At 69.2% G+C, this 54,838-nt stretch carries 58 protein-coding genes, 1 other RNA gene and 1 pseudogene (1 of these 60 running past the window's edge); 30 read left to right on the top strand and 30 right to left on the bottom strand.

Annotation, left to right across the window (positions count from 1 at the left end; all coding sequences use genetic code 11):
- Together ACGFNP_RS24465 and ACGFNP_RS24460 are read right to left on the bottom strand one after the other, a co-directional pair.
- Positions 1–298, bottom strand: partial view of a CocE/NonD family hydrolase gene (locus tag ACGFNP_RS24465; RefSeq protein WP_393322336.1) — the beginning only. Its footprint begins 2,411 nt before the window's first position; the window shows 298 of its 2,709 coding nt (coding positions 1–298); the start codon lies at positions 296–298; its stop codon lies off the left edge, out of view.
- A 48-nt stretch (positions 299–346) separates the two neighbouring features.
- On the bottom strand, positions 347–754 hold the full coding sequence (locus ACGFNP_RS24460) for a PaaI family thioesterase (RefSeq protein ID WP_393322333.1): 408 nt from the start codon (positions 752–754) through the stop codon (positions 347–349).
- A gap of 25 nt (positions 755–779) precedes the next feature.
- Between ACGFNP_RS24460 and ACGFNP_RS24455 the strand changes: the two genes are divergently transcribed.
- The 3 genes from ACGFNP_RS24455 (at position 780) to ACGFNP_RS24445 (ending at position 4,244) form a co-directional block, all read left to right on the top strand.
- A complete protein-coding gene (locus ACGFNP_RS24455; protein WP_393322330.1) occupies positions 780–2,147 on the top strand; it encodes a cytochrome P450 in 1,368 nt (455 codons plus the stop codon).
- 10 nt (positions 2,148–2,157) lie between these two features.
- Positions 2,158–2,976 (top strand): class I SAM-dependent methyltransferase, encoded by an 819-nt coding sequence (locus ACGFNP_RS24450; RefSeq protein WP_358315059.1) that lies wholly within the window; start codon positions 2,158–2,160, stop codon positions 2,974–2,976.
- Between the two features lie 80 nt (positions 2,977–3,056).
- The gene (locus ACGFNP_RS24445; RefSeq protein ID WP_358315056.1) at positions 3,057–4,244 is read left to right on the top strand and encodes a hypothetical protein; all 1,188 of its coding nucleotides are present in this window, start codon (positions 3,057–3,059) and stop codon (positions 4,242–4,244) included.
- On the opposite strand, the gene ACGFNP_RS24440 is transcribed toward ACGFNP_RS24445, so the two are convergent.
- Both ACGFNP_RS24440 and ACGFNP_RS24435 read right to left on the bottom strand, forming a co-directional pair.
- On the bottom strand, positions 4,202–5,227 hold the full coding sequence (locus ACGFNP_RS24440; RefSeq protein ID WP_358315007.1) for a CopD family protein: 1,026 nt from the start codon (positions 5,225–5,227) through the stop codon (positions 4,202–4,204). The two genes, ACGFNP_RS24445 and ACGFNP_RS24440, sit on opposite strands and share 43 nt — an antisense overlap.
- Entirely contained in the window at positions 5,224–5,862 is a 639-nt protein-coding gene (locus tag ACGFNP_RS24435; RefSeq protein ID WP_358315004.1) for a copper resistance CopC family protein, read from the bottom strand. Before ACGFNP_RS24435 ends, ACGFNP_RS24440 begins: the two co-directional genes overlap by 4 nt.
- Before the next feature lie 157 nt (positions 5,863–6,019).
- Between ACGFNP_RS24435 and ACGFNP_RS24430 the strand changes: the two genes are divergently transcribed.
- Positions 6,020–6,778 carry a class I SAM-dependent methyltransferase gene (locus ACGFNP_RS24430; protein WP_358314952.1) on the top strand — a complete coding sequence of 253 codons (759 nt, stop codon included), beginning with the start codon at positions 6,020–6,022 and terminating at the stop codon, positions 6,776–6,778.
- Positions 6,779–6,805: 27 nt separating this feature from the next.
- Here the strand turns inward: ACGFNP_RS24430 and ACGFNP_RS24425 are convergent, their stop codons facing one another.
- From ACGFNP_RS24425 to ACGFNP_RS24410, 4 genes are all read right to left on the bottom strand, one after another.
- Entirely contained in the window at positions 6,806–7,759 is a 954-nt protein-coding gene (locus tag ACGFNP_RS24425) for a diiron oxygenase (RefSeq protein ID WP_358314949.1), read from the bottom strand.
- Between the two features lie 66 nt (positions 7,760–7,825).
- Positions 7,826–8,425 (bottom strand): TetR/AcrR family transcriptional regulator, encoded by a 600-nt coding sequence (locus tag ACGFNP_RS24420; protein ID WP_358314947.1) that lies wholly within the window; start codon positions 8,423–8,425, stop codon positions 7,826–7,828.
- 11 nt (positions 8,426–8,436) lie between these two features.
- Positions 8,437–9,786: a sensor histidine kinase gene (locus tag ACGFNP_RS24415; RefSeq protein ID WP_393322323.1), complete on the bottom strand. Its 1,350-nt coding sequence runs from the start codon at positions 9,784–9,786 to the stop codon at positions 8,437–8,439.
- Positions 9,787–9,789: 3 nt separating this feature from the next.
- Positions 9,790–11,013, bottom strand: coding sequence for a HAMP domain-containing sensor histidine kinase (locus ACGFNP_RS24410; protein WP_358314941.1), 1,224 nt, complete (start codon positions 11,011–11,013; stop codon positions 9,790–9,792).
- Between the two features lie 159 nt (positions 11,014–11,172).
- Between ACGFNP_RS24410 and ACGFNP_RS24405 the strand changes: the two genes are divergently transcribed.
- Genes ACGFNP_RS24405 through ACGFNP_RS24395 form a run of 3 tightly spaced genes read left to right on the top strand, consistent with a single transcriptional unit; the run spans position 11,173 to position 14,866 of the window.
- Positions 11,173–12,339, top strand: a complete 1,167-nt coding sequence (locus tag ACGFNP_RS24405) for an acyl-CoA dehydrogenase family protein (protein ID WP_393322319.1) — start codon at positions 11,173–11,175, stop codon at positions 12,337–12,339.
- Positions 12,336–13,382 carry an acyl-CoA dehydrogenase family protein gene (locus ACGFNP_RS24400; RefSeq protein ID WP_393322316.1) on the top strand — a complete coding sequence of 349 codons (1,047 nt, stop codon included), beginning with the start codon at positions 12,336–12,338 and terminating at the stop codon, positions 13,380–13,382. Before ACGFNP_RS24405 ends, ACGFNP_RS24400 begins: the two co-directional genes overlap by 4 nt.
- Positions 13,382–14,866 carry an AMP-binding protein gene (locus ACGFNP_RS24395; RefSeq protein ID WP_393322313.1) on the top strand — a complete coding sequence of 495 codons (1,485 nt, stop codon included), beginning with the start codon at positions 13,382–13,384 and terminating at the stop codon, positions 14,864–14,866. The genes ACGFNP_RS24400 and ACGFNP_RS24395 overlap by 1 nt, the downstream gene beginning before the upstream one ends.
- On the opposite strand, the gene ACGFNP_RS24390 is transcribed toward ACGFNP_RS24395, so the two are convergent.
- The 7 genes from ACGFNP_RS24390 to ACGFNP_RS24360 all read right to left on the bottom strand — a co-directional run bounded on the left by ACGFNP_RS24390 (position 14,838) and on the right by ACGFNP_RS24360 (position 22,856).
- Positions 14,838–15,971 carry a C45 family autoproteolytic acyltransferase/hydolase gene (locus ACGFNP_RS24390; RefSeq protein ID WP_393322310.1) on the bottom strand — a complete coding sequence of 378 codons (1,134 nt, stop codon included), beginning with the start codon at positions 15,969–15,971 and terminating at the stop codon, positions 14,838–14,840. The two genes, ACGFNP_RS24395 and ACGFNP_RS24390, sit on opposite strands and share 29 nt — an antisense overlap.
- Before the next feature lie 59 nt (positions 15,972–16,030).
- Positions 16,031–16,993: a helix-turn-helix transcriptional regulator gene (locus ACGFNP_RS24385; protein ID WP_393322307.1), complete on the bottom strand. Its 963-nt coding sequence runs from the start codon at positions 16,991–16,993 to the stop codon at positions 16,031–16,033.
- Positions 16,994–17,080: 87 nt separating this feature from the next.
- Entirely contained in the window at positions 17,081–18,025 is a 945-nt protein-coding gene (locus ACGFNP_RS24380) for a zinc-binding dehydrogenase (protein ID WP_393322304.1), read from the bottom strand.
- A gap of 34 nt (positions 18,026–18,059) precedes the next feature.
- Positions 18,060–19,490 carry an Nramp family divalent metal transporter gene (locus ACGFNP_RS24375; protein ID WP_393322301.1) on the bottom strand — a complete coding sequence of 477 codons (1,431 nt, stop codon included), beginning with the start codon at positions 19,488–19,490 and terminating at the stop codon, positions 18,060–18,062.
- Positions 19,491–19,560: 70 nt separating this feature from the next.
- A complete protein-coding gene (locus tag ACGFNP_RS24370) occupies positions 19,561–20,343 on the bottom strand; it encodes a GNAT family N-acetyltransferase (protein ID WP_393322298.1) in 783 nt (260 codons plus the stop codon).
- Positions 20,344–20,348: 5 nt separating this feature from the next.
- A complete protein-coding gene (locus tag ACGFNP_RS24365) occupies positions 20,349–21,395 on the bottom strand; it encodes a dipeptidase (RefSeq protein ID WP_393322295.1) in 1,047 nt (348 codons plus the stop codon).
- Between the two features lie 21 nt (positions 21,396–21,416).
- Positions 21,417–22,856, bottom strand: a complete 1,440-nt coding sequence (locus tag ACGFNP_RS24360) for a flavin-containing monooxygenase (RefSeq protein ID WP_393322292.1) — start codon at positions 22,854–22,856, stop codon at positions 21,417–21,419.
- A gap of 117 nt (positions 22,857–22,973) precedes the next feature.
- On the opposite strand from ACGFNP_RS24360, the gene ACGFNP_RS24355 reads away from it, so the two are divergent.
- The 4 genes from ACGFNP_RS24355 to rnpB all read left to right on the top strand — a co-directional run bounded on the left by ACGFNP_RS24355 (position 22,974) and on the right by rnpB (position 26,224).
- A complete protein-coding gene (locus ACGFNP_RS24355) occupies positions 22,974–23,771 on the top strand; it encodes a Nif3-like dinuclear metal center hexameric protein (RefSeq protein WP_393323649.1) in 798 nt (265 codons plus the stop codon).
- Positions 23,772–23,773: 2 nt separating this feature from the next.
- On the top strand, positions 23,774–24,514 hold the full coding sequence (locus tag ACGFNP_RS24350) for a zinc ribbon domain-containing protein (RefSeq protein WP_393322289.1): 741 nt from the start codon (positions 23,774–23,776) through the stop codon (positions 24,512–24,514).
- Positions 24,511–25,770, top strand: coding sequence for a bifunctional RNase H/acid phosphatase (locus ACGFNP_RS24345; RefSeq protein ID WP_393322286.1), 1,260 nt, complete (start codon positions 24,511–24,513; stop codon positions 25,768–25,770). Before ACGFNP_RS24350 ends, ACGFNP_RS24345 begins: the two co-directional genes overlap by 4 nt.
- A 59-nt stretch (positions 25,771–25,829) precedes the next feature.
- Positions 25,830–26,224, top strand: an RNA gene (gene rnpB / locus ACGFNP_RS24340) — RNase P RNA component class A.
- 389 nt (positions 26,225–26,613) lie between these two features.
- On the opposite strand, the gene ACGFNP_RS24335 is transcribed toward rnpB, so the two are convergent.
- Together ACGFNP_RS24335 and ACGFNP_RS24330 are read right to left on the bottom strand one after the other, a co-directional pair.
- Positions 26,614–27,252 carry a VOC family protein gene (locus tag ACGFNP_RS24335; RefSeq protein WP_393322282.1) on the bottom strand — a complete coding sequence of 213 codons (639 nt, stop codon included), beginning with the start codon at positions 27,250–27,252 and terminating at the stop codon, positions 26,614–26,616.
- Between the two features lie 35 nt (positions 27,253–27,287).
- Positions 27,288–28,160: a sigma-70 family RNA polymerase sigma factor gene (locus ACGFNP_RS24330; RefSeq protein ID WP_393322279.1), complete on the bottom strand. Its 873-nt coding sequence runs from the start codon at positions 28,158–28,160 to the stop codon at positions 27,288–27,290.
- A 79-nt stretch (positions 28,161–28,239) separates the two neighbouring features.
- Here ACGFNP_RS24330 and ACGFNP_RS24325 point away from each other — a divergent pair, with 79 nt between their 5' ends.
- Positions 28,240–28,653: a VOC family protein gene (locus ACGFNP_RS24325; RefSeq protein ID WP_393322276.1), complete on the top strand. Its 414-nt coding sequence runs from the start codon at positions 28,240–28,242 to the stop codon at positions 28,651–28,653.
- Positions 28,654–28,866: 213 nt separating this feature from the next.
- Here the strand turns inward: ACGFNP_RS24325 and ACGFNP_RS24320 are convergent, their stop codons facing one another.
- Both ACGFNP_RS24320 and ACGFNP_RS24315 read right to left on the bottom strand, forming a co-directional pair.
- On the bottom strand, positions 28,867–29,406 hold the full coding sequence (locus ACGFNP_RS24320; RefSeq protein ID WP_393322273.1) for a hypothetical protein: 540 nt from the start codon (positions 29,404–29,406) through the stop codon (positions 28,867–28,869).
- Between the two features lie 521 nt (positions 29,407–29,927).
- Positions 29,928–30,932 (bottom strand): WYL domain-containing protein, encoded by a 1,005-nt coding sequence (locus ACGFNP_RS24315; RefSeq protein ID WP_358314892.1) that lies wholly within the window; start codon positions 30,930–30,932, stop codon positions 29,928–29,930.
- A gap of 70 nt (positions 30,933–31,002) precedes the next feature.
- Between ACGFNP_RS24315 and ACGFNP_RS24310 the strand changes: the two genes are divergently transcribed.
- Both ACGFNP_RS24310 and ACGFNP_RS24305 read left to right on the top strand, forming a co-directional pair.
- On the top strand, positions 31,003–31,803 hold the full coding sequence (locus tag ACGFNP_RS24310) for a DinB family protein (protein ID WP_358314889.1): 801 nt from the start codon (positions 31,003–31,005) through the stop codon (positions 31,801–31,803).
- 2 nt (positions 31,804–31,805) lie between these two features.
- Entirely contained in the window at positions 31,806–32,492 is a 687-nt protein-coding gene (locus ACGFNP_RS24305) for an alpha/beta fold hydrolase (protein ID WP_393322269.1), read from the top strand.
- Positions 32,493–32,538: 46 nt separating this feature from the next.
- On the opposite strand, the gene ACGFNP_RS24300 is transcribed toward ACGFNP_RS24305, so the two are convergent.
- From ACGFNP_RS24300 to ACGFNP_RS24280, 5 genes are all read right to left on the bottom strand, one after another.
- Positions 32,539–33,354 (bottom strand): BtpA/SgcQ family protein, encoded by an 816-nt coding sequence (locus ACGFNP_RS24300; protein ID WP_393322266.1) that lies wholly within the window; start codon positions 33,352–33,354, stop codon positions 32,539–32,541.
- A 32-nt stretch (positions 33,355–33,386) separates the two neighbouring features.
- Complete coding sequence (locus ACGFNP_RS24295; protein WP_393322263.1) at positions 33,387–34,187, bottom strand: alpha/beta fold hydrolase; 801 nt, start codon at positions 34,185–34,187, stop codon at positions 33,387–33,389.
- A gap of 41 nt (positions 34,188–34,228) precedes the next feature.
- Positions 34,229–35,077, bottom strand: a complete 849-nt coding sequence (locus ACGFNP_RS24290; RefSeq protein WP_393322260.1) for a sugar phosphate isomerase/epimerase family protein — start codon at positions 35,075–35,077, stop codon at positions 34,229–34,231.
- Positions 35,074–36,108, bottom strand: a complete 1,035-nt coding sequence (locus ACGFNP_RS24285; RefSeq protein WP_393322257.1) for a Gfo/Idh/MocA family protein — start codon at positions 36,106–36,108, stop codon at positions 35,074–35,076. The genes ACGFNP_RS24290 and ACGFNP_RS24285 overlap by 4 nt, the downstream gene beginning before the upstream one ends.
- 155 nt (positions 36,109–36,263) lie before the next feature.
- Positions 36,264–37,037 carry a DeoR/GlpR family DNA-binding transcription regulator gene (locus ACGFNP_RS24280; protein ID WP_358314872.1) on the bottom strand — a complete coding sequence of 258 codons (774 nt, stop codon included), beginning with the start codon at positions 37,035–37,037 and terminating at the stop codon, positions 36,264–36,266.
- 158 nt (positions 37,038–37,195) lie between these two features.
- Between ACGFNP_RS24280 and ACGFNP_RS24275 the strand changes: the two genes are divergently transcribed.
- From ACGFNP_RS24275 to ACGFNP_RS24250, 6 genes are read left to right on the top strand one after another with little or no spacing between them, the layout of a single operon-like run.
- A complete protein-coding gene (locus ACGFNP_RS24275) occupies positions 37,196–38,137 on the top strand; it encodes an ROK family protein (protein WP_393322254.1) in 942 nt (313 codons plus the stop codon).
- The gene (locus tag ACGFNP_RS24270) at positions 38,134–39,393 is read left to right on the top strand and encodes an extracellular solute-binding protein (protein ID WP_393322251.1); all 1,260 of its coding nucleotides are present in this window, start codon (positions 38,134–38,136) and stop codon (positions 39,391–39,393) included. Before ACGFNP_RS24275 ends, ACGFNP_RS24270 begins: the two co-directional genes overlap by 4 nt.
- A gap of 1 nt (position 39,394) precedes the next feature.
- Positions 39,395–40,285, top strand: coding sequence for a carbohydrate ABC transporter permease (locus ACGFNP_RS24265; RefSeq protein WP_393322248.1), 891 nt, complete (start codon positions 39,395–39,397; stop codon positions 40,283–40,285).
- On the top strand, positions 40,285–41,130 hold the full coding sequence (locus ACGFNP_RS24260) for a carbohydrate ABC transporter permease (protein WP_393322245.1): 846 nt from the start codon (positions 40,285–40,287) through the stop codon (positions 41,128–41,130). The genes ACGFNP_RS24265 and ACGFNP_RS24260 overlap by 1 nt, the downstream gene beginning before the upstream one ends.
- Positions 41,131–41,139: 9 nt before the next feature.
- Positions 41,140–42,399: an N-acetylglucosamine-6-phosphate deacetylase gene (nagA, locus tag ACGFNP_RS24255; protein ID WP_358314858.1), complete on the top strand. Its 1,260-nt coding sequence runs from the start codon at positions 41,140–41,142 to the stop codon at positions 42,397–42,399.
- The gene (locus tag ACGFNP_RS24250; RefSeq protein WP_393322242.1) at positions 42,396–42,866 is read left to right on the top strand and encodes a hypothetical protein; all 471 of its coding nucleotides are present in this window, start codon (positions 42,396–42,398) and stop codon (positions 42,864–42,866) included. Before nagA ends, ACGFNP_RS24250 begins: the two co-directional genes overlap by 4 nt.
- A 6-nt stretch (positions 42,867–42,872) precedes the next feature.
- On the opposite strand, the gene ACGFNP_RS24245 is transcribed toward ACGFNP_RS24250, so the two are convergent.
- Positions 42,873–43,301, bottom strand: a complete 429-nt coding sequence (locus ACGFNP_RS24245; protein ID WP_393322239.1) for an MmcQ/YjbR family DNA-binding protein — start codon at positions 43,299–43,301, stop codon at positions 42,873–42,875.
- Positions 43,302–43,340: 39 nt separating this feature from the next.
- Positions 43,341–44,003 (bottom strand): GntR family transcriptional regulator, encoded by a 663-nt coding sequence (locus ACGFNP_RS24240; RefSeq protein ID WP_358314851.1) that lies wholly within the window; start codon positions 44,001–44,003, stop codon positions 43,341–43,343.
- A gap of 82 nt (positions 44,004–44,085) precedes the next feature.
- On the opposite strand from ACGFNP_RS24240, the gene ACGFNP_RS24235 reads away from it, so the two are divergent.
- The 6 genes from ACGFNP_RS24235 (at position 44,086) to ACGFNP_RS24210 (ending at position 49,774) form a co-directional block, all read left to right on the top strand.
- Complete coding sequence (locus tag ACGFNP_RS24235; protein ID WP_358314848.1) at positions 44,086–44,859, top strand: sulfite exporter TauE/SafE family protein; 774 nt, start codon at positions 44,086–44,088, stop codon at positions 44,857–44,859.
- Between the two features lie 3 nt (positions 44,860–44,862).
- The gene (locus ACGFNP_RS24230; protein ID WP_393322234.1) at positions 44,863–46,239 is read left to right on the top strand and encodes an amidohydrolase family protein; all 1,377 of its coding nucleotides are present in this window, start codon (positions 44,863–44,865) and stop codon (positions 46,237–46,239) included.
- Positions 46,239–47,483 (top strand): MFS transporter, encoded by a 1,245-nt coding sequence (locus tag ACGFNP_RS24225; RefSeq protein WP_393322231.1) that lies wholly within the window; start codon positions 46,239–46,241, stop codon positions 47,481–47,483. Before ACGFNP_RS24230 ends, ACGFNP_RS24225 begins: the two co-directional genes overlap by 1 nt.
- 3 nt (positions 47,484–47,486) lie before the next feature.
- Positions 47,487–48,191 (top strand): fumarylacetoacetate hydrolase family protein, encoded by a 705-nt coding sequence (locus tag ACGFNP_RS24220; RefSeq protein WP_393322228.1) that lies wholly within the window; start codon positions 47,487–47,489, stop codon positions 48,189–48,191.
- Positions 48,178–49,089 (top strand): polysaccharide deacetylase family protein, encoded by a 912-nt coding sequence (locus ACGFNP_RS24215; RefSeq protein ID WP_393322225.1) that lies wholly within the window; start codon positions 48,178–48,180, stop codon positions 49,087–49,089. Before ACGFNP_RS24220 ends, ACGFNP_RS24215 begins: the two co-directional genes overlap by 14 nt.
- Before the next feature lie 124 nt (positions 49,090–49,213).
- Positions 49,214–49,774 (top strand): AbfB domain-containing protein, encoded by a 561-nt coding sequence (locus ACGFNP_RS24210; RefSeq protein ID WP_393322222.1) that lies wholly within the window; start codon positions 49,214–49,216, stop codon positions 49,772–49,774.
- A 213-nt stretch (positions 49,775–49,987) separates the two neighbouring features.
- On the opposite strand, the gene ACGFNP_RS24205 is transcribed toward ACGFNP_RS24210, so the two are convergent.
- From ACGFNP_RS24205 to ACGFNP_RS24190, 4 genes and pseudogenes are all read right to left on the bottom strand, one after another.
- Entirely contained in the window at positions 49,988–50,827 is an 840-nt protein-coding gene (locus tag ACGFNP_RS24205; protein WP_358314832.1) for an alpha/beta fold hydrolase, read from the bottom strand.
- Positions 50,828–50,913: 86 nt separating this feature from the next.
- Positions 50,914–51,120 carry a DUF397 domain-containing protein gene (locus tag ACGFNP_RS24200; protein WP_393322219.1) on the bottom strand — a complete coding sequence of 69 codons (207 nt, stop codon included), beginning with the start codon at positions 51,118–51,120 and terminating at the stop codon, positions 50,914–50,916.
- Positions 51,111–51,389 carry a Scr1 family TA system antitoxin-like transcriptional regulator gene (locus ACGFNP_RS24195; protein ID WP_358314826.1) on the bottom strand — a complete coding sequence of 93 codons (279 nt, stop codon included), beginning with the start codon at positions 51,387–51,389 and terminating at the stop codon, positions 51,111–51,113. The genes ACGFNP_RS24200 and ACGFNP_RS24195 overlap by 10 nt, the downstream gene beginning before the upstream one ends.
- Positions 51,390–51,477: 88 nt before the next feature.
- Positions 51,478–51,675, bottom strand: a pseudogene (locus ACGFNP_RS24190) (helix-turn-helix domain-containing protein); the annotation flags it as partial.
- Between the two features lie 63 nt (positions 51,676–51,738).
- Here ACGFNP_RS24190 and ACGFNP_RS24185 point away from each other — a divergent pair.
- The 4 genes from ACGFNP_RS24185 to ACGFNP_RS24170 form a co-directional block, all read left to right on the top strand.
- Entirely contained in the window at positions 51,739–51,933 is a 195-nt protein-coding gene (locus ACGFNP_RS24185) for a hypothetical protein (protein ID WP_393322215.1), read from the top strand.
- Positions 51,930–52,316: an ATP-binding protein gene (locus tag ACGFNP_RS24180; protein WP_393322212.1), complete on the top strand. Its 387-nt coding sequence runs from the start codon at positions 51,930–51,932 to the stop codon at positions 52,314–52,316. The genes ACGFNP_RS24185 and ACGFNP_RS24180 overlap by 4 nt, the downstream gene beginning before the upstream one ends.
- Positions 52,317–52,420: 104 nt before the next feature.
- Complete coding sequence (locus ACGFNP_RS24175) at positions 52,421–52,927, top strand: DUF5946 family protein (RefSeq protein ID WP_393322209.1); 507 nt, start codon at positions 52,421–52,423, stop codon at positions 52,925–52,927.
- A 183-nt stretch (positions 52,928–53,110) separates the two neighbouring features.
- On the top strand, positions 53,111–54,838 hold a 1,728-nt coding region (locus ACGFNP_RS24170), incomplete at its 3' end, for an IPT/TIG domain-containing protein (protein ID WP_393322206.1).

Genomic DNA, 54,838 nt, shown 5'->3' with positions numbered 1-54,838 from the left:
AACCGCGCGCCGACCAGGTCAGCACCGCGTAGCCGTCCTGCGCCAGCCGCACCGCCTGCTGGCGCACGCTCTGCTTGCTGCCGCCGAACCCGTGCGCGAGCAGCACGGCAGGCGCCTTCCCGCCACCGGCGGGCGGGAAGAACGTCGCGTCGAGCTCGACCCGCTGGTCATCGGCCGGCCCGTCCACGACGGAGATGCGCTGGTCGAGACCCCGCGCTTCGGGCGCGGACGGCCACACCAGCCACGTCACCACCCCGGCGAGGGCGAGCACCGCGACCAGCGCGGCCACACGTTTCATGCTGGTGAGCCTACTTTCCGCACCTGAGAAACCCCTGAGACGTACGGGTCAGCCCAAGATCGCGTAAACGGTGGACGCCCGCGCGGCCGGCTCGGCGGCTCCGTCGGCCGTCAGTGTGACCTCCGAGAAGGCCAGCGTGCGGCCGAGCTTGGAGATGCGCACGTCGATGAGCAGATCCTGGCCCGTGACCGGCCGCTGGAACGTCGTCGATTGCTGCACCGTGGTCATCGGCACGAACCCGCCCCGCGCCGAGGAGATCGCGATGACCGTGGCGGTGTCGGCGGCGGCCATCATGGCCTGGCCGCATAGCCCGCCGCCCTCCCTGGCCAGCGCGTCGGACCAGGGCAGGCACACCACCGCGTGGCGCTCGCCCAGCTCCCGCACGCGCAGCCCGAGCTGCTGGATCCAGGGCGCGAAGTAGTCGCGCAGAATGGCCTCACCGTCTTCTGGAGTCACCGGCCCATCATGCACGCTGGGAACCATGAGCGAGGAGACGCGGCGAGAGCCTGTGGACAACTTTCCGCCACGGACACCGCCTGTGGAAAACCCGTCGCAGGCCGGCGAGCCGCTGCCGGTGGGTGATGTCTTCTTGCCGTCCACGTACGCGCAGGCCGTACCGTACGAGCTGTACGACCGGCTGCGACGGGAGGCCCCCGTCTGCCGGATTCCGGAACCGGCGGTGGGGCCCTGGCGCGAGGGGCCCGGCTACTGGGGCGTGTTCCGGCACGCCGACGTCAAGCACGTGCTGCGCGCGGCCGGCGACTTCTCCTCCCACCTGGGCGCCACGCAGATCCGCGACCCCGACACCCCCGCCGACCTGGCCTTCGTACAGGCGATGATGCTGAACACGGACCCGCCGGACCACTCCCGGCTGCGCAGGATCGTGGCGGCCGCGTTCACGCCGCGCGCCGTGCGGGCGCTGGAGCGGACGATCGCCGAGCGGGCCGCGTCGCTGTTCGCCGCGGGCACGTGCGACTTCGTGGAGGTCGCCGCCGAGCTGCCCGTCTGGACGCTCGCGCACGTCATGGGCGTGCCGGACGAGGACAGGCGGCTGCTGTACGACTGGGCGTCGCGGGTGATCGGCTACCAGGACGCCGACTACGCGGGCCTGTCCACGGCCGACGCCGCGTCGCTCAGCCCGATCGGCCGCCTCGCCACCGCCGTCAGGCCACGGCTCGAACCGGGCATGAACCCCCGCTCCAGGGCGGCTTTGGCGGACATGTTCGCGTACGCGCACGCCCTGGCGGAGACCACGCACGGCGAGTCGGTCATGTCGGCGATGATGGACGGCGGCCTGACCGAGGCGGAGTTCGAGAACATGTTCTTCCTGTTCGCCGTCGCCGGGAACGAGACGCTGCGCAACGGCATCCCCGGCGGCCTGCTCACCCTCCTCCAGCACCCCGCCGAGCTGACCCGCCTGCGCGCCGACCCGTCCCTGCTCGGTTCGGCGGTGGAGGAGATGCTGCGGTTCTGGCCGCCCGTCATGGACTTCCGCCGTACGGCCACCCGCGACCTCACGCTCGGCGGCCGGCTCGTCCGGGCGGGCGAGAAGGTGGTCGTTTACCACGCCTCCGCCAACCGCGACCCGTCCGTCTTCCCCGACCCCGACCGGTTCGACGTCGCCCGCACCCCGAACGACCACGTCAGCTTCGGCTTCGGCCCGCACTTCTGCCTGGGCGCCCACCTGGCGCGCGTCCAGTTCCGCGCGGTGTTCACCGAGCTGCTCTCCTGGGACGTCGAGCTCGCGGGCGCGCCCGTCCGGCTCACCTCCAACTTCCAGAACGGGCTCAAACACCTTCCCGTACGGCTGACCCGCCACCGGGGAAAATCGGTTGACTCCGGCCCCTAGGCTCGGCCGCATGGAGGAGATCGACTACCTGGCCGTCAACCGCGCCAACTGGGACGAACGCGTCCCCATCCACGTGGCCAGCGACTTCTACGACGTCGCCGCGTTCCGGGGAGGGGCCGGCACGATCAGGGAGTTCGAGCTGGCCGAGGTGGGCGACGTGACCGGCCGCGACCTCGTCCACCTGCAGTGCCACTTCGGCCTCGACACGCTGTCCTGGGCGCGGAGAGGGGCCCGGGTGACCGGGCTCGACTTCTCCGAGACCGCCGTGACCGAGGCCAGGGAGCTGGCCGAAGACGCGGGGATCGGGGCGCGGTTCGTCGTGGCCGACGTGTACCACGCGGCCGAGGCGCTGGGGGAGACCTACGACATCGTCTACACCGGCATCGGCGCCCTGGTCTGGCTGCCCGACCTCACCAGGTGGGCGCGCACGGTGGCGTCGCTGCTGCGGCCGGGCGGGTTCCTGTATCTGGCCGAGTTCCACCCCTTCGCCGACATCCTGGACGACGAGACCGGGACGACGGTGACTCACGACTACTTCCACCACGGCCCCCAGGTGTGGAAGTTCCCGCACACGTACACCGGCTCCGAGGTCCTGGAGAACGACACCTCGGTCCAGTTCCAGCACGGCATCGGCGAGGTGGTCAGCGCGGTGGCCGCGGCCGGGCTGCGGGTGGAGTTCCTGCGCGAGCACGACCACACGCTCTTCCGCCGCTTCGGCACGCTGCGGCCCGACGGCCCGCGGTATCGGCTGCCCGAGGGCAGTCCGGCGGTCCCGCTCATGTACTCACTGCGCGCCTCAGCGGGCAGCGGACCGTCTGTGACGGCCTGACCCGGAACCGCTCATACCAGGCAGATCACGAGGGACCTGGGCGCATTGTTCCCGAGGCAAGGCATCGTAAGATTTCCGCCGTGAAGGCTCCCGCAATCATCAAGACCGCCGCCGACTGGGCCTTGCCGTACTGGACCCGGGGGCAGGCGGGGCGCGAGACGCCGCCCGACCTGTTCAGGGTCCTCTACTACGGCTGGCTGGTGGCGCTCACGTTCAAGCTGCTCGGCTCGGCCTGGGACGTCTCGTGGCACTTCAAGTGGCTGCGCGACGACCTGGCTCCCCCTCACCTGCTCAACTCCGCCGGTACGGCCCTGGCCCTCGCGCTGACCGTGATCCACGGCTACACCGGCTACGGCGTGGACAAGGCGGCGCTGCGGCTGATCCAGTGGGGCACCGGCGTGTTCCTCGTCGCCGTGCCGCTCGACCTGATCAACCACCGGGTCAACGGCCTGGACATCACCTCGTGGAGCCCGTCCCACCTGATGCTCTACACGGGCACGTTCTTCATGATCGCGGGGGTGATCCGCGGCTGGTTCATGGGCGCCCCGCCCGGCAGGGAACGCACGGTCATGCTGGGCGCGTTCTTCGCGTTCTTCCTGGAGAACGTGCACTTCCCCGAACAGCACCAGGAATACGGCATCCTGTCGATCGGCGCCTGGGACAACGGCGCCCCCTACGCCGAAGACATCCTGCTGCGGTTCGCCGCCGACCAGATGGGCCGCCCGGTCGACCGGGTGATGATGACCGGCTTTTCCCTCCCGGTGCCGGGTTACCTGTATCCGGTGTACGCGGTGGTCGCCGGGGTGACCGTGCTGGTCGTGGCCCGGATGATGATCGGCAGGTTCGGCGCGGCGACGCTGGTGGCCGCCTCGTACGTGGGGTTCAGGACGGTGGTCTGGCCGATGCTGACGTTCACCGGCTTCCCGCCGTCCGCGGTGCCGTTCTTCCTGGTGATCGGCGGCCTCTGCGTGGACCTCGCGTTCGCCGTGCGGCTTCCCTCGCGTGGTCTGGCGCCGGTGCGCGCGGTGCTCGGGGCGGCCGCGGCGACGGCCGCCGTCTACGGTGCGCTGGTCGCGCAGAGCTCGATCATGGGTCAGGTGTACGGCACGCTGACGGGGCAGAAGGGCCTGCTCGGCGCGCCGCCCCTGGTCATGACGTCGGCCGTCTGGGCCGGGCTGGGACTGATGGCCGCCTGGCTGGCCTGCGAGTGGTTCGCGACGCGAAGTCAGCCGATGGAGGCCCGGGTGATCGCCACCGCCACGCCGTAGGCCAGCCCCATCAGGGCGACCTCGGCCGCCACCCAGCCGACCACGGCCGTGGGCTCGGCCCGGCGGATGAGCGGCATTAGCCGGAACCGGACGTGCGCGGCCAGCGGCACCACCAGCGCGGTGAGCATCAGCTTGACCACCACCAGCACCCCGTAGTGGCTGGTCACGATGGCGCCCGGCAGTTCCACGCCGGGCGTCAGCGCCATCGTGCCGAGCCCGGTGATCAGCCCTGACAGGCCGACCAGCAGCAGGCAGACGGTCGCCATCCGGGAGAAGCGCGGCAGCGCGACGGCCAGCAGCGACGGGCGCGGCGCGACGAACACCGCCGTCGCCACCAGCCCGCCCGCCCACGCCGCCGCGCCCATCACGTGCGTCTCCATCGCGATCATGATGGGGTCGTGCCAGACGGAGTTGACCGCGTGACCGGTCACCGGAATGGGCAACAGGCCGAACAACGCCACGATGATCCGCAGTTCGGCGGGCACCTTCTCGCCGAACCGCACCGCCATCAGCCCGATGCCGGCCGCCATCAGCGCGCACGCGGCGCTGAACAGCAGCCCCTGGCCGGTGCCGACGCCGTCGACGTAGGCGGCGATCATGCCGACCGTGGGCAGGCCGCCCGGGTTCAGCTCGGCCGTCTGGAACACGATCGTCAGCAGCGCGCAGACCGCCCACGCCCACGCGGCGGTGACGGTGAGCGGCCGCGTCCTGCGCAGGACCGGCTCGGTCAGCTCAGGCGCGTCGAATCCGAGCAGCTTGGGCACCAGACTCAGCCCGACGACGGCCACGGCGGCCAGGTCGAGCAGCACCCGTACGACCGGCAGCCCGTACGCCACGATCGGCCCCGGCATCGGGATGCCCGGCACCGCCTCCTGCGCGGTGAACGTGCTGGCCGCCACGGCCGCGACGATCGCGCACACCGCGAACGCCCCGACCACCCAGCGCCCGCCGGCCCGCGGCCTCGGGGGAGCGGTGATCGTCACGCGTCCGTCCTCTCGCCGCCGCGCGTGTCACCGTCGCGGTCGCCGGTCGCCACACGGCCCGCGCCCCCGCCGACGCGTGTGTCGCCATCGCGCGTCTCGCTCTCGGGCGCCGGGGTGCGGGCGCGGCGCAGGGCCACGGCGGTGCCCGCGGCCAGCACCAGCAGCGCTCCCACGATCCAGACGACGGCCATCCCCGCCCCGCCGTTCGCCGCCGCTTCGGCGGCGTCGGCTCCGGACGCGTCGGCTTGGGCCGGGGCCTGCGTCACGGCCGTGGCGTCCGCAGCGAGGTTGAAGCTGATCTTGCCCGTGACCGGATGCCCGTCGGCCGACAGGATCCGGTAGCCCACCACATAGGCCCCGCCCGCCCGCAGCGGTTTGACCTTGACCGACACCTTCTCGGCGGCGACCTCGGCCGATCCGTCGGCCCACGCCGTCCCGTCGGCCCCGGTCACGCCCACCTGCGCGTATCCCTGGCGTACCGCCTGGTCGAAGACGAGCGTGATCCGCGCGGGCGCGGCGGTCAGCGTCGCCCCGTCCTTGGGGTCGCTGCCGACCAGCACGTTGTGCGCCTGCGCCGGGAGAGCGACGCCCACCCCGGCGACCGCGAGCAGCACGATCACGAAGAGCCGCCTCACGAACACCTCCAGTTTCGCCGCCGGGCGGGCCGGTGAACCGTGCCCCACAACATGACCCCCAACTCGTCGCCGTCGGAACGCCGCCGAATGCCTCGCCCTCAGACGAGGACGCGGGAGGACCCGGCGATCGTTTCCAGAACCCGCATATCGTCTCACCATGACGAACCTGTTCGGCGGCGCCGCCCCCTACTACGCCAAGTACCGGCCCGGACACGGAGAGGCCGCCATCGACTGCCTGGCGCGGGCGTTCGGCCCCAAGAGCCGGGTGCTCGACCTCGGCTGCGGCCCCGGTACGGTGGCGATCCCGCTGGCGCCCGCCGTGCGCGAGGTGATCGCCGTGGACCCGGACACCGACATGCTGGCCGAGGGCGAGCGCGTCGCCGCCGGTACGCCGGACATCCGCTGGCTGTCCGGCGACTCCACGACGCTGGCCGCGTTGCCGCCCTTCGACGACGTCGTCATGGGCAGGTCGTTCCACTGGATGGACCGCAGAGCCGTACTGGCCGAGCTGGACCGGCTGCTGCCGCCGGACGGCGCGGTGGCCCTCATCGGGCCGTCGCGCGACCCGGGCGAGCAGCCGTGGGAGCCGGTCGTCCGGCCGGTGCGCGCCGCGTTCGCGTCGGACGAGCCGCTGGCGGCCGGCTCCTTCCAGGCCACCGGGGAGCACCCCCACGACGTGCTCGTGGACTCGCCGTTCGACCGGCTGGAGTCGAGCCTGTTCGAACAGCGGCTGAGCTGGGACCTCGATGCCGTGCTCGGGTTGCAGCTGTCGTACTCCTACACCACTCCCACCAAGCTCGGCGACCGGATGACGGAGTTCACCGACGCGGTCAGACAGGTGCTCATCGCCGACAACCCGTCGGGCGTGTGGGAGGAGCGGGCGGTCACCGAGGTGCTGATCGCCCGCCGCTCCTGAGCCGCCCGCCGGGTCGCCAGGGGACGGTCACGCCCAGATGCCCATGACCTGCCAGATCCGCCTGGTAAGCGCGTTCACCAGGCCGATCTCGGAGCACAGCTCGCGGGTCCTGCCGACCGAGTCGCGGATCTCCCGCTTGGCCGCCGGGTCACGCAGGTACACCTCGACCACCACGTCACGCGGGATGGCGAACCGCCTGATCATCGGCCCGGGCGGCGCCAGCATGATCCTGGCCATGATCCCCAGGATGATCGGCGAGGCGACACCCAGCATGAGCCGCCGGTACCGCGGCATCCTCGGCACCCGGTCGCGCAGGTAGTGCCGGGCGAACGAGATGTGCCTGGCCTCCTCCGCGATGTGGATGCGCATGATCGTCTCTTCGAGCGGGTGGTGGACCTGGTCGTCCTTGAGCACCTTGCGCTGGACGTGGTCGATCGGGTCCTCGCCGCCGAGCACGAACACGAAGAACAACTCGGTCGAGATCAGCGGGATCCAGGGGGCCACCTGCGCGAGCAGGCTGAGCGGCCCCGGCATGCCGCGCACCGGGAGCTTCGTTCGGTTGACGAACTCCTGGAACATCATCCCGTGATGTCCCTCTTCGATGGTCTCGTGGTAGACGTAGCGGAATTCGGGGGACCCGTTCGGCAGCCGGTAGGCGTAGTTGAGCAGGCCCCGTTTGAGCAGGTTCTCGAACTGCAGCCCGATCTTCATCGCCGTGGCCACCCGCCACAGCCCGATCCTGGCCCGCGTCTCGGGGGAGCGGCCGCGGTACCACGGATGGCCACCGAGCTTGTCGACCTCGGGCAGCTCCCAGCGGGGATCGGTCTGGTCGACGAGGAACTCCGGATCGTCCCAGGGGATGTCCTTGTACGGCTCCCAGTGCTTGTCGACCGACGCCTTCGAGAGGCGGGCGATGACCGCCTCGTAGGTGCTCCGGTCGTCGTTCTCCCTGGCGGCGGTAGAGCTCGGTGCGCGTGTCATCGCCTGCTCCTCTCCTCGCCCGGTAATTGTACGAAGCATCTAATAAGAGAGGAAGAGTGAGGTGGATCACAGATCGTCCGGGCTTATGCCCACCTCGGCAGCGGCCGTCCTGCGGACGAGCTGGGTGGCCCAGCGGCGCGTCACGACCCTGGGATGGACGTGGATCTGGATGGCCAGCCCGTCGTGCAGCGCGAAGATCCGCCAGGTGGACTCCTCGGGATCGGGGCAGACGAAGTCGCCCGACGCCACGCCGGCCTCGATGATCCCGCGCAGCACCACCCTGCCCCGCGTGTCGAGCCGTCGCGAGGTCTGCTCCAGCTCCTTGTTCCGCATGGACTCCGCCCACGCGTCGATCCACAGCCGCCAGCCCTCCGCCGAGCCCGCGGGGGAGGAGCGCCGCAGCAGGAAACGCAGTTTTTCGCGCGGGGGGCTCGACGAGCGCTCGATTTCGTCCAGAAGATCGAGATGGATCCGAGCGGCGTAGGCGAACGCCTGCGCGAACAGCTGATCTTTGGTCTCGAAGTGGTAGAAGAGCAGTGCCTGGCTCACGCCGGCGGCCCTGGCGATGTCGACCGTCCTGGTATGCCCGAACCCCTGCTCGGCGATGACCTCGCAGGCCGTCTTCAGTAAATCCTCGCGCCGTAATCGGCTGAAACCCCGTGTCACAGCGGGCCACTTTAACTACTAGCCCGGGGGATTTGTAGGACAAACCGGGCACCGGTGCCGGAATCTTCGACCGTGAGAGTACCACCGTGCGCTTCGGCGATCTCGCGGGCGATGGACAGCCCGAGCCCTGTGCCCCCGTCTTCGCGGTTGCGTGAGGTGTCCAGCCGGGTGAACCGGCGGAACACGATCTCGCGCTGGTCCGGCGCGATCCCCGCGCCGTCGTCCTGGACCTCCAGTACGGCCCCGCCGGGCCGCTCGTCGACGGTCACGGTGATCGTGGACTCGGCGTGCCGCTCGGCGTTGTCGAGCAGGTTCGCGAGCAGCCGGCTCAGGCGCATCCGGTCTCCGGTCACCACCACCCCCGCACGCAGGCGCCGCACCACCCGCTTGCCGGGCGCCCTGCGTACCAGCTCCTCCTCGACCAGCTCCGCCAGGTCCACGTCGACGCCGACGCCGGGCGCGCCCGCGTCGAGCTTGGCCAGCGTCAGCAGGTCGGCGACGATGGCCTGCAGCCGGTCGAGGCTCGCCAGCAGGGCCACGGAGGTCCGCGGCCAGTCGGCCTCGTCCGGATGGAGCATGGCCTCCTCGATCTGGGTGCGCATGGCGGTGATCGGGCTGCGCAGGTCGTGCGAGGCGTCGGCGGCGAACCTGCGCTCCTGCTCGACCGCGTGCTCCAGCCGGTCCAGGGTCTGGTTCACGGTCCAGGCGAGGTCGTCGAGCTCGTCCCGGTGCGGCAAGGGCGGCACTCGGCGACCCAGGTCCGTGGCGGTGATCTCGGCCAGCTCGGTCTTGATGGCCGTGACGGACCGCAGCGCCCTGGTCACCGTCATCCAGGCCACGTAGGTCGCGATCGCGGAGAGCAGCAGCACGGAGAGCAGCACGCCCAGCATGTAGAGCGGGCTGATGTACCAGGGGACGACGGGGGTGTAGGCGTAGACCATCCAGCTCGTCGCGCCGACCGGCGTCCGGTACCCCACGGTGATCAGGCAGTCCCCGTCTGGTACCCGCGAGGTGCAGACGACGGCGTCCACCCGATTGTCGTCGCCCGTGGACGTGTCTGTGGTGAGCGGTGGCTGGCCCAGCAGCTTCGGACTGGCCTGCCGCACTATGCCCTGGTCGTCGACCACCTGGATGAGGTCGACATCCTCGGTGATCACTATCGGCCTGACCTGCTCCGGCGCGGTCCGCTGGATGGCGAGCGAGACCCGGTGCGCCGCCTTGGCCGCGTGCTCGGTCTCGTGCGCGGCGACCAGGGCGTGCGCGAGCGGTGTGACGAGCACCGCGATGAGGGAGTAGCCGGCCAGCGTGGACAGCAGCGCGGCCGCCGTCAGCCTGCGCCGCACCGACCATGTGACGAACACCCCTCAGCCCTCCGTGATCGGGAGCCGCATCACGAATCGGGCGCCGCGGTCGGAGTCCTCCAGGGTCAGGGTGCCCGCGTGGGCCAGCGCGATCTCGCGGGCGATGGCCAGTCCGAGCCCGGTACCGCCGGCGTCGCGGTCGCGCGCGGCGGCCAGCCGCGTGAAGCGCTGGAACACGACCTCCCGCTGGTCGGGCGCGATGCCCGCGCCGTCGTCGAGGACTTCGAGCACGGCCAGCCCGAGGTCGCGCCGTACGGACACCACGACCTGGGACTCGGCGTGGCGCTCGGCGTTGTCCAGCAGGTTGGTGAGCAGGCGGGCCAGCTGGAGCCGGTCGCCCATGACGGTCACGCCCGGTCGCAGCGTGGTGATCACCGGCTTCGACCGTCGCCTGGCCGTCTCGGCGCCGGCCAGCTCGGCCAGGTCCACGGGCTCGCGCTCGGCGGGGGCGCCCGCGTCGAGCCTGGCCAGCGTCAGCAGGTCGCCGACGATGGCCTCAAGGCGGTCCAGGCAGCCCAGCAGCGCCACCCCGGTCCGCCGCCAGTCGGCGTCGGCGGGGTACAGCATGGCCTCCTCGATCTGGACGCGCATGGCGGTGATCGGGCTGCGCAGGTCGTGCGAGGCGTCGGCGACGAACCTGCGCTGCCGCTCGACCGCCTGCTCCAGCCGGGCGATCGGCGTGAGGGTCCTGGCCACCGCCCGCGACACCCCGAACCAGGTCAGCGCCACCAGCGCGAGCGAGTCGCCGCCCAGGAACCCCAGCACGGCCGGGTGGACGTAGCGCGGCACCATGGCCCTGGCCGCGTAGACCAGCCAGTCGCCGTCCCGCTCGTAGACGCGCAGGACGACCAGGATCTCGCACCGGCCGGGGAAGTCGGGCAGGTCGCACACGACCTGGGTACGGCCGGCGTTGTCGCGGTCGGGCGTCAGCCGGCTCATGGGCGGACGGCCGGTCAGGTTCTCCGTCGTGGACACCACGCGCCCGGCCGGGTCGACGACCTGGATCCCGTCCACCTCGCTCCTGATCCGCGCGGGCAGCTCGTCCCGCTTGACCAGGTGCACGACGCGCAAGGCGGCGGTGAGCGCCTCGTTCGTGCGGTATTCGATCGCCGTGGTGCGCACCGCGTACAGCACGAACGCGCTCACCACGACGCACAGCAGCGCCATGGCGACGCTCGCGAACAGCGTCAGCCGCGCGCGCACGGACCGCCCGAACCGTGTGACCACACCTTTCCCCCCGGCGATCAGCCGATCACACTAAGTCACCCCCATCCTAATTAACGGAGATTCGGCGACAAATCAGCATAAAACGCCGCCCGAACGGCGCTCTATGCGTGCCGCATTCGGCTGGTTAGAGTAAGTGAGCACTGATGCCAGGGAGACGATGTGAACCTTGATGAGTATCGGCGTACCGCCAGGGCCTGGCTCCTCGACAACGCCCCGTCCGGGGAGCCCCCCGAGGGCGATCCGGTCGCCAGGGCCAAGGACTTCATGGCCAGGCTCTACGACGCCGGATACTCCGGCATCACCTGGCCGGCGCGCTGGGGCGGCCAGGGGCTGACGCAGGCGGAGGAGCGCGCGTTCGCCGCCGCGGCCCGCGACTTCACGTTGCCCACGTACGTCTTCTCGATCGGCCTCGGCATGACCGGCCCGACCCTGGTCGACCGGGGCACCGACGAGCAGCGCGAACGCTTCCTCCGGCCACTGCTGCGCGGCGAGGAGATCTGGTGCCAGCTCTTCTCGGAGCCGGGCGCGGGCAGCGACGTGGCCAGCCTGCAGACCAGGGCCGTACGCGACGGCGACGGCTGGATCGTCAACGGCCAGAAGGTCTGGACCTCGGTCGCCCACCACGCCGACTGGGGGCTGCTGCTGGCCCGCACCGACGTCGAGGTGCCCAAGCACAAGGGCCTGACCATGTTCGTGGTCGACATGCGCCATCCGGGCGTGACGGTCCGGCCGCTCAAGGACATGACCGGCCGGGCCAACTTCAACGAGGTCTTCTTCGACGACGTCCCCATCCCCGACGAGCACCGCGTCGGCGAGGTCAACGACGGCTGGAGCGTCGCGGTCACGACCCTCCTGCACGAGCGGCTGTCCATCTCGGCGGGCGTCGGCATGGGCTCGGGCAAGGACGACCCCACCTCACTGGCGGCGCTGCGCCAGGTGGTCGACACCGCCGACCCGCTGGTCAGGGACGAGCTCGTCGAGCTGCACATCCGCACGCGCGCGCTCGCGCTGTTCAACCAGCGCCTGTCCCAGGAGACCAAGGCGGGGATCTTCCCCGGCGCCCGCGGCAGCGCCGCCAAGCTGCTGCTGGCCGAGCTGTACCTGTTCCAGGCGGACCTCGCGACCCGGCTCGTCGGGCCCGAGTCGGTCGTCGGCGGCCACCCGCTGGCCCACGCGATCTCCCAGGCCCCGGGCATGTCGCTGGGCGGCGGCACCAACGAGATCATGCGCAACATCATCGGCGACCGGGTGCTGAACCTGCCGCCCGAGCCCCGGGTGGACAAGACCGTGCCGTTCAAGGACCTGAAGGTGGGGACGCAGGGGTGAAGCTCGTACTCAGCCAGGAGCAGCAGGAGCTGCGCGCCGCCGTCCGTTCGTTCCTCGCCGCGGCCTCGCCGCTGCCCAAGGTCCGCGACGGCTACGACCGGGAGGTGTACGCGCGGCTCAACGGCGAGCTCGGCCTGTCCGGGCTGATCGTCCCGGAGGAGTACGGCGGCGCGGGCGCGGGCTTCGCGGAGCTGGCCGTCGCGCTGGAGGAGACGGGCGCCGCGCTGCTGCCCGGGCCCTTCCTGGCCACGGTGTTCGCCACGATCGCGCTGACCCGGGTGCCGGACAAGGAGCTGCTGACCGGCATCGCCGAAGGCCGCGTCGTGGCCACCCTCGCCCAGCCGCCGGCTGACTCCGATGTAACCGTCTCGGGCGAGCCCGGCGGTGGGGTGACCGTGCGCGGCACGCTGGCCCAGGTGCTGGGCGGCATGGAGGCCGACGTCCTCGTCGTGCCCGCGCTGACCGGCGACGGCGTGGTCATGACGGCCGTCGACCTGACCGCGCCCGGCGTCACCAGGACCGCCCTGGAGACGCTCGACCTGACCCGCGGCCAGGCCCAGATGACCTTGGACGGCGCGCCGGGCCGGGTGATCGGCCCGGCGGCGCCGGGCGTCGGCGACCGGCTCGCCGTGGCGCTGGCGGCCGAGCAGCTCGGCGTGCTGCGCGCCGCGCTGGACGCCATCGTCGCCTACGCCAAGATCAGGGTCGCCTTCGGCCGGTACATCGGCTCCTACCAGGGGGTCAAGCACAAGCTCGCCGACATGCACTGCAAGCTGGAGCAGGCCGAGTCGATCGTCCGCTTCGCCGCCTGGGCCGCCGACGAGTCGCCGGACGAGCTGCCCGCCGCCGCGGCGCTGGCCCAGGCGTACGTGGGGCGGGCCTGCTTCGAGGTGGCCCGCGACCACCTGCTGCTGTACGGCGGCATCGGCTACACCTGGGAGCACGACGCGCACCTGTTCTACAAACGGGCCAAAGCCGACGAAGTGCTGCTCGGCCCGCCGCGAATACACCGGGCCCGCCTCGCCGACCTGCTGGAGCTGTGATGGACATCAACGGCCTGCCCGGCTTCTACGCGATCGCCTCCGCCGACCCCGACCGGCTCGCGGTCATCGACGTGGACGGCTCCCGGACCACGTACGGCGAGCTGCTCGCCCAGGTCAACCAGGTGTCACACGGCCTGCGCGCCCGCGGGCTCGTCGACGGCGACGTGGTGGCCGGCGTGCTGCCGAACGGCCTCGACGCGGTGATCATGATCATGGCGACGGGGCAGATCGGCCTCTACTACGTGCCGATCAACTGGCATCTCACCGAGGCTGAGGTGGCCTACATCCTGGACGACTGCGACGCCAAGATCGTGGTCACCGCGGACGGCCACGTACCCGGGAGCGAGATCGGCACGGCCGGGCTGGCCGAGGGGCAGCCCGCGGACGCGCCCGGCGGGCGGATGGCCGGGGCCGTCATGTGGTACACCTCCGGCACCACCGGCTTCCCCAAGGGCGTGCAGCGGCGGCTGTCCGGAGCCGAGCCCGAGGCGCTCGTCCCGCTCTACGTGTGGTTCCTCGGCGAGATCGTGGACCTGGTGCCCGGCGAGGCCGTGCACCTGGTCACCTCGCCGATGTACCACTCGGCGCCGTGCGCCCACACGCAGTTCGCGCTGCACCTCGGCCACACCGTGGTGATCACGCCGCGCTTCGAGCCGGAGAACATCCTGGAGTTGGTCGAGCGGCACCAGGTGACGAACGCGATGATGGTGCCGACCATGTTCCACCGGATGCTGCAGCTGCCCGCCGAGGTCAGGGCGCGCTACGACGTGTCGAGCCTGCGCCAGGTCGTCCACACCGCCGCCGCCTGCCCGGTGGCGGTCAAGCGGGGGATCATGGAGTGGTGGGGGCCGGTGCTCTACGAGTACTACGGCTCGACCGAGTCGACGATCGCCTTCTCGGTCAAGCCGCACGACTGGCTGGAGCGGCCCGGCACGGTGGGCCGGCCGGCGCCCACGTTCGAGGCCAAGATCCTCGACGAGGCCGGGAACGAGCTGCCGCCCGGTGAGCCGGGCATGATCTACGTCAAGTCCAGCCTGGGCACGTTCGAGTACCGCAAGGACCCGGCGAAGACGGCCGCCAGCATGCGCGGCGACTGGTACACCCCCGGCGACATCGGTTACCTGGACAAGGACGGCTTCCTGTTCCTGTGCGACCGGCGCACCGACCTGATCGTGTCCGGCGGGGTCAACATCTACCCGGCCGAGATCGAGGCCGCGCTGCTGGAGCACCCCTCCGTGGCGGACGTGGCCGTCATCGGGGTGCCCGACGAGGAGTGGGGGCACAGCGTGGTCGCCCTCGTCCAGCCCGTCGCGGGCGTCACGGGCGACGCCGAGCTCACCGCCGAGCTGCTGCGGCACTGCGAACCGCGGATCGCCCGGTTCAAGCACCCGAAGGTGATCGAGTACCGGGACGCGCTGCCCCGCACGCCGACGGGGAAGCTGTCCCGGTCCAAGGTCAGGCAGGAGTTCCTGGACGCGCGGTGAAGACCAGCTCGTCGGAGTAGCGCGCCCCGTCCGGCCCGTCGCCCAGATAGAAGCGGGTCGACAGCGTACGGTCGGCCGTGTCGAACACCGTGCTCCAGATCGTGCGGAACGGCATGTCCCTGTCCGGCCCCACCTCGGCCAGGCTCTTCCGCAGGTCGTCCGGCGACATGGTGGCGCCCTTGCTCCGCTCGTACAGCGAACGCAGCCGCCCGAACGTCTGGAGGCTGGCCTCGGTGTCCGGGGGCAGGTTCATCGGGTCGGGGTTGAGGTGCAGCAGGTGGTTGGTGACGCAGAGCGGCGCGTCGCCGAACTCGATGATGTGCTCCTTGCCGTCCGTGCCCCGCTCCCACACGAACGCCCCGCCGTGCGCGTCGGCGACGAGGTAGTGCAGCGGCGCGCCGTGGTCGTACTGCTTCGCGCCGAGCAGCGCCTGCTTGGCCTGCTCCACGTTCTCGCAGGTGTCGACGACGAACCTGGGCAGTTGCACGCTGTTCAGCCCGACCTGCGGCAGGGGGTTCTGCGGTGGCGCGGCGGTGACGATGTCGGCGATGAGCAGCATGACGACCAGGCCGGCCTCGTTGACGCCGTCCATGCAGCCGTCGAGCTCGTTCATCGTGATGACGGTCGAGGCCAGGCCGGTGTCGGGCACCGTGGTGATCACGTACGGCCTGGCCGCCATCGGCAGCTCGCCCGGCCGCGGCGCCTGGCCCATGATCTCGCTGATCGTCGCGGTGAAGAAGTCGTAGTTGCGGCCCACCCTGCCGTGGCCGTCGGTGCTCGCGGACGGCGGGCACCACAGCGCCGAGCAGCCCGAGCCCGCGGGCGCGTAGCTCAGCCCGTCGAGGGCCAGGTCGTCCTGGTCGGGGTCGAGGCCGAGCGCCGCGGCGGCGCCGTCCATGCGGGCGTGGTGCTGCGGCCAGTGCCGCTCGAACCAGGTCCGGCGGGCCCTGTTGACGGCGGGGTCGAGGGGCCTCGGCGCCCAGCCGAGCTGGCGGGCCTCTTCGGTGAGCGCCCGGCCGATCTCGGCCTGGCTGCCGTGGAGGGTCAGGTGCCGGACGAGCTGGAAGTCGTCCCGGCCGCCGGCGATCTGCGTCATGTTCTTCATGTTCGCCAGGCTGCCGCCGGCCGCTGACCGTTCTCCTACCGTCCGCTGACCATCCCCGGTCAGCGAGGGCCGCGTACGGCGCGGCGGTAGCGCTCCGACAGCCGCAGGACGTGCTCGGCCAGCTCAGGCGGGTCGAGCACCTCGAAGTCCACGCCGATGAACCCGATCCACACGGCCATCCCGTGCAGGTCGTCGCCGCCCAGCCTGGTCAGGCAGGTGGCCTCGTCGACCGGCTCGATCTCCAGCCCCAGCGGCAGCCGGCGCATCGCCTCAGCCGGACTGTGCAGCAGCACCGTCGCGTGGTAGCGCCACATCGCCGTGTTCACGCCCTTCTCCACGTACGCGGCCACGTCACCGTCGCCCGGCAGCTCGCGGGGCGTGAACCGCGGCCCGGTGGCCGGTACGCGCGGAACGACGCGGTCCACCCGGAACGTCCGCCAGTCCTGCCGCTCGATGTCGTAGCCGACCAGATACCAGCGGCCGCGCCGGTGCGCGAGCCGGTGCGGCTCGACCTCGCGCAGGGCCGAGGAGCCGTCGTGGCCGGTGTAGTCGAAGCGGAGCCGTTCGTGGTCGCGGGCCGCGTTGGCGATCGTGGTCAGCACCTCGGGCGGCACAGACGGGCCGCCGCCGGGGATCTGGACCGTGTAGGTGTTCAGGGCGTTGACCCGGCGGCGCAGCCGCGACGGCAGCACCTGCTCCAGCTTGGCCAGGGCGCGCACGGAGGTCTCCTCGATGCCCTGGACGCCGCCGCCCGCCGCCCGGCCGAGCCCGACGGCCACCGCCACGGCCTCCTCGTCGTCGAGCAGCAGCGGCGGCAGCGCGGCCCCCGCGCCGAGCCGGTAGCCGCCCGCGACGCCCGGTGTGGCGTGCACCGGGTAGCCGAGGCTGCGCAGCCGCTCGATGTCGTTGCGGATCGTCCTGGTCGAGACCCCGAGCCGGGCGGACAACTCGGGCCCCGACCACTCCTTGTGCGCCTGGAGCATGGAGAGCAGCTTGAGCAGGCGGGCCGAGGTGTCCAACATGCCTGCCAGTCTGCCCGCTATCGCGGAAAGTTTCGTTCCGCATTGAGGACGATCTCGCCGCGCGTCGGCGGTGCGCTCCAGCGGAACCTACTCGGCGGTGACCAGCAGCACCGCCTTGCCGACCAGTTCCCTGGACGCCAGCGCGGCGTGCGCCTCGGCCGCCCGCTCCAGCGGCACGGCCAGGCCGATCACCGTGGCGAGCCGGCCCGCCGCCGTCTCGGCCATCGCCCGCTCGGCCAGCCGCCTGAAGTGCTCGGGCGTGAACTGGACCTGCTCCATGCCGACCAGGCGGACGTCCCGCGCCTCGGCCTCGCCCGGATCCACCTGGGCGGTGGAGCCGCTCGGTACGCCGTACGCGAAGAACGTCCCGCCACGCACCACCAGGTGGAACGCCGCGCTCCCGACCTGGCCACCTACACCGTCGAACACGACGTCGAAGCCGCCTGTGAGCTCGTCATAACCGAGCGTCGTGGTCGCCCCGAAACGTACCGCCGCCTCGCGCTTGGCCGGGTCGTTGGCCGCGGCCGTGACCTCGGCGCCCGCCGCGGCGGCCAGGCGTACCAGAGGCAGGCCCAGCGCCCCGCCCGCGCCCGTGACCAGCACCCGGGCACCCGGCTTGAGCTCGGCGGCGTCGATCAGGCTGAGCGCCGCCGGACCCACCTGGATCAGCGCGCCCGCCGCGCGCCGGCCCACCCCGTCGGGCACCGCGACCAGCGTGTCCACCTCGGCCACCGCCCGCTCGGCGTACCCGCCGGAGGGGAGGAGCGCGGCCACCCGCTTCCCCGTCCACGCCGGATCGACTCCCTCGCCGACGGACAACACCCGCCCGGCCACCCCCGTGCCGGGCACGAACGGCGGCTGGAGCGGGAACCACTCCTTGCCCCATCCCGCCCGCAACTGCGCGTCGATGGACATCACATCCACGACCGAGACGCCGATCACCACCTGCCCCGGACCCGCCACCGGATCCGGGGCCTCCTTGACCGCCAGCACCTCGGGACCGCCGAAACCTGTCACCTCGACAACGTTCATGGCGCCGAGTCTGCTAGCTCAACCTCGGTTGAGGTCAACCGAACAGCTTCTGCGCCTGCTGGATCACCGTCAGCACGGTGAGCGTGCCGAAGAAGGCGATGGACCAGACGAGCGCGCCCAGCCGATACGACCTGACCTTGATGGCCGCCGGCAGCGACCCGCGGTTCAGCACGATCAGCAGGATCGAGTAGACGAACATCATCACCGCCGCGAAGCTGGCCGAGAACACCAGCAGGATCAGCGGCTGGTCGAACCCGAGCAGCAGGATCGTGATGCCGATCAGGACCATCGCCCACACCACGATGAAGTACACGCGGTTCACGGACACGGCCCTGTCCCGCAGGTAGACGGTCTTGATCGTGTCGGAGGCGAGCCGGGAGGTGTAGTCGACGATGCCCATGGCCGAGGCGAACAGCGACAGCGCCCCGATCACCCAGAACAGCACGCCGAACCACGGTCCGATCTCCGCGTTCAGCGCCTCCCCCTCGACCTTCAGGAACCCGATGCTGTTGGCCAGCCCCGGCTTACCGAACACCGTGGAGTAGGCGAGCATCGACATCAGCGCGATCGTCAGGAACGACACCAGCGCGAACGTCGACAACTGCTCGACGTTCGCGAAGCGCCACCACTGCCGCCACCGGGCCAGGTTCTCCTTGGTCGGCGCGAACTGGAAGCCGGTCGACGCGGCCGCCTCCTCGTGGCCGGTGACCGGGCTGACCAGACGCGGGACGTACAGGCCCATGCCGAAGCCCTTGTCGCGGATCCAGTTGCTCTGGCACAGGTTCTGGCCGCCACCCGCGCCCGCGTAGGCGATCGCGCCCATCAGCAGCGCGAACTCCAGCGGCGGCACCGGGAACCGCGCGTCGACGGTCAGGCCCTTGCCCAGCGCGACCCAGCTCTCGGCGTTGATGGCGAACAGGATCGCGACCACCGCGAGCGTCAGGACCAGGGCGATCTTCACGAAGATCACCCGTTCCAGCAGGACGTAGATGACGGGCGCCATCGTGAGCCCGATCGCGATCAGCAGCAGCATGCCGATCGCGATCCAGCGCACGCTGCCCTCGCCCGTGCCGGTCAGGTAGGTCATCATCGTGGCCGACGTGGTCACCCAGCCGGGCCACAGGTTCGAGCCGAGCGTCATCAGGACGAAGACGAGGCCCCAGTGCTTCCACATCCTGCTGAAACCGGTCAGGGCGGTCTCGCCGGTGGCCAGCGTGTAGCGCTCGATCTCCATGTTGAGGAACCACTGGGTGATGATGCCGATCGCGGCGCCCCAGACGAACACCAGGCCGACCTGGGAGGCGATGTACGGCCAGAGGATGAACTCGCCGGACGCCAGCCCGACCCCCGCGCCGACCAGGCCGGGGCCGATGATGCGCCAGGTTGATCGGGGAGGGTCCGGCAGATCGCGGACGGTGACGGACGGGAGGACTCGTGTGGGAACGGTCGGTGTGAACTCCGCCATGTCGATCTCCTTGCGTCGACGCGCGTAAGCATCACATTACATAGATCTGTAACGTTGGTGGAATAGTCGGTCAATCCTTCTCCAGCACGTATTCCCCGTCCTCGGTGAATCCCGTGACCCGCGCGCCCGACCCCATCAGCCCGCCGAGCACCTCCCGCACCGCCAGCCGCCACGCACGGGCCGCCCCCGGGTCCTCACGGCGCAGCGTCTCGATGTCGTACGGCGTCCCGACCAGCACCACCGGCCCGTCCGCAGAGCCGATCACCGGCCGCGGCCCGCTCACTTCCACCCCCCGCGTGTACGGCCCGGCGGACGGCTCCGGCGGCGGCTCCGTCAGCCGCCAGACCGCGAGCAGCCGGTCGGACGCGTCGCCCTCGTTGATCGCGTCGGCCATGACGCCGTAGAAGTCCTCCAGGTAGCGCTCCGGCCGGGCGCCCAGTTTGGTCAGGTTGAACCGGGCGTTCCTGCGTACGAGCGGGTCGAACGTCCAGGTGATCCTGGCCAGCCCGCGCTCCACGCACCAGGCCCGCTGGTGCAGCTTGAGCGCGTAGCCGATGCCGCGCCCGATCGCCGCCCCCGTCACGTGCGAGTGCAGCGTCCGGTCTGCCGCGAGGAAGCCCACCGAGGCCCCGACCAGCCTGTCGCCCTCGTACGCCCCGGCCACGTAACCGCCCGTGTGCGCGAAGCCGATCATCAGCTCCACCGGCACGGGCGCGTTGCGCGGGTCAGGGTGCCAGATGTCGTCGTACAGCCGGTAGACGTCCTGGAACTCGTGGATGTCACGCAGCTCACGGATCGTCACACCGGTCTTCTCGGCCGCCTCACGGGCGGCGGCCGCTTCCGCACTCGTCATTGCGTCTACCTACCCGCCACCTGTCGGACCAGCCGTTCCGTGAGGAACCGGTGCACGTTGCCGCCGATGATCTTCGTGACGTCCGCCTCCGGCAGGCCGCGCTTGAGCAGGCCCTCGGTGACCATGGGCAACCCCGCCGGACCCTCCAGACCGGGGATCGCGGACTTCGGGTCGAGGCCCTCGATGAGGTCGCTCTCGCAGCAGGGCGGCGTCAGCTCGTCCATGACCTCGCGGATGAAGTCGGGGCCGAGCCCGACGTGGTCGATCCCGGCTACGTCCGCCACGTGCTCGATGTGGTCGAGCAGCCGGTCGAGCGAGATGTCGGCCGCGCGGTCGGTGAGGAACGGCGCGAAGAAGTTCACGCACACCACGCCGCCGGTCGCCGCCACGCCGCGCAACTGGTCGTCGGTGAGGTTGCGGTGATGGTCGCGCAGCGCGCGGGCCGCGGAGTGGGTCGCCATGACCGGCTTCGCGGCCAGTTCCAGCACGTGCGCGACGCCCGGCGCGCCCAGGTGGGAGATGTCGAAGACGATGCCGAGCCGTTCCATCTCCCGCAGGGCCGCGACGCCGTGCGAGGTCAGGCCGCCGCCGGTGGCGTCCTCGCCGCTGCCGTCGGCCAGCGGCGTGCGCCCCCAGTGCGCGATCGAGGCCACCCGCACGCCCAGCCGGTGGACGGTCGAGATCAGCTCCACGCTCGCGTCGAGCCCCGGCATGCTCTCCAGCGCGATGAGCAGCGCGATCACGCCGTCGCCGAGAGCCCGGTCGATGTCGCCGCCGTCGAGGCAGATCCGCACCCGGTCCGCGTTGCCCTCCGCGAGCACGTGCGCGCACTCGATCATGCGCAGGGTCTGCCGCAGGGCGCCCTCGGGGCGGTACTGGTCGTCGATGAAGACCGGCAGCACCTGGAGGTTCACGCCGCCCGCGGTGAGCTGGGGCAGCCACCGCTCACGGAAGAACGAGGCCCACAGCGCGGGCGGCCGGGCGGAGACCGCCATCAGCAAGTCGTTGTGGGTGTCGGCCACGACAGCACGCTCATGCAGGGGGAACGTCATGCTTGGGACCGTATCGCGGCTCTACGAGGAGCCGGCCGGACGGTAGGCGGTGCGCGGTGGCCGGGCCGTCAACCGGCGGTAGAGCGTCGTGGGGCCGGGCCAGTTGTTCGTGACGCGGCCGTCCGCCGTCTTGTACCAGCTCCGGCAGCCGTTGCCCCACACCATTCGCGCCATCGCCGCGTCGAGCTGCCTGCTCCACGCCGCCATCGCCGCGGGCCGCACTTCGATCGGCCCCTGCTCCGACAGGTACGGCAGGCAGGACATGATGTGGTTCACCTGGCATTCGATCATGAAGATGATCGAGTTGTGGCCCAGGTTGGTGTTCGGCCCGTACAGCAGGAACAGGTTCGGGAAGTCCGGCACCGAGATGCCCAGGTAGGCCTCCGCCCCGCCCTTCCACCGCTCCCGCAGCGACTGGCCGCTCCGCCCCGTGACCTCCATCGGCGCGAGGAACTCGGTGCTCCTGAACCCGGTGGCGTAGACGATCGTGTCGACCTCGTACGGTCCCTCGGTGGTCTCGATGCCCTTCGGCGTGATCCGGACGATCGGGTCCGTCACCACGTCCACGTTCGGCCTGGTCAGGGCGGGATAGAAGGCGCTGTCGATGACGACCCGCTTGCAGCCCGGCGGGTAGCCGGGGGTGAGCTTGGCGCGCAACGCCGGGTCGGGGACCTGGTTCCGCAGGTGGTCGAGAGCGCGCTTCTTGAGCAGGCCGACGCTCCAGCCCTGTGCCAGGGCGGGGTAGAGGGTGCCTTCGGCGTACCGGTAGATCCACTCGCGGTAGGCGCGCTGGAGGCCGGGGACGAAGTGGAAGGCGAGCCTGGTCAGGGGGCCGAAGGTGGCGTCGGGCTTGGGGATCACCCAGTTGGGGGTGCGCTGGAACACCGTCAGGTGCTCGGCCTCGGCGGCGACGCGCGGGATGAGCTGGGCGGCCGACGAGCCGTTGCCGATCACCGCGACCCGCCTGCCGGTGAGATCGTGGTCGTGGTTCCAGCGGGCGGAGTGGAAGGACGTGCCCGCGAAATCCTCCATTCCCGAAATGTCGGGTAGGCGGGGGCGGTTGAGCTGGCCGACGCTCATGACGACGAGGTCGAAGGTCTCGGTGGCGCCGGCCGTGCTGACCTGCCAGTGGGAGCCGTCGAAGACGGCCCGCTCGACCTCGCTGCTGAAGCGGATTTTTCTCCTGACACCGTATTTATCAGCGCAATGCGTTAAATAGGCGAGAATTTCGGGTTGTTCCGGGTAGCGGCGGGTCCAGCTCGCGTACTTCTCGAATGAGTAGGAGTAGAGGTGCGACGGGATGTCGCAGCCCGCGCCCGGGTAGCTGTTGTCGCGCCAGGTGCCGCCCAGGTCGGCCGCCTTCTCGAAGACGGTGTAGGAGCGGATCCCGGCCCGTTCGAGCTGGATCGCCATGCACAAGCCGCCGAAACCCGCTCCGATGATCGCGACCCTGGGTGCCATGGCGTCCTCCGCGTGTCAGGATCCACTTACGGTACGCCGAACCTCGTTCGGACAACACCCTTCGCCGCTCACGTACCCGGGCCGCGCGGCCGGTAGTCTGCGCAGGTGGCTGGAGCAATGCTGGCGGATGTGATCGTGGAGCTCGAGGCGGCCTACCCGCCCGCCCGGGCCGAATCCTGGGACGCGGTGGGCCTGGTCTGCGGAGACCCGGAGCAGGAGGTGCGGCGGGTACTGTTCGCGGTCGACCCGGTGGCGGCCGTCGCCGAGGAGGCCGTCGAGTGGGGCGCCGACCTGATCGTCACCCACCATCCCCTTTACCTGCGCGGCACCACCACCGTCGCCGCGACCACACCCAAGGGCCGCCTCCTTCATAAGCTGATAAAGAACGACATCGCCCTCTATACGGCCCACACCAATGCCGACGTGGCGAACCCCGGCGTCTCCGACGCCCTGGCCCGCGCCGTCGGCCTGACCGGCGAGCTGGTGCCGCTGCGCCCGTTCCCCGACGACCCGGGGCGCGGGCTCGGCCGCATCGGCGACCTGCCGTCGGAGATGACGCTGGGGGAGTTCGCCGAGCGGGCCGTCGCCGGACTGCCGGAGACCGCGCACGGCATCCGCGTGGCGGGCGCGCTGTCCCGCCGCGTCGCGCGCGTGGCCGTCAGCGGGGGAGCGGGCGACTCCCTCCTCGGTACGGCGCGCGCCGCGGGGGTGGACGTGTTCCTCACCGCGGACCTGAGACACCATCCGGCCAGCGAGTTCGTCGAGCAGGGCGGGCCGGCGCTGATCGACGCCGCGCATTGGGCCACCGAGTGGCCATGGCTCGACAGCGCCGCGTCCATCCTGGGTTCGAGTGGCGTTACCGTTGAGACGCGCGTCTCCGCCACGGTCACCGATGCTTGGACAAGAGGATATTGATCATGAAAGCAGCCCCTGAGGCCCAGAAGCGACTGCTCGACCTGGCTGACCTGGACTCCGTGGTCGACCGGCTGGCGCACCGTCGCCGTACCCTGCCTGAGCTGGTGGAGATCGACGAACAGTCGAAGCGATACGCCAAGCTCGTCACCGACGTGATCGAGGCCGAGACCCAGGCCGGCGACCTGGCCCGCGACCAGGCCAAGGCCGAGAACGACGTCGAAGCCGTCCGCAGCCGCGCCGACCGCGACCAGAAGCGGCTGGATTCCGGCGCGGTCAGCTCGCCGAGGGACCTGGCGAGCCTCCAGTCCGAGATCGCCTCTCTGCAGAAGCGCCAGGGCGACCTCGAAGAGGTCGTTCTGGAGATCATGGAACGCCGCGAGGCGGCCGACACCAAGGTCGTCGACCTGGTCGCGCAGCGCGACGAGATCGCCGCCACCCGCGCCGCCGCCGAGGACCGCCGCGACGCCCTGCTCGCCGAGATCGACAAGGAGGCGGGCGAGGTCCAGGCCCAACGCGCCGCCGTCGTCGGCGACATCCCGGCCGACCTGCTCACGCTCTACACCAAGCTCAAGGATCAGTACTCCGTCGGCGCCGCCATGCTCAGGGGCGGCCGGTGCCAGGGCTGCAAGGTGGCCCTGTCGATCGCCGAGATGAACCGCATCAAGGCCGCGCCGCACGACGAGGTGCTGCGTTGCGAGGAATGCCGCCGCATTCTCGTACGTACTCCCGAGTCGGGCCTGTGACCTCCTACATCGTCGAAGCGGACGGCGGCTCGCGCGGCAACCCCGGGCCCGCCGGCTACGGCGCCGTGGTCATGGACGCCGCCGACCGCCAGGTGCTGGCGGAGGCGGCGGAGGCGATCGGCGTCACGACCAACAACGTCGCCGAGTACCGCGGGTTGATCGCCGGGCTGACGGCGGTGCTCGACCTGGGGGGCGAGGGGGCCCCGGTGGCGGTACGCATGGACTCCAAACTGGTCATCGAGCAGATGGCCGGCCGCTGGAAGATCAAGAACGAGGGCCTGCGCCCGCTCGCCCTGGAGGCCGGCAAACTGGCCAGGCGGCTGCGGGTGACGGAGTGGACCTGGATCCCGCGCGAACAGAACCGGCACGCGGACCGGCTGGCCAACGAGGCGATGGACGCCGCCGCCAAGGGGCTGGCGTGGCGGGCGGGCGGCACGGCCGTACAGGCTGAGCCCCGCACCTCCCCGCGATCCACCTCGAACGGCTCGGCAACCGCGACCGGCTCGGGAACCGCTCCCGGGTCGGGGACCGCTACCGGCTCGGGAACCGCGACCGATCTGTCGGCCCCGTCCGCTTCGCTGGCCACCGCCCAGCAGCGGAGCCAGCCGAGCAGCGGGACCGGGTGGAGCCCGCCGGCCCGAGTCGCGACGTCCCTGCTCCTGCTGCGCCACGGCGAGACCCCGCTGTCCGTCGAACGCCGCTTCTCCGGCCTCGGCGACGCCGAACTCACCGCCAACGGCCTGGCGCAGGCGGCCGCGGCCGCCGAGCGCCTGTCCCGCGACCCGTACCGCCTGGATGTGATCGTCAGCTCCCCCCTCAAGCGCGCCAGGCAGACCGCGGAGGCGGTCGCCCAGCGCACGGGGCTCGGCGTGGAAGTGGACGACGACCTCAGAGAGGCCGATTTCGGCGCCTGGGAAGGCCACACGTTCACGGAGGTCCAGCGCGGCTGGCCCGCCGAACTGGCCGCCTGGCTCGCCGACCCCAACACCGCACCGCCCGGCGGCGAGAGCTTCGAGGCCGTGGCCCAGCGCATCCAGCGAGCGCAGGAGCGCCTGGTCGAGCGGTATGAAGGCCGGACGGTGCTCATCGTGTCGCACGTGACGCCCATCAAGACGCTGCTGCGGTTCGCGCTGATGGCGCCTCCGGTGACGTTGTACCGCATGCACCTGGATCTGGCGTGCCTGTCGCTGGTCGAGCACTACGCCGACGGCCAGGCCGTGGTGAAGTCCTTCAACGACACCTCCCACCTACGCTGACCTCCTGCACCTGTCGACCGGCTGATGATCTCCGCAGGTTTGATAACCTTCACATCAGACGAGCCGGCCGGGCGGCCGCGTCGGGCCTTCGCGGGCCCGCCGAGGAAGGTCCGGGCTCCACAGGGCAGGGTGGTCGGTAACGCCGACCCGGGGCGACCCGCGGGACAGTGCCACAGAAAGCAAACCGCCTCCCGACCTTTCGGGGGGTAAGGGTGAAACGGTGGTGTAAGAGACCACCAGCGCCCACGGCGACGTGGGCGGCTAGGTAAACCCCACCCGGAGCAAGGTCAAGAAGGGACGCTCTCCGGAGCGTCCCGCGCGCGACGTTCGAGGGCTGCCCGCCCGAGCCGCGCGGGTAGACCGCTTGAGGCCGCCGGCAACGACGGCCCTAGATGGATGGTCGCCCCTTCGTGCGAACGAAGGACAGAACCCGGCCTACAGGCCGGCTCGTCTTACACAGCCCTCTGACCAGGGGCTTGGGTTCTTTTCTCGTTGTGAGATGCGGCGGAGGCGTCCCACCTCACCCCGAGCGAGACGAAGCGGGCCAGCTACCGGCCGCCGTGTGACCCTCTCTTCCGACCCGCGCCCCGAACGGACTGGTGCTCTGTCGAAGACAGGCGGTCATCCGGGTCGTCCCGGAGGCCCCACCGGGTGCGGCCGTGTCGTCGTGTGGCGCGCGTTCCATCTTCCGTACGTCGGGGACGGTGAGGACCAGGGCGGTCGCGGCCACGATGGCGCCGGTCGCGAACCACAGCGTTCGATCGAGGCCGAACCGGTCCGCGTCGCGACGCCTATGCCCGGGGATCCGAAGACTCTCGGCTGTACCTCTATCCAGAGCTTGATCTAGGGGGGCGGGTCTCCTGCCTTCTCTCCCTTGCAGAGGATTCCCTCTTGCTTCGGAGCTTCGGGCGCCTTTCCTGGGGCGCTCTTCTGCTCGCAGTAACTACGCGTGTATCCGCTCTGCTTCGACTTGCACCACAAGCACTTCTTGTTCCTTCCTTCCAGCCACTTGCATGGCTTGGTCTTTGCGGAAGCGCAGCTGGTGAGGGCGCGTTTGAGGGCCTTGACTCTCGTCACCTCGCCCGCGGACCCCGGCTGGGTGAACCGCAGCATATTGCCGGAGGGATCGAGGAAGGCACAGTCGCGGACGCCGTTGGGCTGGTCGATCGGCTCTTGCATCACTTCGGCGCCCGCTGCCTCGATGTGCTCGAAGGTGGCGTCGCAGTTGTCGGTCACGAAGACAAGACGGCCCAGCAGGCCCTCGATCGCCTGCTGGTCAGCCGGCGGGACACCCAGGTCCGCGCCGGGCGATTCGAGGAAGATCTGTACGTCCGGCTGCGACGGTGGGCCGACGCGCACCCACCGCGTCCTCTCGAATTCGCCGTCATCGCGTACCTCGAAGCCGAGCACGTCACGGTAGAAGCCGAGCGCCTCGTCCACGTCGTGGACGGCGAGAGCGCAAGACGAGAGATTGAGGTTCATGCCGCTCACGCTGCGGATCGGTCGGGGAGGTCGGCTCATCCCCGCTCCTTGTCGTCGGCGCGAAGAAAGACGATGTCGAGGTCGCGGAGCCGATCCGGGTCGGTGTCGATGGCGATGCAGGTGATCTTCCCGTCGCTGATGGTGAACGTGAAGACGGCCTTCGGCCGGCCGCGGTGCGACCAGACGGCCGCCGGAACGCCATCGACCAGAGCGAGCCGGGCGGCCTGAGCCCGTCCGGTGAAGAAGGCCGCCACGGCGTGGCCACCGCGGATCTCGACGGCCACGGCGTCCGGATCGAGCAGTTCGAGCAGGGCGGCGAAATCTCCCTTTCGGGAGGCGGCAAGGAAGGCGGCGACGATCTCCCGCTTCGGGGAACGCGCGGCGTCGGATGCCCCCGCCGCTCCCTGCACCCGCCGCCGGGCCCGGCTGGCGAGTTGCCGAGCGGCCGTGGGGGAGCGGTCGATGATGGTGCCGATCTCGCCGAACGACACAGCGAAGACGTCGTGCAGGACGAACGCGAGCCGTTCGGCGGGAGTCAGCGTGTCCAGCACCACCATCAGCGCGACACCGACCGAATCGGCCAGCAGCGCCTCGTTCTCGGGGTCGGTCTGGCCGCCTGGGCGGGTGCTCGCGTGCGGCGTGGCCGGCTCGGGCGGCAGCGCCCCGGCCGGGTCCTCCCGCCGGCTACGGCGTGCCTCGAGCATGTTCAGGCAGACCCGGGCGACGACCGTGGTCAGCCACCCGGCCGGATTCTCCACCTGGCCGGTGTCGGCGCGGCTGACCCGCAGCCAGGCCTCCTGCACCGCATCCTCGGCCTCGCTGGGTGAGCCGAGCATCCGGTACGCCACCCCTTGTAAGCGGTCCTGGTGCTCGGTGAACCGCTCGTTCAGCCAGTCCTGCTCGATCATCGGTCACGTTCCTTCGTCTCGGCCTGTCATATCCATTGACCGGCGAACCCACGCCAATGTGACACGGAGGAGATAAGGCATGAAAGCGCACGTGAGCTCGATCCTGCTCGGCGTCCGGGACCTGGAGCAGTCCAAGCGGTTCTACACGGAGGGCCTCGGCTGGAAGGTCCAGCAGGACTACGGCATCTCGGTGTTCTTCGAAGCGGACGGTGGCTCGCCCGTCGGCTTCTACGGCCGTGATGGCCTGGCCGATCAGGTGGGCACGAGCCCGGCAGGCAGCGGCTTCAGCGGACTGGTCCTCACCTATGTCGTCCGCAGCGAGGCACGGGTCGACGAGATCATCGCGGAGGCCGAGAAGGCCGGCGCCACGATCCTCAAGCCCGCCGGCGCCCTGCCGTGGGGCGGGTACGGCGGCTCCTTCGCGGACCTGGACGGCTACATCTGGAGTCTCGCCTACAGCGCCCAGGGAAAGAACCAGCCCTACGCGGAGTGACAGCGTCTTGAATTCTCTGTGGTTCCCTGAAGGACTCAGGTAACTCGGACAGGCGTGGCCTGGGCCGCTCCCGTGCTCGATGAGCATGAGTACGGGAGCGGCTTTGGCGTGGTGGAAGCCTGTGCGATGGTGGGAATACCTGTCACGGCATCTCACCGGCCCGACGTGACAGGTATTAGCGCCCGGCCACCGGCATCGAAGTAAGGTTCGAAACTAGGATGCGGGCATGACCCCGTCGTCGTTGGGCGGCGGCGTCGAATCACAAGGCGCCCACCACTGCTCGCCGTTGAATTCCGGTAGGCGGCGAACCGAAGAGGGAGACCGCTTCGATCGAGCAGGGTATGTGGTCCCTTTTGTGTCTTTGCGGCCGATTAGCGTGGATATGGCGGTCACATCCGCGGACGTGTACGCGGTGCGGGCACCAGAAATAGACATATCGGCGGCCTCGGCTAATGCCCTCAACCTGTAGGGCTCTGGCCGAACGAACTCCCTGGCGTATGCGATTATCAGCCGCATCTGTTGCTGTATATCCCTTTTTTGCGCGGCGAGCTCGTTGAGCTTCGCCAGGACAGGATCTTCTGAGGTGGAGGCGCGTGCCGCCATCATCAGGTCCGCTGTGATCGTGCGTCGCTGCTCTCGTAACGCCTTCAGGCGCGCCTCGTACTCCTTTGAGTCTTCGCCTGCGTCGATGGCGATGTTCGGGATGAGGATCTTGGCGAGTTCGTGTGCGATTTCTTCCACGCGGTGCAGCATCCATCAGAGAGTGCGGAGATCGCAAGAACTTCTTCAATATGCACGCGGGGTGCGGGCCTCCGGGGAGAAATATTCCCCACCCGGAGATGTGCTCTCTCCCTCTCCGGTGGACAGAAGCGCGCTTACGGTAGTAATCGCATTTCGGCGCTGAATGATCTTGTGTAATTCTCGGGGTGCTCGCAAGGCGAGCGGCCCTTCTGTCTGTAGCAGAAAGGCCGCTCTCGCGGGTCCTCGATACATTCGTGCGAAGGGAATCCGCTGTGAAGAGACTACTCGGAAGGCGTCACGAGCCGGAAGCGATGGAGCATGAGAAGGGCAAGCAGCCGCTCCCTCAGAGATGGGTGGTCATTTTATTCGCTTCTCTGGTCGGGGGGACGATGACCGGCTCATCTGCCGACTCGTCTGCGGTTGGTGTCGCCACAGCTCTCACGATCGCTGGCCTCTTACACTCCGTAATGGGATAGCGCCCGTGCTCCCTGCCCTTGTAGCCATATGGCCTTACAAGGGCAGGGGGATCGTCGTCAGGCGTGCCCTGGGTCGGCCGAGTTCTTCGATGGCGCTGTCGGGGGCTGGTCCGCCAGGGCGGCCGCGAAACGGGCCGCGAGCGTCGCGACCGCGGCACGGAGTTCCGGGCCGCCGACGACGCGGAAGGCGAACGGCACGGTCGCCAACCACTCCTGTGCGTACATTGCCGGATTGTTCGTGCTGCCGACGAGGACGCACCCTTCTCCTGATGATTCGAGCCGTCCCATGGGAGGCCGGATCCACGGGGCCACCTCAGCCGGCGGGGCGTCGAATACGACGTGAGTGGGGAACTCCCACCCCGTGCCCAGGTTCTCCTCCAGCGCTGCCACCGGGTCGAGGCCGTCGGGCGGCTCGAACTTGTGCGCGGTCTGCTGGACCGCGCGGACCCGGTCGACCCGGTAGGTGCGGATCGCGTCCGCGCGATGGGAGTGACACAGGAGGTACCAGCGTCCGTGGCGGGCGACCACCGCCCAAGGATCCACCTCGGCCGCCCATTCATTGCCGGGCTGGCTTCGATACGTGATCAGCACGCGGCGTCGGCTCGCGATGGCGGAGACGAGTGCGCTGGTGGTGGCGGGATCTGGGCGGGCCGAGTGCCGATCGGGCGCAGCCGACGCATGCTCTCGCAGCGCGGCCGCCTGCCGGCCGACGCTCTCGGGCAGTGCCCGGATGACCTTGCCCAGGGCCGAACCGACGAGGTCCTCGACGTCGGTGGCAGCCGGCTGGCCGTCGAGCACCGCCATGACCAGATGAAGCGCCTCGGCCTCCGTGAAGACGACCGGAGGCAACCTCGTCCCGCGCCCGAGCCGGTACCCGCCGTAGGGCCCGCGGGTTGACTCGACGGGGATGCCCGCCTCTCGGAGGATGCCGACGTACCGGCGCGCGGCCCGCTCCGTGACTCCCAAGCTCGCGGCGAGTTCGTCGGCCGTCACGCCGGGGCGGGTCTGGAGGATCTCGATGGTACGCAGAGCTCGTGCGGTGGGGCTGAGATCGGTCGGCACACGAGCAGGTTAGGCGGTCACGTGATGAACCGGAAGTAGAACGTCCGGAATGGGTCCTAGCCTGAGCTCCATGACCGAGTTCCGCGAGCAGGACCTCGCAGGAGCACGCTTCGAACGCGTGAGCCTCCGGGGCGCCGCCTTCAGCCGGGTGTACCTCAACGATGTCCGCATGCAAGCAGTCGACCTCACCGGCGCGCGGATACGCGGCGCTCTGTTCAACGCGAGCCGCCTGCGCGGCGTCGAGCTGGTCGACGTCGAGATCAGCGGCGAGCTGAAGAACGTCGTCGTGAACGGGGTCGACATCGCACCGCTCGTCGAGGCCGAGCTGAATCGCCGCATGCCCGAACGGGGGAAAATGCGCCCCGACGACACCGATGGGTTCCGTGAGGCGTGGGCGATCCTGGAGCGGCTGTGGGAGGACACCGTCGCGCGGGCGAGTACGTTCCCCGAAGCGACGCTCCACCGCAGCGTGGATGACGAGTGGTCCTTCATCCAGACCCTGCGGCACCTCAACTTCGCCGGCGCCGCCTGGGTGGGCCGGATGATCCTCGGCAACGTCGCGCCGTGGCACCCGTTGGACCTGCCGTGGGACGAGGCGCCCGGGTGGGACGGCATCCCGTGGGATCGCGAGGCACGACCCTCGCTCGATGAGGTGCTCACGATTCGGCGCGAACGCCAGGCGATGGTCCGCCACGTCATGACGTCACTCACGGACGAGCAACTCGCCTCTGAGGTCACTCGCACCGAGCCCGGCTGGCCCCGGATGGAGAGCTTCCCCGTCAAGGAATGTCTCCGCATCGTCCTCAACGAGGAATGGGAACACCGGCTCTACGCCGAACGTGACCTGACCTCCCTGGAGAAAGGAAATTAATCATGGACATCCTGCTCATTGGCGGCTTGTGGCTCGACGGATCCGCATGGGACGACGTCGTGTCCGCGCTTGAGCCGCTCGGCCACCGTCCCGTGCCGATCACCCTCCCGGGTCAGGGTGACGGATCCGCGTCCGCCACGCTCGACGACCAGGTGGCAGCGGTGCTGGCCGCCGTGGACTCGGCGGCCGAAAAGCCCATGGTGGTGGGGCATTCCGCCGCCTGCACCCTGGCTTGGCTGGCCGCTGACGCGCGACCGGAGCAGGTCGCGAAAATCGTCCTCATCGGCGGCTTCCCGGCCGCCGACGGCGCGCCTTACGCCGACTTCTTCGAAGTGAAGGATGGCGTCATGCCCTTCCCCGGCTGGGGTCCGTTCGAGGGGCCGGACTCCGCTGACCTTGATGAGGAGGCCAAGCGAATCATCGCGTCCGCTGCGATCCCGGTCCCCGAGGGAGTGACCAAGGGCGTGGTGCGGTTGACGGACGAACGACGGTTCGACGTCCCGGTCGTACTTGTGTGCCCCGAATTCACCCCTGCCCAGGCTCAGGCGTGGATCGACGCCGGCGACGTGCCCGAGCTCGCCAAGGCCAAGCACCTTGAGCTCGTCGACATCGACTCGGGCCACTGGCCGATGGCCAGCAAGCCGATCGAACTCGCCCGGCTCCTGGCCGCGGCGGCTGCCGAGGTCTGAGGGGCGGACCTGTCGATTACCACCCAGAGCGCGATGGCGGGGCTGGTCAGGCGGCGCTTTGTGCTCGTGCCGCTTTTACGAAGTCGGCTGCGCGGGCCGGGTCTACGGCGTTCCAGGTGTGGCCGTCGATCTTGAGGTCGCTGCCGACGATGCAGCCGTCCGCTATGGACAGGAACTGGCTGATCGTGTCCCGCCGGGCACCGGTGTTGAGGAGGACGGGCACGTCGGCCGGTGTGGCGTCCCGCACGGCCCGTACGGTGGAGAGGTCTGGGCCTGCGCCGGCCATGGGACCGGACACGAGGATCGTGTCGGCGAGGCTGGATACGACGGCGGAGCGGGCGGTTGCCGGTGCCTGGCGGGTGCCGATCGGGGAGGCGAACTCGGGTGTGATGTTCATGAAGATCGCGAGGTTGTCGGCGTGGAGCCGGCGGCGTTCGCGAAGGGTGTGGGCGCAGTTGGTGGTCCACAGTCCCATGTCGGACTCCCACACGCCGGTGGTCACCTCGCGGATGAAGTCTGCCTCGCATGCGACGGCGGCCGCGAGTGCGATGCGCGGGTCCCAGAGGAAGTCGACGCCGATGGGGAGTCCGGGTGGGCGGCATTCGGTGACGATGCGGGTCATCACCGCTGCGGACTCCGGCCCGGCGTTGAGTTCGTAGGGGCGGTCGTTCTCGTTGCAGAAGAGGATGGCGTCGAAGCCCGCGTCGACGAGGATCTCCACGTCTCGGCGGACATGGCGGATCATTCCCGCGATGCCCGCACGATCGTCGTACAGAGGGGTTCCGGGCAGGGCCGGCACGTGAGCCATGGCGATGAGCGGTTTGGTGTCTGATCCGAAGATGGCGTGGAACCGGGAAGGCATGAGGTCTGGCCTTTCGTGGTGAACCGGGTGCTTCACGATGATGTGTTGTCGAGGGCTTGACCGGCCACGGCCGTGATGATCGCGGCGGATTCTGCGATATAGCGATCATCGTGCGCGGACTTGGGTGGGACGACGTGCAGGGCGGTCCCGCACGCGCGGGCCCAGTGGCGGGCGATGGTCAGTGGGTGCAGCGGGTCGTGCCGGGTGCCGATGATGGTGGCCGGTGGGCGGATGCGGCGCAGATCGGCCAGGTCGGCGAACGGGGTGGACAGCGGCATGTGTTCGAGGCGAAGGCGTCGTTCGGCCGCGTGGGGGGATTCGAACTGATCCATCAGGCTGTCCGCGGCGGTTTCTGATTCCGTTCGCACAGCGCGGTAGACGGGAGAGCGCGCGAATTCGGCCGCGGCGGCTGCGCCGTCCCGGGTCGCGAGTAGTCCCGCGATGGTCCTGAACGCCCGCAGGTGGGGAGGGTCGGCCTGGTCCTCCCAGGCGGGCCGGATGAAGACGAGTCCGGCGAGGGCGTCGGGAGAGTGAAGGGCCAGCGTGGCGAGGACTCCCGCTCCCATGGAGATGCCGACGCCGATGAGCGGCGGCTGTATCGCGCAGGTGCGCAGCAGAGCTGTGATGTCGGCGCTGAACCGCTGGAAGGTGAAGTCGCTCGCGTCTCCGATCAGCGGGGTCAGACCGTGGGCGCGCATGTCCGGTATCAGCAGGTCGCAGGGGAGCCTGGCCAGGTGCGGCAGGAACGGGTCGAACTGCGTGGTGTCGCCGCCCAGCCCGTGCAGCAGCAGCATGGTTCCCGAAGCCGGTGCGTCAGGCCGTCGTAGCGTCACATGGGCCACCTCGGCATAGCGGTTTGACGAGGCTGCCGCGCTCATGTGTTCCTCGCTGCGTGCAGGCGGTCGCGCAGGTACCGGCCGGATCGGGAGGCGTCGTCCTCGGTGGCGTCCTGGATGATGAGCGGCACCGCTCGGCCGAGTTCGAGGGTGCGGCGGCAGATCATCGTGTAGTCGAGATCTCCACGACCGAGGGGTGCCGGCCCGGCGGCGGTGAGGTCCTTGGCCTGCAGGCCGATGATGTGCTCGCCGAGCAGGTCGAAGGCCTCGTTGACGATGTCGTCCTGCCGGTGGATGGTCTCCGGCGCGACCAGGTTGCCGGGGTCGAGGACGATGCCGATGTGCCGGGCGTCGGATCCCAGCTCGCTGATGAGCCGGTGGGCGCGCCGCGCGGAGTCGACGACGTTGGCGGCCTCCGGCTCGATGCCGAGCTTGATTCCCGCATTCGATGCCGCCTCGAGCAGGGCATCGAGGGTGGAGCGCAGGTCGGCCCAGGCGGCGGTGGAGCGATTGTCCGGGTGGCCGGTCCACATGTCGCCTGTGTTGAGTGTCCCGCTGCACAAGGTGACCGCGGTGACGCCGAGCAGCGGCGACATTTCGATCAGCCGCGCCGCCTGGCGGGTCTGCCGGGACCGGCGGGCTCGATCGGGGTGGATGATGTTGTAGGTGGCCGACAGTCCCCAGACGGTGACGCCGGCGTCACGGAAGTCCCGGCCGACGGCGGTGACGGCGTCGAGGGAGACATCAGGTGCGAGCGTCGGAAGGGCGATCGCCGAGAAGTTGAACTGGGCCAGGCGGAAGCCGGCCTCGGCGACGGCGGTGGCGACCTTGCCGGCGGTCGTCCGGGGAAAGGTGCGGGCGAAAATGCCGACTTCGGGAAGCGTCATGTGTGGGTCACCGGCCGGTCGACGGCGTCGCGGATGGCGTCGACGATCCTGAGTGCCTCGATGCCGTCGGCGGCGGTGGGCTCGGCGCGCGTGCCGCGGAGGATCGCGCGGGCGAAGGCCTCGATTTGGCGCTCGTAGGGGTCGCTGTCGCCGAACACCGGCTCGGTGTAGGCCTGGGTGGGCTCGTCGAACACCCTGACCGAGCTCGGTTGCCTCGTGAACGGGAAGGGGCAGCGTAGCCGGACGTGGCCGGCGTCGCCGTAGAGGTCGAACCCTTCGGACCATTCCGCGTGGACGCTCGCCGTCACCTCCAGGCTCAACGCGGCCCCGTCGCGGTATCGGCCCAGGGCATGCCAGCTGTAGTCGCGTTCCCCGTGGGACAGGACCGCGCTGTGGATGGTGTAGTCGCCTGCCAGATAGCGCAGCAGGTCGAACGTGTGGATGCCGTGCGTGGCCAGAAGATGTTCCGCGCGGTGGATCGCCTTGTACTCCAGCTCTCGCGACCGCACGGCCGGATCGACGATCAGCGGAGGGAACAGGGTGGTCTCGATCGGCTCGCGAAGTCTCGACATCACGCGGTACCAGCCGACGACACTGCGGAGGGGGCCGATCCGGGTGACGGCTGCGGCGGCGTACTGGACGCCGGGGTCGAACCGCTTCATGCTCGCCACCTGCAGTTGCAGGCGAGCCGAGTCGGCCAGGTCGCGCAGGTGCTCGGCCTCGGCGACGGTGGCGGCGAGGGGTTTCTCGATGATGACGTGCTTGCCAGCCCGCAGTGCCTGCTCAGCCACCTGGGCGTGGAATCGGTCGGGAACGGCGATCAGCACGGCGTCGACCGGCGCTCCGAGCAGGTCCGCGACGTCGAGGAAGGCATGTGCGCCGTAGCGGCTCGCCATGGCGTCGGCCAGCGTGGCGCTGCCGTCGCACACCGCTGTGAGCTCGACGTTCTCGGCTTTGGCGATGGCCGGCAGGTGTGCGGCTTGCGAGATGCGTCCGCATCCGATGACGGCCAGACGAATGTGTTCGGACACGATGTGGGGTGGTCTCCTCCGGTACGCGGCCCAGCGGTCTACAGCGGCCCGGCTGGGCTCAGTGATTGGCTCTGTCGCCACAAGAGCACAACATGCACGGAAGCGTGCGTCAAGCGGCATGATGTGTGCATCTTAAGATGCGCGTTCCAGAGAGGTCAGCCGTCGGTGAGGGAGACCGTGCGCAGCTGAGATCCGTAGAGCGCGCGCTCATCGTCGGCGATCCCGTCGTCGGTGATGAGCAGCGAGATCGCGTCGAGGCCGCAGACGGTCATCAGGGCGCGTTTGCCGAAGCTGGGGCTGGCGGCGATGACGGCGACCTGCTGGGCGGCGTGGAGCATGGCCTGCTTGACGGGGAGTTCGACCATGTTGATGTTCGTGATGCCGGCCTGATGGTGCACCGCCTCCGCGCCGAGGAACGCCCAGTCGGCGTGCAGTCGTTCGAGCTCCGCGACCGTGGACGGGCCGACCAGCGTGTACGCGGTCTCGATGGGGGATCCGCCCGTGACATGCACGCGGACGGTCGGATCGCCGGCCAGGCAGACGGCGATCATCAGATCGTTGGTGACGACGAGGACCTCCTTCTTCTGGCGGCGCAGCGCGAGGGCGAGTTGGTATGTCGTCGATCCGCTGTCCAGGATCACCGACTGGCCGTTCTCGATCAGGTCGGCCGCGGCGTTGGCGATGGCGACCTTCTCCGCCTGGTTCGCAGTCCGCCGCACGTCGTAGGGGACGTCGACGGCGGCGGCGGGCTCGGCCGGCAGCACGCCGCCACGGGTGCGCTTGATGAGCCCGGCTCGCTCGAGATGGGCCAGGTCGCGCCGGATCGTCGAGCCGTCGACCTCGAACTGGTGCGCGAGCCCACCGGTTCCCACGTACCCCTCCAGCCGCACCTGCTCCAGCAGGGCGCGGCGGCGTTCCGCAGATCGCATGTGATCCTCCTAGCGTGCACGGGAAACTGCACGCATCATACTTCTTGACGCACGATTCATGCCCGAGTCATTCTCAGTTGCACGTAAGTGTGCATTTCGGTCACGCCGAGACGGAAGCCGATGGGCTACCCCGTGGCGGACCGTCAGGAGGGGAAGCAATGGCTGGCGCATGGGTGATAGGCGTCGACGTCGGCGGCAGCAAGGTCGCCGCCGGGCTGGTGGACGAGGAAGGCCGGGTCCATCGCCGGATGTCCTTGCCCACACCCTGCGTGCACGGACCACCGGCCGTCATCAGCCTGATCGCGGACATGTGCCGTGAGCTCGGCAACGGTGCGGCCGACCGATGGCTGTCCGTCGGCGTCGGCAGTCCCGGTGTCGTCGATCCCCATAGCGGCACCGTCACCGCCGCCACCGACACCTTGCCCGGCTGGCAGGGCACCGATCTTGCCGGCGACCTCGCGAAGGCGATGGGCTCGCGCGTGGTCGTCGGGAATGACGCGAACGCTTTTGCCCTGGGAGAACACCTCTATGGAGCCGGACGCGGCGTATCCGATGTCATGTACGTCACCGTCGGGACGAGTGTGGGCGGCGCGCTCGTACTCCAGGACCGGCTCCTGACCGGCGCGCACCACCGCGCCGGCGAACTCGGCCATTTCCCGATCTTCGAGGCCGGCCACCGCGTCTGCAGCTGCGGACGCGCCGGACACCTCGAGACCGCCGCCTCAGGACCTGCGATCGCCGCCGCGTACGCCCGCCTGGCAGGTGACGGCACGCCCCGCGACCTGAGGGAGGTGGCCGAGCGCGCACGTCGCGGTGACGCTGCCGCGGTCACCGCGCTCACCCAGGGGGCCGAGGTTCTGGGCAGGACTCTCGCCGGCCTGGCCGGGGTGTTCGACCCGCGGCGGGTCGTGGTCGGCGGCGGCGTCTCGCAGATCGGTGCCCGCTACTGGACTCCCCTTCGCGACGCCTTTCACAACAGCGCCCTGACCGTCTCACCGGCGGTGGACATCATGCCCGCGGCGCTTGGCGACGATGCCGGCATCGTCGGCGCCGCCGCACTCACCGTCCACAGCCTCGATATGACCAGGAGGAACCGATGAAGAAGAAGAGCATCGTCGCACTGCTCGCCACAGGTGCGGCCGGATTGCTGCTCGCCGGGTGCGGCGGCAGGGGAGCCACCAATGCCGCGTCCGGCGGCGGTGACGGCGTGAAAGAGCTGAGGGTCGTCATCGCCGAGTACAGCAAGGACCACACGAAGACGTTCTGGGACGCGTTCGCCAAAAAGTACGAGGCGCGGACAGGCGTCAAACTCAACCTGCAGATCGTCAGTTGGAACAGCATCGACCAGCAGACCAGCACCATGATCCAAAATGGCAACCCGCCGGACATCCTCAACCTCAACGCCTACGCCAGCTACGCCAAGGACGGGCTGCTCTACCACTCCGAGGAAGTGCTGCCGGCCGCGACCAAGGCCGACCTCATCGACGCCTTCGTCCAGAGCGGCACCTACAACGGCAAGATGTACGGCTTCCCTGATCTGTCGTCGGCCAGGGCGATGTTCTACAACAAGGGCCTGTTCCGGCGCGCCGGAATCTCCGCACCCCCGAAGACCTGGGACGAGTTCGTGTCGGACGCGCAGAAGATCGCGGCGCTCGGCGACGGCACGGTCGGGTACGCCCAGCCGCTCGGCCCCGAAGAGGCGCAGGCGGAGTTCTCCATCTGGGCCTTCAACAACGGCGGCGCCTGGAAGAGCGACGGCACATGGTCGATCAACTCCAGCAAGAACATCGAGACACTGCAGTTCCTCAAGGACCTGTCGACGAAGTACAAGGTCACCCAGAACAACCCCGGCAAGACCAACCGGACCGACGGCGCGTTCGCGCTCTTCTCCTCGGGCAAGGCCGGCATGGTGGTCGGCTTGTCCCAGCTGTCCACCGGCTTGGACAAGGAGGAAAAGGTCGACTACGGGGTCGCACCCATGCCCACGAGGGACGGCGGCGTTCCGCAGACCTACGGCGTCACCGACTACCTCATGGCCTTCAAGAAGAACGGCAATCAGGACGCGGTCAAGAAGTTCTACGAGTTGTACTACCAGCCCGACCAGGTGAACACGTGGATCAAGGCCGAAGGCTTCCTTCCCGTGACCGAATCCGGGCTGAAGATCTTCGCGTCTGACCCCGCCCTGAAGGTCTATCTGGACACGTTGCCCAACATCCATCTGACCCCCACCGACGATCCGACGTGGGACAAGGTCAAGCTTGCCGTGCAACAGCAGATCGGAGCCGCGGTAGCGCCAGACGGGAACCCCGCCGCCGTGCTGGGCGAGCTCCAGAAGACCGCCGAGACGGGTGGCTGAGGTGAGCCGCCGCCACGTTCCGGCGCTCGCCGCGTTCCCCTGGCTCGGGGCGGGGCTGCTGTTGATCGGCGGCGTCGTGCTCTATCCCGTGTACGAACTGGTACGAGCGTCGCTGTCGCGTTACTCCATTACCGGGCTGCGCCTGGGCGACGCGGGCATCGACAACTACCTCCGCGTTCTCAAGCAGCCGGCTCTGGGCTCCGTCCTGGCCAACACCGCGATCTGGGTTTTCGGCGTCACCGCGCTGACGGTCGCCATCAGCCTGGCACTCGCCCAGTTCCTCGCCAAGGAGTTCCCGGGCCGACGTGTCGTTCGCTGGTCGGTCATCGTGCCATGGGCCGCCTCCCTGGTGATCACAGGACGCCTGTTCACCCTGATCTACGACTACTACCACGGCATCCTCAACCGGCTGCTGATGGACCTGCACCTCACGAGCCGGCCGATCGACTTCCTCGGCGACGATCGATGGACGGTGCCCTCGATGATCGCCGTCGGCGTTTTCGCTTCGGTCCCGTTCAGCACGTACGTCCTGCTCGCCGGACTCAACGGCATTCCCGGCGACGTGTTCGAGGCGGCCAGGATCGACGGTGCGGGTGCGTGGACGACCTACCGCGCCGTCACCCTGCCACTCCTGCGCCCCGCGCTCGTCGTCACCGTCGTCCTCAACATCATCTATCTCTTCAACTCCTTCCCGATCATCTGGACGCTCAACGAGCGCAACCCCGGCTTCACCCACGACACGACCATCACCTTTATGTACAAGCTCGCGTTCAAGAGCGCCGAGCACGACGTCGGCCAGGCCGCTGCCGGCGGCATCTTCAACGTGCTGCTGATCCTCGTCGCCGTCGTTGCCTACCTACGCGCCGTCAAGTGGCAGGAGGCCGGCACCTGATGACCCGACTGACACCGATCGGCAGGAAGCGGATCCGGCACTACGTCCTCGCCGCCGCCGGACTCGCCGTCGCGGCGTCCTTTCTGGCGCCATATGTCGTCATGGCGCTGGACTCACTACGGCCGAGTTCGGAGGTGCTGCAGTCGCCGGCGACGTTCCTTCCGAGGGACTGGACGTTCGGCGCCTACCGCGAGATCGCCGGCGACGCCCGTTTCCAGAACTGGCTGAAGACCTCGCTCATCGTCGCCGCCGCCTCCACGATCGTGGTGCTGCTCGTGTCGGTTCCGGCCGCCTACTTCACCGCCCGTCATCGCTTCCCCGGCCGACCGGCGTTCCTGTTCCTGGTGCTCGTCACGCAGATGTTCTCGCCCACGTCACTCGTCGTCGGCCTCTACCGCGAGTTCTTCGAACTCGACCTCGTCAACACCTATCTCGCGATCATCGTGACCAACGCGGCCTTCAACCTCGCGTTCGCGATCTGGATCCTGCACGGGTTCTTCGCCTCGATCCCGCTCGAGATGGAGGAGGCGGCGGAGCTTGACGGCTGCGGGCGCGTCGCGACGCTCCTGCGCATCATGCTGCCCCTGGTCAAGCCAGGCGCGGTCACCGCGATCACCTTCACCTTCATCGCGGCGTGGAACGAGTACGTGGTGGCCCTGACCCTCATGCAGGACGACGACAAGAAGCCGCTCACCGTGGGGATCAGCTCGTACGTGACCGGCTACGAGCAGCATTGGGACCAGCTCTTCGCCGCCTCCATCATCGCGATCGTGCCGGTCGTCATCCTGTTCACCGCGATCGAGAAACACCTTGTCGGCGGTCTGACCGCGGGCGCGGTCAAGTAAGGGGAACCCATGCGGACGATTTTCGCCAGACATGCGATCGCCGAAGGCCGCGAACAGGCATCGGTGTCCCTGACGATCGAGGACGGCCGTTTCACCGAGGTACGGGAGTCCAGTGAGCCCGCGGGCGCGGACTTCGTGCTGAACGACGGGATCCTGATCCCAGGCCTGATCGATCTCCAGGTCAACGGCTACCACGGCACGGATCTCTCGCACGCCGACGGTGCCGGCTGGCAGCGGATCGCACGCCGGCTACCCGAGACGGGGGTGACGGCTTTCGCGGCCGCGTTCGTGACCGCGCCCGTACCGACCTTGGCAGAGGCCCTCCGCCGGTGCGGCAAGGCGATGAACGCGCCGACGTACACCACACAAGCACGCCTGCTCGGCGCGCACCTCGAAGGACCGTTCCTCTCACCGGCGCATCCAGGCGCTCACGACGCCGGCTTCTTCCGCGACCCCGAACCCGGACACATCCGCGCCCTCCTCGACGCCGCGCCTCCCGGGACCCTCGCAGTGATCACACTTGCTCCGGAACGGCTACATGCGCTCGCGGCGATCGAAACCCTCGCCTCGGCCGGCGTCCTGGTCTCCATCGGGCACACGGATGCCAACGCAGCGGAGACACGCGCCGCCGTCGACGCGGGCGCACGAATGGTCACGCATCTGTACAACGCGCAACGGCCATTCCATCACCGCGACCCCGGGGTCATCGGCCAGGCCCTGGTAGACGCTCGCGTATCTGTCAGCTTGGTCCTCGACGGCCATCACATCAGCTCCCAAGCCGCGGCAATGGCCTTCGGAATGGCGGGGGAGCGTCTGGTTCTCGTCACCGACGCCGTGGCGGCGGCGGGCATCGCACCGGGCCGATACCGGCTCGGCAGTCGATCCATCCACGCCGAGAAGGGCCGCCCGCCGACGCTGGCCAACGGGGCGTTCGCCGGATCGACGCTGCGTTTGGACCATGCGCTGGCGAACGCGGTTCAACTGGGCCTGCCGCTGCTGGACGCGGTGGCGGCCACGACATCACGCCCAGCCGATCTGCTCGCCCGCCCCGACCTCGGACGCATCGAGGTCGGCGCGCATGCCGATCTGGTGTGGCTGAACGACAGTCTCGAGACCAAGGCAACGTGGGTCGGCGGAGAACCAGCGTTCGCCATCCCCGGTGCCCTGGCGGGAGGAAGACCGAATACTCCGACGAGTTTCCAAGGAAACGAGACCATGTGTCACCATCAACCACCCAGCACGTCCCAGCCTCCAGGGGGTGCGGCATGAACCTGCGGAACCTCATCGCCGCCACATCGGCCTGGGCCAGGCCCAAGGCACTCGTCGGCCACGTCGAGAAGCCGCTCCCTGTGCCCGACTTCGACATGGCCACATGGCCGCTGCCGACCGGCCGCTCCTGTGTTCGCAGGGCGCGACGATTGACCCGCGTACAGCTGACCGACTGGCATTTCCACCGTCACAGCAAGAGCGCTGAACTGCTCGTCAGCGCACTGATCACCAAGGCGTTCCAGCATGGGACGGGACCGATCCGGCTCACCTTGTGGTCGATGGACGGCACGCTGCGCTGCGAGGTCGAGGACGCTGATCCGTCCCTCCCGCGCACCTGCCATACCGGCCAGAGTGATGAACAAGGCCAGTGGCTGAATCTGATCGACCAGTTCGCCTGCTGCTGGGGCACCACACCGACCGCTGCCGGCAAAGCGGTGTGGTTCGAGTTGTCGGAGGGAGTCCTGTGAGTGTGCTCAAGCCGGGGGATGCGCGCGGAGCCAGACTGCCGCTCTGTGCGCAGACGCGCGGGACAGCCACGCGTCCTGGACCACCTCGGCCAGCTCGTTCCGGGTGAGCTCACCGATCAGAGCGGCCCGCAGGAGCACCGACGAGTGCCCGTTGAAGTGCGCGGTGGTGAAGAACGGCGACGCCTCGTCCTGAACCAGCGCCTGCTTGTCCGCCTCGGACTCGACCCAGAAGACGATCACATCCGCATAGCGCTCCCCGGTGTCCGGGTCCACCGCGTCCGGCCGTGGGTTGCGGAAGAAGATGAACGACTTCCGGCCCACTTGGTAGACCGGGTTGCCGCCGGTCCCGTACTCGACGGTGACGTGCGGCATGGCCAGGGCCAGCTCGTGCACGTCCTCGACGCGGGCGGGCCGGGTTCCGTCATCGTCAGACACGGCTCCAGCGTAGAACCGTTCATCGCCTGCGAGCAGATCTCACGTGGCCGGACGGTACGCGCGACCGGCCGCTTCGATGTGGGTCTTGGCCGCGCGGCGGGCGGTCTCCGGGTCTCCGGCGCGGATTCCGGCGACGATGGCACGGTGCTGCTCGGTGATCGCACCGGCCCAGTGTGGGTCGTCCAGATTCGCCACGGTCGTGACCGCGATGCGGTCCCACACACGGTGCAGGGCATCTTCCAGGAAATCGTTGCCGGCCGCTGCTCCGATGGCGCGGTGCAGGGCCAGGTTCGCGTGCGCGGAAGCGCGGGCGTCCCGCTCCTTCACGGCGGCTTCTACCTGGTCCACGGCTTGGTCCAGCGCGTTGACCTCGGCGGGGGCGAGCTGACCCTCTGCCTGCCGCTTGGCCGCCAGCTCCGCGGCCAGCGCCTCGAGATCGGCGCGTAGCACGAACAACTGTTCCGCCTCCGCCGAACTCAGCGCCGCGACGGCAACCCCTCGGGCGGCCGGGATGACCAGCCCTTCGGCCAGCAATCGTCCGATGGCCTCGCGCACCGGTGTCCGGCTGACTCCCAGGTCCGCGGCCAAAGCGGTCTCGGTCAGCCGCTGGCCGGGCGCGTAATCGCCGGCTGAGAACCGGTGGCGCAGTGCCACGTACACCGCGTGGGCGCTGCCGGGCTGGGAGTCCGAAGAGATCGCCATTTAATCAGCATACACTGCATGCAATCCCATCGAACGTATCCTTGACATGCATTGCATGCAGTGGATACTTAGTGTCCGAAACATGGACGTGAGGTTGAGGAGAGCCGTGCTGGAGCCCCTGCGATTGACCATCCTCGCCGCGGCGGGCTTCCTGGCCGGTGCCGTGAACGGGGTCGCCGGCGGCGGCTCGTTGATCTCGTTTCCCGCGCTGCTGGCCTTGGGCTACCCGCCTGTGGCGGCCAATGTCACCAGCTCGCTGGCCGCCCTGCCCGGCTACGTGGGCGGGCTGCTCGGCTACCGCGACGAGCTGCCCGCGGTCGGTTCGAGGGTCCGGCAGCTTACCCTGGTGAGCGTCGCGGGCGCGGCCTGCGGGTCGGTGGTCCTGCTCATCTCGCCGGCGGAGCAGTTCAGATCCGTCGTCCCGGTCCTGGTCCTCGTGTCGGTCTTCGCCCTGGCGTTGCAAGGCGTGCTGGCTCGGCGTCTCGACCAGGCGAAGGCCGGCGGCGCGGGACGCGGGCTGCTGATCGGTCAGTTCGCGGTCTCGATGTACGGCGGCTACTTCGCCGCGGGGCTCGGCGTGATGATGCTCGCCGTCCTCGGCACCTTCGTGGCCGGGGACCTGCACCGGCTCAACGCCCTCAAGGGCGCCCTGTCACTGCTGGTCGGGGTGGTCTCCGCGGTGTGTTTCACCATGTTCGGGCCGGTGGAATGGGGTCCGGTGGCCGTCATGTCGCTCGCCGGTCTCGCCGGTGGCCGAAGCGGAGTGGTTCTCGCGCGGCGCGTACCGCCCCGCTACCTTCGCTGGCTCATCGTCGGCTTCGGTCTCGTTTTGTCCATCGCACTCTTCGTAAGGTAACCAATGCGCCAACGACACGACCTGCTCATCGTGGGCACGCACGTGATTTCGATGGACCCGGCCATCGGGGACATTCCCTGCGCCGACCTCCTCGTCCGCGACGGTCAGATCATCGACGTCAGCCCGCACGACGCCGGCCGCGAGGCCGACGACGTGCAGATCATCGACGCGGCCGGCACAGTGACCCTTCCCGGCTTCGTGGACACGCACTGGCACCTGTGGAACTCGCTCCTGCGCGGCACGGTCGGTGACCGGCCGGGAACGGACTACTTCACGGTCAAACGCGCGCTCGCGCCGCACTTCGAGCTGGACGACTTCTACTGGGCCGCCCGTTTCGGGCTGGCCGAGGCGATCAGCGGCGGCATCACCACGGTGCACAACTTCGACCACAACGTCCGCGGGCCTCAGGACGCCGATGCCAACGTACGGGCGCACCTGGACTCCGGCCTGCGCGGGCGATTCTCCTACGGACCCCCTGACTCGGCCGCGTCCGCCACGACGAACGACCTGGACGATCTGGCGGCGCTGCGGGCTCGCTGGCCCGGCGACCGTCTCGACGGGCGGCTGGACTTCGGCGTGGCCCTGCGCGGTCCCTACCGGACACCGCCGGAGGTGTACGAGCGGGAGTGGGCGACGGCACGGTCGCTCGGCCTGCCGATCACCATGCACTGCGACCGGTGCCTGCGAGAGGAAGGCTGCCGCAACTGCGGCCTGGTCCGCCTCGAAGAGCTCGGGCTGCTGGGGGAGGACGTGCAGATCGTCCACGCCGTTCATGCCAGCGGGCAGGACATCCAGGCGCTGGCCCGTACCCGGACCCGGGTGTCGCTGAGCCCGATGACCGAGATGAGGACCATGGGGTTCCCGTTGCTCACGGAGCTCCTCGAAGCCGGCGTGCAGGTCTCGCTCTCCCTGGACACGCTCGCCATGCCGACCAGCGCGGACATCCTCGGGCACCTGCGTACGATCGTTTCGGTCGAAGCAGCCCGTACCGGCTCCAGTGCGGTCACACCGCGCAGGTTGCTCCAGGTCGCGACGATCGACGGCGCCAAGGATCTCGGACTGGACGACCGCGTGGGTTCGCTCACCCCCGGCAAGCGCGCGGACATCGTGATCCTGCGCTCGACCGACATCAACCTGGTCCCTTCCGGCGATCCGGTCGAGGCGCTGGTCTACACGGGCCAGATCGACAACATCGACACCGTCATCGCCGACGGCCGGATTCTCAAGCGACACGGACGGCTCGAACCCGCCGACGACGCGGAGAACCCCGTCCTCATGGCCGCGACCCGCCGCGACGCCCTGCTGCGCAGAGCCGCGGCGGCCGGCGACTGGCCCGCCCACGACACCCCACCAAAGCCCGCAGATCAAGGGAATCCATGATGAGCGCCACCCCCCATCCCATCCTCTCCTCGGCAAGGCAGACCCTGGCCCCCAGAGCCGCGGTCGCGATGTTCGGCCTGCTGCTGCTCGCCTACGCCGTCAACGCCATGGACCGCATGGTCTTCCCGATCCTGCTCGTCGACGTGCGCGGCGAGTACGGCTTCAGCCTCGAAGCAGCCGGTTTGCAGGCCACCGTGTTCGCCATCGGCATGGGCTTGGCGGGCCTGCCCGCCGGACGGGTCCAGCGAGTGCTCGGACGCAAACGGACGATCGTCGCCGGCACCGTGCTGTTCTCGCTCGCGACCGTCCTGACCACCGCGTCGATCGGGTTCACGGACATGCTGCTGTGGCGCGTGCTGTCCGGCGTCGGCGAGGCGCTGCAACTCGCGATGATCATCGCCGTGGCTTCGAGCGCGTTCCCGGCCCGCCGCGGCGTCGCCATCGGCAGCGTCAATGTGGCCTTCGCCGCCGGGTCGGTCATCGGTCCGTCACTCGGCAGCAGCCTGCTCGAGAGCCACGGCACCTGGCGGTCGCCGATGCTCGCGTTCGGCGCCGTCGGCATCGCACTCGCGCTGGCCATCGCGGTGCTGGTGTCGCCACGGTTCACCGAGGCCGACCCGGTGGCGGGCTCACCCCTGCATGCCGGGGGCGCCGGCACGCTCCTGTCCCGTAACCCTCTCGTGCTCGCCGTCATCGTCGCGCTCTTCGGGCTCGCCGATTTCGCGTTCATCGGGCTGTATGCCAGCTATCTCCGTGAGCAGCTTCACTTCACCCCTGGCGGGGCCGGCTTCGTCATCGGGCTGTCCGGGCTGGCGGCGTTCGCCTCACCGCTCGGCGGCTATCTCGTCGACCGGTGGAGTCCGCGGATCGTGCTGCCGGCGCTCAACCTCGGGGTCGCGGCGTCCGGATGCGCGCTGTTCCTCGGCTCCGGCTCGACGGCCTGGCAGGCGACCTTCTCGTTCCTGTTCGGGCTCTTCGCGAGCAGCGGCATGTACGTGGCCGCGGCCGGCTACCTCGTCAAGTCCGTCAGTGGCGAGAACGTGAGCCGCGCGGCCGGGCTGTTCGTCACCTGCATCTATGTCGCCGCCGGGGTCTCCGGGCTGCTGTTCAGCCGCCTGGTCTCGGCCACCGGCTGGACCACGGCGGGCATGGTGCAGATCGTCGGTTTCTCGGTGCTCGGCGCCGTACTCGCTCTCGCTCTGCGTCCGCACCTGTTCAGCAAGACCACGACTGAGGATCACTGAAACATGATGCTGTGGCAACCCACCCAGACCGCTCTCCCCGTTGCCGGAAGGCCGGAATCCTTCCCCGTCCGCCGCGTCTACTGCGTCGGCCGCAACTATCTCGACCACATCCGTGAGATGCGGGAGGGCAGCGAACGCGACAACCCGTTCTTCTTCCAGAAGCCGACGGACGCCGTCGTTCCCGACGGCTCCGCCATCCCTTACCCCCCGCAAACCGGCGACCTGCACTTCGAAGGGGAGCTGGTCGTCGCCATCGGGGCCGCCGGGTCCGACGTCAGCCCGCAGGACGCGCCGGGGCTCGTCTTCGGGCTCGCCGCCGGCATCGACCTGACCCGGCGCGACCGGCAGCGTGACTGCCGCGACCTGGCGCAGCCCTGGGAGGCTGGCAAGTCCTTCGACCACTCGGCGCCGTGCGGCACCATCCTCCCCGTCGAGCAGGCGGCTTCCACCCTGTCGGGGGAGTTGCGGCTGACCGTCAACGGTCAGCAGCGGCAGCACACGAGCCTGGGGCTGATGATCTGGAACGTTCCGGAGATCATCAGCCACCTGTCTCGCTCCTATCGGTTGATGCCCGGTGACCTGATCTACACCGGAACGCCGGCCGGAGTCGCCGCCGTGCGCCCCGGCGACCGGATTCGCGTCGAGATCACCGGCCTGCCCGCCCTGACCGTGACCATCAGTGAAGGAGACGACCATGCGTCCCAGTGAACGGCTCACCTACGACCCCATCGAGGGCCGCGCCAGGCTTGCCCTGCCCAAGGGTGGGCGAATGGTGGTCTGGGTCATCGTCAACGTGGAAACCTGGTCCGACACCGATCCCATGCCCCGGACCGTCCTCACTCCGCCGGCCGGCGGCATCCCGGCACCTGACGTACCGAACTGGGCCTGGCACGAGTACGGCAACCGCGTCGGCTTCTGGCGCATGCTCCGGTCGCTGGACCGCCAGGGTGTGCGAGCCTCCTTGGCGATCAACGGCCAGGCCGTCGCGGATTACCCGCAGATCGCGCAGGCGGCGCGAGCACGCGGATGGGAATTCATCGGCCACGGGTTCACCCAGAAGAACATGCAGAAGGTCGAGGACGAGCGGGCCGACATCCGGGCCACCACCCGGGCGATCGAGTCCGCGATCGGTGTCCGGCCGCGGGGCTGGCTGGGCCCCGGCCTGACCGAGACCTGGGAGACCCCGGACATCCTCGTCGAAGAGGGATACGAGTACGTGTGCGACTGGGTGCTGGACGACCAGCCGGTCGAGCTGGCGACCCGGACGTCGCCGATCGTCAACATTCCCTACACCCAGGAGTGCAACGACGTCGCGATGATGCTGATTCAGCACCACCCGGCTCGTGAGTACTTCCAGCGGGCGGTCGACCAGTTCGACCAGCTGTACCAGGACTCGGCGGAGTCCGCCCGGGTCATGGCGCTGGTCGTGCACCCGTACATCATGGGAGCGCCGCACCGCCTGAGGTACTTCGAGCACGTCCTGCAGCACATCCGTGCCCACCAGGACGTCGAGTTCTGGACCGGTGAGCAGATTCTCGACTGGTACCGCCAGGCCCGGCCCACACCACTGTCATCCCCGGAGCACGACTCCCTGGTCGTGAGTTAGAGCTGGGTGTCGTCATCGGCCCCGCCTGCCGAACACTTGAGCAGGGGTCTACTCATGCCCGGAGAGACGCCGCCGCCCAAAGATGGCACCAGTAATCAGCCGATTCTAGAAAAAAGGTGATTTCGTGGTGCTCTCTCTCCCCCACATTTCATGGCGTAAGTTCGTCCTGGCGGTCGTGGCATGCGCCATCGGAGTGACCCTGTTCGTGCCCACCGCCGCCAACGCCGCGAACTACAACATCTTCAAGCCGCTCAACATCCCCGGGTACTGCATACGGCATGCCTACTTACTCGGCGAGATCTCACCCTGCCCTACCGGCTCTCCCTATGGGGACTTCGCCTTCGAGCAGGTGCCGGGACTGGCGAGCGATCGCACCAGTAACACGAGCGGCCTCATCTCGTTCGAGTCGCGCAATTTCCCCGGCTGGTATCTGCGGCACGAGTACGGCCGGATCAAGCTCGCCCCACGGCCTGCCTCCACTGATCCGTCGTACGACCTCTTCGTCAGGGACGCTTCGTTCTACCGCAAGCTCGGACTGTCGGGCGTGTCCGGCGGCGTGTCCTACAGGTCGTTCAACTTCCCCACGCAATGGCTGCGCCATTCCGACTACCACCTGTACATCTCTGAGCAGACCTCCTGGAACCTCGCCAACGACGCGACCTTCCAGGTGATCGGGGTCCCGTAAGGCCCTGGCGTGCGGGCGGCCCCGGTCTCCTGGAGACCGGGCCGCCTGTGGCCGTCACACGCCGGTGGGAGTTTCACCAGTTCGCGGCAAGTCATCTAGCGGTCAGCCGCTGCGGGTCGGGGCCAGCGTGGCCAGATACCCTCGGAAAACCACGGTCACCTCCCCGCGCTCACCTCGTCATCAGCGGTACTGAGTGAGGAGTCAACTTTTACCTCAGGCCCGGAGGAACTCGGCGATTGGCTCGGCCTGGCCGAAGATGGCGTGACCGACGTCGGGGAGCAGGATCACGGTCGAGTGCGGGATGCACTCACGGACGCGCCGCGCGGTCTGGTGGGAGTCGAACATGGCGTCATGGCCACCGACGATGACGAGTACGGGCATGGTGAGGCCGCGCAACGCGTCGTCGGGGAATACCGGGAGCTTCTCCCTGCGCGGGTTGAAGTGCGTGAACGTCAGGACGACGGCGTCGAGCGCCTGCCGGTCCTTCTCCCCGTCCAGTCCTGCGACAGCCATCGCCGACTCGCGCACTCCGCCGCGTCGGAACGGGCGGGTCAGCAGGGCCTTGAAGATCCAGCCGACCTTCTGCCGTCCCACGCCGCCTGGGCACATCACGGCCAGGCGGGTCACTCGTTCTGGACGGCGGATGGCGTAGTCCAGGACCGTCCAGCCGCCGAGGGACGTGCCGACGAACGCGGCGTTGGTGATCCCGAGCCCGTCCAGTACGTCGTCCAGCCAGAGGGATACGGCGTCGGAGCCCAGGGCGGGGCGCGAGGGCGCGCTCAGGCCCGGCTCGCCGACGAGGTCGACGGCGTACGTGCGGAAGTGCTGAGACCAGGTGACGATATCTCCTCGCCACATCGACGTGTTCGCGCCCGAGCCGTGCAGCAACACCAGTGGCGCCGCGTCCTGCGGGCCGGAGGCGAGGACGAAGGTCTCGCCCTCACGAGTCGGCACCCGTACGTGCTCGGCGGGAACCGGCCAGGCGTCCAGCAGTTGCCGGTAGTGGTCGCGGAGCTCGCGTCCACCGGCCTCGGACTTGTAGATCATGGTCATGGGGACCACCTCCTTGGCCACAGTGAAGGCCTTGTCACCGTGTCAAGGTCAAATGGGGTCACGCCACGAGATCTGCAGCTGCCGTATCAGAGCGAAGTGTCGAAGTCGCCAGCTTTGAGGCTGTTGACGAATGTCTTCCAGTCGGTGGGGGAGAAGAGCAGTTTGGGGCCGTTCGGGTCCTTGCTGTCGCGGACGGCGACCACTCCGGGAAGGTTCATGGCGACTTCGACGCACTGGCCGCCGTTGTCCGAAGAGCGCGATGACTTCCGCCATACGGCGGCGCTCAGGTCCATGCGCGTCTCGCTTCCTCGATCATCTTGAGGGATACGCGCTCAGGATAAGCCCATAGCCGTATCGCCTCATAGCGCTGCCAAATCGAGGTGACAATGTCATGGTCCGTCGTGATATGCGCCTGCGTCGGCGAGTCCGAACTGACGACATCGGGTTGGTTGTTCGGGAGCTTGGCGATCATAAAGGCCCCTGCCAGGCCCGCAACGCATTCCGGATCGACGACCTGGACGAAGACGGCAGGTCGCTGGGCCAGTAGGCTCGATCTCCTCAACCCAGTTCCGGAACCAGATCGGGCTGCCGGACTGTGCGGTGATGCTCTGATAGAGCCGAGTGAAGGAAACGCCCTCGGCCGTACCGAAGAGCAGGTCCAGGCGCTCGGCGTCGGACCGCGACGGTGTGCGGGTCGCCTTCTCCAGCCTGCTCACCTGCGTCTGTGTGCACCCGAGCCGAGCCGCCACGGCGGCCTGCGACAGCTCCGCGGCCTCCCGTAGCCGCCGCATCTCGGCGCCGAATCGTACGCGAGGGGACCCTGGATCGAGAGACGGCACAACATTCATGACATTTCCTCTCTAGTCAGAGAAAAACGGAAAGCCTCTTGGGCTGACGACACCATTTAAACCATGCCTGACCAGTGGTTGTCATTATGCGTGTTGTCTTGGCTTGGTGACCCGGCCGCGGACTGGATGCCAAGAAGTCATGCTGAGCGCAGTCCATCAATTTCTATGGCCTGGAGAGAAATGACGGCGCGTGAACAGTACGATAGATTCGACCACGCCAATGCCGCCGACATCATCGCGGCGGAGGTGAACGTGTGAAAAGGCCTCTTCATGACTCGCCCCGAGTGGCATTCACGAACGCGCCACATGTCATCTGGCGCAAGGAATTCCCGGCGGTGGAGATATCCGTTCCCGAGGCCCGCGCCTGGGCGGGTTCCGTGCTGTCCGTCGGTGGCCCGCCATCGTTTCTCGACGACGTGCTTCTCCTGCTGAGCGAGGTCGTCACCAACGCCATCACTCATTCCGACTCCAGACGCGTGACGGTCCAGATCACCCGAACCGGCACGACCGTACAGGTGGAGGTGACCGACGCCGGCTCCTCCACCACCGCCTGTCGTACGCGTCCCGACGCTCGACGACGACGGAGGCCGGGGGCTGTGGTTGGTGGAATCGCTCGCCGAGGAATGGGGATCCTGCCATGACGAAACCGGCGGGTTGGTCTGGTTCCGGCTGGCCGAATGATGCTTGAGCCTGACGTTACGTCACCCCCTAACGTAGGAAACGTCAAGATCAGGAGTGTCTTCCGATGACCAACTGTCCCGGATGCGGGCTGGTGGCCCCGGCCACCGGTGGGCCGCTCCCTGACGAGCGCGGGGCGTCGGCCGAGTGCTGGGGGCGCTACGGTGAGTTGCTGGCGCGCTCGTACACCGTCGCCGAGTACCGCCACGTCCACCAGTTGGTCGTGGACTCCTACACCGCGCAGCACCCCGGCGGCGACGGCCGACGGGAGATCCAGGCCCTGGCCTTGTGCTTGATGACGCTGTGCCTGTTCGTCGAGGACGACGCCGACCCGCGCGAGGGCCCGGCTCTGCACAAGCAGATGATGGCCGACCGTCCGGACTACTTCCACTGGCTGCGGCCACCGCCGCTGCACGGCCTGATGACCGTTGTCGACGTACTCGCCGCCCGTGAGGTCGCCGAGCATGAGCGACTGGTCTGGGCCTGGGGTCGCGACGTGTGGAGGGCCTGGGCACCGCACCACGCCACGATCCGCGGGTGGAACATCCGGGCCCTGCCGAAGCCGGGGGCCTGAGCGTGGACGCTCCACCGGCTTCCCGAACCGTGCCATGCCGAGCGAGGCTGAGCTCGGGTGTCATACAGCTTGGTCTGTGATCATTGACGGCGCTTTGTAATGATCATTATGGTATGCCCGGGTTGATCCTAATTTGAACCGGGGTGTCTCATGCGGGTGATCGCGGGTTTAGTCGTCGCTGCCTTGGTCGCTTCTCTGGGGCCGCCCGCACCACCCCGAACCACCACAGTCCCGGTCGCCGCCACGACGCAGGTGCAGGCCGCGAAGGAACCGGCTGCCAAGCAGCAGGCGCCCGCGCAGACCGCCGACGTGTCGTACGCGCACGACGCCAACGGTCGCGTGACCGGTGTGTTCGCCCAGCCGGGGGACGGTTCGAAGATCAGCCATGATCCCGCGGGCAACATCACCGAGGTCCGCGATCTGCCCGCCGGTACGCTGGCGGTCGCCCAGATCTCCCCGCCCAACGCCACTCCGGGCACCTCCGTGACGGTCTACGGCACCGCGTTCGGCACGGACAAGTCCGCCGTGACGGTCTCCTTCGGCGGCACCACCGCCGCCCCCAGCGCCGTCACCGACCACACCATCACCGTGACGGTCCCCGGCGGCGCCGCCTCGGGCGACGTCACCGTGACCATCGGCGGTAAGTCCGCCGCCTGGAAGGGCTTCAAGGTCACCGGAACCCGGGCCAAGCCCGCGGTCTCCCTGGCCGGCATCATGGTCGGTGACGTGGGAGCCGAGGTCACCGTGCCCGGCAGCGGGTTCGACGCGGACAGGATCCGCAACATCACCTCGCTCAACGGAGCGAAGCTCCAAGTAACGCAGGCCACCACGGGCGGCCTGAAGGTCAAGCTGCCGCCGGGCCCCGCGTTCGGGCACGTGAAGGTGGTCAACCCCGGCGGCAGCGCGGTCTCCGCCGGTGACGTGGTCGTCCCGCCCGCGCCCTACCTGGCCGCCAACATCGGCACGGGTGGCGCGGTGCGGCTGGCCCAGAACACCCTCACCGCGGTCCAGGTCGGCGCGGCGGAGCAGATCGCGTTGACGCTGTTCGAGGTGGAGGCCGGCCAGCGCGCCATGCTCTACATGTCCGGAAAGACCTTCTCCGGCTGCCTGCCCATCACCGTGTACGGCCCCGATGGGACCTCGCTGCACAGCGAGAGCGTGTGCACGAGCACCACGTGGGAATGGGAGTTGCCGGAAGGCTCGAAGGCCGGGACCTACGCCGTGCTGCTCGACCCGCAGGACGCCCAGACCGGCAAGGTGGACGTCCTGGCCTCCGCCACCGCCGACGCCACGGCCCAGCTCGCCCTGGATGGGGCGCAGGGGTCCCTCACCACGACCCTCCCCGGCCAGCAGGCCGCCTTCACCTTCACCGGAACGGCCGGCCAGCGGGTCTTCACCAAGCTCGGCATGCCGACCGGCACGAAGGCCTGCGACGTGGCCGCCAGCGTGCGCGCCCCCGACGGCACCGAGTTGGTGAAGGACACGTGCGTGTACGCCGTCGACTCCTTCCTCGACACGGTCACGCTGCCGGTGGCCGGTACGTACCGTGTGGCCGTCGATCCCAAGGGCTTGATCGCCGGCACGTACAAGGCGGCGGTGATCGGCGTGCCCGCCGACGTGGCCGTGCGGACCTCGCCGGACGCCGCCCCGTCCGACGTGGCGATCGTCAAGCCGGGCCAGAACGGAACGGTGACCTTCACCGGTACGACGGGGCAGCAGATCTTCACCAAGCTGACCGTCCCGCCGGGCGCGCCCAGTTGTGCGCTGGACGTGCGGCTGTTCAAGCCGGACGGCACCGAGATGTTCCGGAGCACCTGCCTCTACCAGGCGGCCGAATACTTGGACACGGTCACCCTGCCGGCGGACGGCACCTACACCTACAAGGTCAACCCGAAGGACGCCTGGACGGGC

Source organism: Nonomuraea sp. NPDC049269 (genome assembly GCF_043197155.1).
Lineage (GTDB): Bacteria > Actinomycetota > Actinomycetes > Streptosporangiales > Streptosporangiaceae > Nonomuraea.
The sequence above is the reverse complement of the archived record's forward strand: the minus strand, read 5'-3'. Positions and strand labels throughout refer to the sequence as shown.

Coding starts and splice junctions, on each gene's coding strand:
- ACGFNP_RS24455 (WP_393322330.1), top strand. CDS start 780: ATGAGCGAGGAGACGCGGCGAGAGCCTGTGGACAACTTTCCGCCACGG.
- ACGFNP_RS24450 (WP_358315059.1), top strand. CDS start 2,158: ATGGAGGAGATCGACTACCTGGCCGTCAACCGCGCCAACTGGGACGAA.
- ACGFNP_RS24430 (WP_358314952.1), top strand. CDS start 6,020: ATGACGAACCTGTTCGGCGGCGCCGCCCCCTACTACGCCAAGTACCGG.
- ACGFNP_RS24425 (WP_358314949.1), bottom strand. CDS start 7,759: ATGACACGCGCACCGAGCTCTACCGCCGCCAGGGAGAACGACGACCGG.
- ACGFNP_RS24395 (WP_393322313.1), top strand. CDS start 13,382: ATGGACATCAACGGCCTGCCCGGCTTCTACGCGATCGCCTCCGCCGAC.
- ACGFNP_RS24390 (WP_393322310.1), bottom strand. CDS start 15,971: ATGAAGAACATGACGCAGATCGCCGGCGGCCGGGACGACTTCCAGCTC.
- ACGFNP_RS24385 (WP_393322307.1), bottom strand. CDS start 16,993: ATGTTGGACACCTCGGCCCGCCTGCTCAAGCTGCTCTCCATGCTCCAG.
- ACGFNP_RS24380 (WP_393322304.1), bottom strand. CDS start 18,025: ATGAACGTTGTCGAGGTGACAGGTTTCGGCGGTCCCGAGGTGCTGGCG.
- ACGFNP_RS24375 (WP_393322301.1), bottom strand. CDS start 19,490: ATGGCGGAGTTCACACCGACCGTTCCCACACGAGTCCTCCCGTCCGTC.
- ACGFNP_RS24370 (WP_393322298.1), bottom strand. CDS start 20,343: ATGACGAGTGCGGAAGCGGCCGCCGCCCGTGAGGCGGCCGAGAAGACC.
- ACGFNP_RS24365 (WP_393322295.1), bottom strand. CDS start 21,395: ATGACGTTCCCCCTGCATGAGCGTGCTGTCGTGGCCGACACCCACAAC.
- ACGFNP_RS24360 (WP_393322292.1), bottom strand. CDS start 22,856: ATGGCACCCAGGGTCGCGATCATCGGAGCGGGTTTCGGCGGCTTGTGC.
- ACGFNP_RS24355 (WP_393323649.1), top strand. CDS start 22,974: ATGCTGGCGGATGTGATCGTGGAGCTCGAGGCGGCCTACCCGCCCGCC.
- ACGFNP_RS24350 (WP_393322289.1), top strand. CDS start 23,774: ATGAAAGCAGCCCCTGAGGCCCAGAAGCGACTGCTCGACCTGGCTGAC.
- ACGFNP_RS24335 (WP_393322282.1), bottom strand. CDS start 27,252: ATGAACCTCAATCTCTCGTCTTGCGCTCTCGCCGTCCACGACGTGGAC.
- ACGFNP_RS24330 (WP_393322279.1), bottom strand. CDS start 28,160: ATGATCGAGCAGGACTGGCTGAACGAGCGGTTCACCGAGCACCAGGAC.
- ACGFNP_RS24325 (WP_393322276.1), top strand. CDS start 28,240: ATGAAAGCGCACGTGAGCTCGATCCTGCTCGGCGTCCGGGACCTGGAG.
- ACGFNP_RS24320 (WP_393322273.1), bottom strand. CDS start 29,406: ATGCTGCACCGCGTGGAAGAAATCGCACACGAACTCGCCAAGATCCTC.
- ACGFNP_RS24310 (WP_358314889.1), top strand. CDS start 31,003: ATGACCGAGTTCCGCGAGCAGGACCTCGCAGGAGCACGCTTCGAACGC.
- ACGFNP_RS24305 (WP_393322269.1), top strand. CDS start 31,806: ATGGACATCCTGCTCATTGGCGGCTTGTGGCTCGACGGATCCGCATGG.
- ACGFNP_RS24300 (WP_393322266.1), bottom strand. CDS start 33,354: ATGCCTTCCCGGTTCCACGCCATCTTCGGATCAGACACCAAACCGCTC.
- ACGFNP_RS24290 (WP_393322260.1), bottom strand. CDS start 35,077: ATGACGCTTCCCGAAGTCGGCATTTTCGCCCGCACCTTTCCCCGGACG.
- ACGFNP_RS24280 (WP_358314872.1), bottom strand. CDS start 37,037: ATGCGATCTGCGGAACGCCGCCGCGCCCTGCTGGAGCAGGTGCGGCTG.
- ACGFNP_RS24275 (WP_393322254.1), top strand. CDS start 37,196: ATGGCTGGCGCATGGGTGATAGGCGTCGACGTCGGCGGCAGCAAGGTC.
- ACGFNP_RS24270 (WP_393322251.1), top strand. CDS start 38,134: ATGAAGAAGAAGAGCATCGTCGCACTGCTCGCCACAGGTGCGGCCGGA.
- ACGFNP_RS24260 (WP_393322245.1), top strand. CDS start 40,285: ATGACCCGACTGACACCGATCGGCAGGAAGCGGATCCGGCACTACGTC.
- nagA (WP_358314858.1), top strand. CDS start 41,140: ATGCGGACGATTTTCGCCAGACATGCGATCGCCGAAGGCCGCGAACAG.
- ACGFNP_RS24250 (WP_393322242.1), top strand. CDS start 42,396: ATGAACCTGCGGAACCTCATCGCCGCCACATCGGCCTGGGCCAGGCCC.
- ACGFNP_RS24240 (WP_358314851.1), bottom strand. CDS start 44,003: ATGGCGATCTCTTCGGACTCCCAGCCCGGCAGCGCCCACGCGGTGTAC.
- ACGFNP_RS24235 (WP_358314848.1), top strand. CDS start 44,086: ATGGACGTGAGGTTGAGGAGAGCCGTGCTGGAGCCCCTGCGATTGACC.
- ACGFNP_RS24230 (WP_393322234.1), top strand. CDS start 44,863: ATGCGCCAACGACACGACCTGCTCATCGTGGGCACGCACGTGATTTCG.
- ACGFNP_RS24225 (WP_393322231.1), top strand. CDS start 46,239: ATGAGCGCCACCCCCCATCCCATCCTCTCCTCGGCAAGGCAGACCCTG.
- ACGFNP_RS24220 (WP_393322228.1), top strand. CDS start 47,487: ATGATGCTGTGGCAACCCACCCAGACCGCTCTCCCCGTTGCCGGAAGG.
- ACGFNP_RS24215 (WP_393322225.1), top strand. CDS start 48,178: ATGCGTCCCAGTGAACGGCTCACCTACGACCCCATCGAGGGCCGCGCC.
- ACGFNP_RS24205 (WP_358314832.1), bottom strand. CDS start 50,827: ATGACCATGATCTACAAGTCCGAGGCCGGTGGACGCGAGCTCCGCGAC.
- ACGFNP_RS24200 (WP_393322219.1), bottom strand. CDS start 51,120: ATGGACCTGAGCGCCGCCGTATGGCGGAAGTCATCGCGCTCTTCGGAC.
- ACGFNP_RS24185 (WP_393322215.1), top strand. CDS start 51,739: ATGCCTGACCAGTGGTTGTCATTATGCGTGTTGTCTTGGCTTGGTGAC.
- ACGFNP_RS24175 (WP_393322209.1), top strand. CDS start 52,421: ATGACCAACTGTCCCGGATGCGGGCTGGTGGCCCCGGCCACCGGTGGG.